This is a genomic window from Calothrix sp. CBUCES-K 9914, from assembly GCF_059640475.1.
On sequence record NZ_JBXXZH010000035.1, the window covers coordinates 1 to 51,355 of the forward strand.

Genomic DNA, 51,355 nt, shown 5'->3' on the forward strand with positions numbered 1-51,355 from the left:
ATGCCATTCATTTTGGCATGGTATGTTCCCATTGAATCACTATTCCCATATGCTCTTATTCCCCTGTTCCCCTATTCCCATAATTCGATATAATGTGCTGTATACATTTGTGGCTACCAGATTGCTTACAATCATGGGAAAAATACTATTTTTTTATTAGTATTTTTCCGAAAATTGTCCAGTTTAAATAAGACTTTATTTGCCATTTGCTGCAATATCTAAAGGTAGGAACAATTGGAGACACCTTTGGAGCCAGAAGAATATTGTCGTAAATGGGTACCGATTTATCAGGATAAAAAGCCTGGGGAACGGGGTTATAGGGCAGCTTGCATTCGCGAGCTTGCCAGAGTATCAGGAGTTAAGGGAACGACTATTGATATCAATTGGGGTTCGGATTTTTCAGAACGCCCAAGTTATCTGCCTAGGATGCTCGCCCTAGCTCACACCATTAACTTGATGAAACAAATCTTTTCTCAAGCCCCAGGTACATTCAGAGATGAAATAATGTTTGAACCCTTGGAACCAAAAGATTTTTGTGCCAAGTGGGTTCCAAGAAAAAGCAACTTTAAGCCAGGAGAATACGGCTATCGCAAAGAGTGCTGCGAGTTTTTGGCTTCCTTGACAGGCTACAACGAAGATACTTGTAGCAATTGGTTATCAACTCCAAGTGATGTACCTAAGTTAGCACGGATGTATTTCCGCTTGCTGGATACTATATGGGAAATTGATAAATTACTTCCTGAAAATGTAAATAATTTTAAAGAGTGAAATAAAGTTAAACTTAAAGGTTTTATTTTAGGTATAATTATTGAAACGGCAAAACCCCCCGTACCAGACTCGCAATCTCTCGGAGGGCTTTGCTCCCCATACCAAGTAAAAGGGATATTTTTCATTATGCACTTGATAACAGAAGACGACAAGGCGCCTCTCTTAAACGTGCCATTAAACTTGGAATATAACTTTGACTACGCGCGATTTAACGAACCCAGCTTACAAAACACAGCAAAAGCGACTCTGGGAAGTTTTTTTGGTTTTGTGCGTCAAAGCTTTGATGGTCTGCTTGGTGTTGGGCAGTCTCTACAAAATTTTTACTTCGATTGTCTCTCCAAATGCCCTGACGGGAAGAAGGTATTTGAAGAATGGCTTAAAAGTAATGATTGGGGTAGCTCCCGCTATTTAGCAACCTCAGCGATGGAAATATGGGGTTGGTTTGAAAAGCTCGCTCCAAAAATACAGCGCCTTGTGCGTCAAAATGTTCAAAAGTGGAGTGTTTCGGCACTTCGCCAATTAACCAAAGTCAGCATCGACTTGATAAAAGAATTAGTACAGACAGGTAAGAAAACAGCACAACAAGTGAAGGAGGGAGGGAGCGAGAGAGAGAGGGAGAAAGGGAGAGTAACAGCTAAACAAGGATTAGAAAATGACAAAAGTCAAATTGATTCCCCACCCTCACTCCCTCACTCCTTCACTCCCTCACTCTCTAGTTCCCCCACTCCCTCACTCTCCCACTCTCCCACTCCTCTTGTTCCTGGAGTAAGAGTAATAGTAACGCGCGATAAAATTTGGGCTGGTCATAGAGGCATTATCATGTCCCAGCAGTCTGATTCATTTTGGGTGTTACTAGATAACACCGTGGCTCAAGGAATGGAGGTCAAAAATTTATTCAAAGAAAACCAATTACAACCAGAAACTAAACAAGTTAATAATTCCAGTACTTCCAAGCAATTGTTCACGCTCGAACAAGTGGAGGAAAAAATAGCTTCCGCTTTAGAACAACGGGATAGAGAAAAAGCTGAAGAAGAACAGGGGCGGTTTATAGAAATTCGGGATGCGGCGCTACAAGCAGCAAAACGCGAGCTTGTCGCAGCCGAACAACATGCTCAAAAATTGGTACAAGCAAAACAAGCATTAATTGAGCAACTCGCGGCTAAAGAAGAGGAACTACAATCAGTCCACGCGCTACAAGTCGAAAACCAAAAATTAGAACAACGAGTCGCAGAGCTAGAAAAAGCATTGGAAGGCGCCAGTGCAAATAACTGGGGTAACACTTTTAACGCCCAAGCAGCCAAAGTTATTAACTCAGACCTAGAAAAAACTATTGCGCCGTTAATGGCACAAGTCGAACGCCTACAAAATGTTGTCGAGTTAAAGGATAAGGAATTAATTCAACTAAGGACAATTAGCGTTAAGCAACAAGAAGAGTTGAAGGCACTACAACAAAACACGGCATCGGCACCTGACTATGAAGAAGTTATCACAACATTTGGAGAAGTAGGGCAAAGTCTAGGCTGGAACGGTTGGGGGCGCCGAGGCTATCGGTCATCCGATGGTACGTTGCACACTGGTATAAATGCACTGACAGCTTTTATCTCAGATTTAATACACTCCGATAACCTGTGTCCCGAAGTCGCATTTTAAATGGGAACCGAAAATTGGTGCCCATTGATAAGGGTATAAGGAGCCACGCGAGCGAGTGGTTTTAAAGCCAGCGTAAGCAACAAGAAGCGCGCTTAGTATCAAAGGTTAGTAAACAAGAAAAGCATGAAAATTAGTGATACATATTAAATGCAAGCTCCAGATAAAGCAGCAGACAAAACAATTAACCTTCCTCGTTGGTTAGCAAAATTTATCTTGTCTCAAGTACAAGGGCAACCAAACAACCAGCGGATATTTTTGGCACTTCTTCAACCGATGGCGCCATCTGAGTGGTGTTTAATATGGATTCCCATAATTCATCCAGGTGTCGAACTCCCTTACCAAGGAGAACGGAGTCCTCACGGTTACATGAAAGCATGTACTACAACTTTATCAACTTTAACAGGGTACAACGAGAGAACTATCGAAGGATGGTTTTACGGTAAGCCATACCATTATTCGGTAGGAATTTTACTGCGATGCTTTGATTTAATATTTAAATTGCAACAATTTTTGAAATAACTCGTAAAGAAGTAAGCATTACCATAATTCTGTCTTCTTAGCTATCAGACAGTACAGGTGCCCTTTTTCGTCAGCATCCTTGACTTCCAAATGCTGCTAGACTTGCATTTATATTGTACTAGTATACAATGACATAAATTTTGACTCTTCTATTGGCGCCTTGCTATTATTCCAAGTGGCAACCACACAATAATTTTTACCATTTCTCTCAAAACTTTAAAAGTCGGAGACTAAGTGATGTGGGAGAACTGTTACCCACACTTACAAAGTTGGCAGCCTTTCATTATTACAAAAATTGAAGGTTCGGGAGCAAGGCTTGATTACTATGCTAATCCTGTACCTTTAGTGGAATTATCGCTTGTTGAATAAGTTATATTGAGCTTCTTGCTTTTTGGTAATGCTCTCATGGTGGCGCCTCTTGGAAAAAACCGATACAGTTGAGAGTAAAAAAATATCTGCTGTACAAACCTTAATTAGTGCTGACAGTGTAGCTCTAACTAGTGTTTATGTGCTTAACCAGGCACTATCCTACAATCAACTGTCGTTAGACATTGTTGGGCACAAGCCCGAAAAAGCACAAGCATATACTTCTATCAATTAGAATAATTATCGACTCTGACATCTCTCCAAATATCAGAGACTTGCCATCCTGAGTTGCCGACAGATTGAACTATGGGGTTATCGCGCACTGGAATATAGTTAGATTCTTGATTTTGTATAACTATGGGTTTTTGCTCCAAGCTAACCACTGGAATATCTTTAGCATCGGGTTGAGTATTTTGCTCTTCATCCTCTATTTTCTTGATTTTAAGGAGAAGTTGTTGTTCTGATTTTTTGATTAGTGTCATATGCTGGTTTGGAACTAAAAATCTGATTTAACTTGTATATCTATGAAAAGACAGACTTTTCATTATACCTTCTACTATTCAAATCAAGGCGCCCTTAATTATTTTTTGCTGTTTAGATACAAATGTTTATATTTTGGTACATACGGTATAGTTCTGGAGTACCAATAACTATAGATTTGGATGTGGGAGTTTGATTTTTGGGTTGATAATGCATCACGTTAGCCAGATTTTCCGCTTCATTGCTTATTTTTCGGACACCGTGACCGTAGTGAAAACTACAACCTACCTCCCACCATCCTCACGTTCCCTTGAACAGTTGATTAAGAAAAAGAATACAAAAACCAGATTTTGTTCATGTAGTGTGTCATACTACAAATAGGTGTAATACTCTTGTCCCTTGCGCTGTGCGAATCTTTAGGTTTTGTTTCTTATTGATAAATGTGACTCTAACTGCTATGAAAATTCATGATTTTGCGAGACAAGGAAATATTATAGGTATCAAAGAACAATTAGCTTGTGGAACGAAGATCGATTGTCTTGATAAATCGTTACAAACCCCATTAATGTGTGCCGTGAGTAGCACTTTTGCCAGTTTGGAAATGGTGCAATTTTTGGTGGAGTCTGGCGCCAATGTTAATGCGGTTGGAGGCGAGTGTAATTTTACAGTACTGAGTTTAGCCGTACAATCGGGGAGTATTGATAAAATTCAATATCTCCTAGATGCAGGCGCCGACATTCATTATCAAAGACCTGATGGTTATGATGTACTAATCGATGCGATGTACGGTCGAGATATTCAAGCGTGCAAAAACTTAGCTTCGGTTGTCAATCTGTTAATTAGTAGAGGGGCAAGTGTTAGAGGTATAAGTAAATATGGCGAATCAGCACTCAAAGCTGCTGCTTATGAAGGAAGATTTGATGTTGTTGAATTGTTATTAACCGCAGGCGCCGACCGCGAACAATTGGGATGGACAGAACTAATGTACGCGGTTGCTTTTGGGAGCGTCGAAGAAACAAAGAAATTAATTGATGCAGGCGCCGATTTACAGGCGTGGGATTCTTGTAATAGAACACCTTGGCTTTTAAGTCTTCAAGTAGGTGACATCGAAAAAGCAAAATTGCTTTTACCATCAAAAATAGACCGAAGCAAATGTGAAACATATGAAGAGCCTGCATTGATGTATGCCATCAAAAATAATAATGTAGAATTGCTAAAATGGTTAATTGAGCTCCAGTTTGATGTCGAAGCTACCGATTATTTAGGCTCAACACCTTTAATAGTTGCAGCATTCATGGGTGCTACTGATTGTGTCAAAGTACTGTTAGAAGCTGGCGCCTCCGCATCCAGGTGTGATAATTATGATAGAACAGCTATCCAGAGCGCTAGTAATTTGGAAATAATCAAAATGCTTGTTGATGCAGGCGAAGATTTAAGCAATATTAATGATGAAATGCTACAGATATTACTAGGATTCAGCAATAGTGAGGATATATCAAATATTTCAAATGCACAATATTTAAAGGGAAAGTATCGGAAATTTGGAAAAACCAATCCAGAAGTAATGAAAGTTGATTTTTGGGAAGCAATGGTTAGAAGTGGCGTTTCAGCTTGGACTGCGAGAGATACCTTTAATAATACGGATAATACTGAAGCTGTATGGTGCTTTCAAAGGTTTGGCAGGACAATTACCCAGTTACCAGATGGAAGAATTATCCAAATAGGAGGGGAACACGAAGATTTTTACGACCCAGATTTTTGCATATATAACGACATAGTAGTACATCAAGGTGATGGTACATTTACTATTTTAGGCTATCCCAAGGACATTTTTCCTCCTACTGACTTTCATTCTGCAACCCTAGTTGGAAAATACATTTATATAATTGGTTGCGCGGGCTATTCGGATGAGATAATTTATGCGGAAACACCTGTTTATCGTCTGGATTGCCATACATTTAAAATACAAAAGATTGAAACCACTGGAGAGAAACCCGGATGGATTAGTCGGCATAAAGCTTTTTATCAAGAACCATCTCAGATATATATTACTGGTGGCAAGGTCTCTAGTAAATTTGGAGATACAACAGACTATGTAGACAATAAATATGACTATATTCTCGATTTAAACAATATGGATTGGCGCCGAATTATTAAGTAACATTATTTATGTATAAACCTAGGTTAACGAATGGACGAAGCAGAATTTACAAGCAGCCTATTTAAGGGACTTGGGCGCCCGCACTGTTACTATCAGCGACACAAAGATTTTCCCTATCGTGACGCACTTCTGAATGCATGTTTATATGACCCTGTTTATGACCACCAAGCGGAAGGCGCGCGCACGAACTATTACTGGGAACTTCTAAATATCACTGCTTGTAACACTGATATTCGTCAACACATTCTAGAAGCTTTGAGAAATCCAGTTGAGGAAATGGATATTGAGCAACTTTTTGGCTTTGCTCTTAACTATGCTTGTTCTGGGGATACCGTTGCGAGGCAGTTAATGTATTCTAAGTGTGCCGAATACGCTTATGCGGGTGATACGTTAGGCGCCAAACAGCTTGTTGAGCTTGATAACATTGATGCTTTTCTATTTATAGCAGAGCATCGGGGAAGGACAAATGAAGCACACCCAGATTTTTGGGATAACGATTTTCTCCTCAAACAAATCGAGAAGCACTTGAGTGCAGAAAAAATTCAAGAGCAATTAAAGAAGGCACAACAAACTAATGCTTTTATCGCGCGCTATTTTACTTTAGTCTCATCTCAAGAAACTGTACGTACTCTTAGACCTTCTTTAAGCCAACAACCTTACGAAGAGATTAAGCGTATAATTTTGGAGAGTCAACGAAGAATAGCACCTTCTGTGTTCTATCGTTGGGGAAAACTTGCATCTGATGATGACATTTATCAGGCAGCACAGGATTTATTGACCCTGACCGACCCAAAAGTAATTCCTTTATATTTAGGAATGTTTTGTAAGCGAGTATTTCCACTTGGTTTGTCACCTTTATTACCACTCTTTTGGTCTAATCACGAACGTGTCACCTGTTATGCTATTAGAGCAATAGCAATGTTTCACGATTCAAAAGTCCGCGCGCTTGCGCTACAATTGATTGCTGCCAAACATCACACGAGTGATGCAATAAAGCTATTTATCCATAACTTTCAAGTTGGTGACGAACTTTTCTTAGCGGGGATTTTTGAACAAAGTATTGATGATGACGATTTACATTCTTTGATTTGTAGTTTAATTGATGTTTTTGAACAAAATCTAACACAATCATCTCAAAATTTACTCGTAACATTATATGAGCAAAGTCCATGCTCTATATGTCGTCAGCACATCGTTGACTGTTTGATAAAACTTGCAACCTTGCCAGACTGGATGATTAATGAGTGCCAGTACGATGCAAATGAGAATATTCGGCAAGATGTCCATCAATATTGTGAAGCAAAATAATCTTAGTTTTAAACTAGCTCCTAACTTTCACATCCCAAAATTCTATATATAGCAAGGGTTTCAAATAAATGTGCTAGTTTTATATTTTACTTGAGCCTTGTGGTGCCAATCGGAGGCTTATATTTTGCACCATTCGCAAGAAGCCGGTTTCTGATAATTAATGGGTATGGTTAAAAACCAGGATTATAGCTTGAAAGGCGCCAACCAAAATGTGCGCCATTGGCGCACATTAATAGCACCAATAATGGATTGCTTGGAAACTATAAGCAAAATTTATATAATTGAATCTTAGTGGTTTTTAATTATAAGTATTTCTTATATTATTTCTCAATTTTGAGTTTTTGGTAGCTCTTACAGTTCAGTCGAGAGCGAGTGTATGAATTATAATTGGGGAGCGGTGACACCAAAATCAAATTTATTTTGTTTTTTGTCATCTAAAAATAAATTTAATTCTTTGACACTTGTAGTTCTCGCATTTTTGGCTAAAATTAATTCAATTGCTTCTTTCATTTTTGTAATTTGATATTTAGCCCTCCCATCACTTCTACTACTTCTTTCATATATGTCATTTTTTGGAGATTCAAATACAATTTTACGATATCTGACATACTTTTCAAGCATTATATCCAATAGCGTTTGACCATCTTTAGTCATCGTATTAACATCTGCACCATGTTCGAGTAATAATTTTATGATGTCAGCAGAAAACTGGTCACGATTAAAAGCTGTTATTATTGGTGTATTGCCAGAAGAATCTTTTGCATTAACATTGGCACCACTTTTTATCAAAAGCTTTACAATATTTTCATTATCCTCTTGGATAGCCAAGTGCAGTGGCGTTCTAGTTTCTCGCTCAGTACTTGTTAGATTAACATCGGCACATTTATCAATCAATGTTTTTATAATTTCTTCTCGATGATACTCTTGATTTATAATAGCCGCCATTAATGCTGTAGTTCCATTATTGTCAAGTGCATTCACATTTGCTCCATGTTTTATTATCATATTTAATACTTCTTTAAGATTATTATTGTTCTCTCCATTTCTATACCTGTTTCTATATTCATTTCGATTCATTAAATTTACAAGTAAAGAATCGCTTCTTGCTCCATCAATTTTGTTGTTAGGATTCGCACCATTATCTAGTAAAAACTTGACTAATTCCATTGTCTGAGAAGATTGTAATTTATATAAAATTAAATTACCAGATTCAGGAATATTAAAATTAGCTCCGCGTTTTAAAAGAAATTTCGCATCTTCATTGTCGGCACAAAATATTAATGGAACAGTATCTGACTTCTGACGGTCGCGACTGGAATGGTTATAATTAGGAACTAGTAACGCCTTAATTCTAGCATTGGGATTAAGACCTTGTTGTACGTATTGCCTCAATTTGTCTGAGCTATCGCATGTATCGCTAGGCGCCATCTGAGACATATTTGCTATATTTCCTGTGTTGGTAACAGGCAAATTTTCTTTGTTGGACATCTTGGACATCAATAAAGATGAAACACTACCAACGACTAGTGTAATGGAAGTTAATATTATGGCTGGTAAAAATTTAGTTTTTTTATTCAGCAATTTTTGTGGATTCGAGAGCGCATCTAACGCTTCGCGCGCAGAAGAAAAGCGAACGCTTGGATCGGGCGCCAACATTTTCTCCAACCAATCGGCAAAAATATTGGAAATTTGAACTTCCGAGCGAAAGTCAATACTCAAACCCTTAGCTGGTAACTCCGTAGGAGAACGACGGGTTAATAAAAATAATAATGTAGCAGCTAAACCGTATAAATCGCTCGCAGGTGAGACAGTTCCGCGAAATTGTTCCGGTGCAATGTAACCAAAAGTCCCAACAACTGTACTACCATGCGCCACTGTTGTGTAATAGGTATCTCGTACCGCACCAAAATCCACTAAATACACCAAACCGTTATCGTCACGAATAATATTATTGGGTTTGATATCGCGGTGAATCACCCAAGGCTCTAGCTCATGCAAATAAATCAAAATTTCTAATATTTGTTCAGCAACATCTTTAACTGCCGCTTCTTTTGGGCGCCATCCCGATTCTATCCAAGTAGCAAGGGATTTACCTTTGGCCAATTCCTGAACAATACAGAATTGGCGGTCGTTTTCTGTATCAATACAAAACGAATCGTAATAACGGGGAATTCCCTGGTGTTGCAGTTTTGCGAGTACTTTTGCCTCTCGCTCAAACAACTCCAGTACTTTCCAATCACTCATTTTCTTGAACGATAAAACCTTGAGAGCAAAACAGTTACCTGGCTGTTCTGCATCTTCGACTGCGAAGGTTACTCCACTTCTTCCCTCACCCAAAACATCAATTACCCGGTAACGTATTCCCTCTGGAGCGGTAATGATATCTCCCTGCTGGTATGGTAAATCTTTCATGCAACTCACTAATAATTAAAAAACATTACTTTTATATTAAATTTGTATGAAAACTAAATTATTTTATGACTGTAAATAATTTGTATGTTTTTAGGTAATTTTTGATAAATACGCGATAAGCAAAAAGTTAAGTTATCTTAAAATCATTTCCTATGTTGTGGGTTGTGGCAGAGAATATCTCAGTAAAAATGAAATTATGTTGGTGAAATTACGGTGTTTAAATAAATCAGCTTTACACAATTGAAACAATTCGTTTCGGTGCTGCTCCCCCCGCGTCACGGGTGTACGGACTTACGTAAGTACCACAAGTATTCGATGATGCTGGCTTTGTAATAAATTAGCCAAGAACTTCAGTGCATAAGCATTGCAAATGCATTTTGGAAGCTGTTTTTTACAAGTCAAGATTTATCTACTTTTATTGATGTAGTTTTGGGTGATAACTATGATGATTACAGTTCTCCAGTTATGGGAAATGACTTTGTATCTGGCTACTGGAATAGTAAATTTTATTTAGTCTCTATGTGATAAGCTTTTCTATTGTCAAGTTTTAACAATTTGACACAACTCACGCTGCCTTTGGTTTCGCGTACCTTCAATTAACGGTTTAACAAGGCTCAGAAAAACATGTTGGGCAGTATTGTTCCCGAACGGCAAGTTTTGCCGTTCGGTCGAGTAGTAAAGCCAAGTAGTTCATAAATATTAAGCAAGTATATTAAATTATCTTAACTTATGTTCTTGAAGGCGCCGCACTACTGACACTTTTTAAGAACAGTAGGTTTGCGTGAAATCTCTTTTACGATATAGATTTAGAAAAAGATGATATGGAATCGGACATATAATAAATACTCAGGCGGCACAAAAGTGAAAGCAATGATTTTCGACATAGACGGCACGCTTCTGCAGTCCGATGCAAATGACGACGCGATATACTTGGCATCAGTCCGCGATATACTTGGCGATGTCAGCTTGCGTCCGTCCTGGGGGATGTATACACAATTCACGGCAGCCGGCATCTTGGCCGAGATTCTGAATGACAACGCTATAGAAGCAACATCAGAGAGAGTGAGCGCGGTTCGAGATCGCTTTGTTGAAAGTGTCCGTCGTTATGTCTCTGAACACGGCCCGTTCGTAGAGATACCGGGCGCTCTTGATTTTGTGCAGAGTCTTCACAATTCGACCATGCATCGAATTGCCTACGCAACAGGCGGTTGGCGCGGATCGGCACTACTAAAACTGTCGCTCTCAGGCTTTCCTGTGACGGGCATCCCACTGGCCACCTGCGATGACCATTTCCAGAGGAAGGAAATAATGCTCCGCGCGCTCCGGCAACTGAATGGCGTCTTTGAAACCGTTACATACTATGGGGACGGACACTGGGATGCCGTCGCTGCCAAAGCGCTTGGGTGGCAGTTTGTTCCCGTTGGTACAAAGCTCAATGGGTTAACTAGGTATGAACCGAGTCTAGCCTAACATATCGGTCAACCGCACTCGCTACGTTATGCCAGAGCAAGCGCACGTCCATTCATGGTGACAACCATAGACTGTTTGTAATGGCTGAAACTATTACCTAGCAACCGTTTAAGAGTGACAACCAAAAAGATCATAATCTGGAAACTAATATAAATTTATTAAATTTTGGGATGGGTCAGAATTCGCTCAAGTTTTTCTGACTCTAACGAGGGTACTAACTGGCGCCACTGGGAATTAGAACAGAATTCAATCAACTTCTAGTTGCTGAAACCGTTGTAAAGCAGTCTACATAAAAATTACACGGTAATTAATAAAACTAATTCCTAAAAGAGCAAAAACCTTCTAATTAGAAGGTAGAAATTTTTAACACTAGTTCTTGCGTTCTAAATTAACGTTTTATCAACGTTTGGAGAAATATTTCCGGAACTAGATTCTCCCCGAACGGCAACAGTTGCCGTTCGGAGGAGGAGTCATTTATTTGTACTACTTTTTGCTCATCTTTTCAAAGGCACCCAAATTCCCCCATATAATTTGGGAGATTATAGGTGGTTGTGTCCAAAATCTATTTGAATAGTCTCTTTATTATTAGTGCTGGACACCAGAGATATGGGCAGTAGGCAGTGGGCAATCGGCAGTCGGTGAATCTTTTAAGAATGAATATATTGCTAATTAAGCTGGCGTACCCATTTCAACTGCCTCGGACGAAGGAGCGTAACGTTTTTTCCAAGTGGCGAAAATTTCATCACGCCCATCTTCTGGCTTAATAAATTGATAAACTCTTTCCCTATGACCCCTACTCCCAAATCGCCCAACATAGGATAATCCTAACCCCAACTTACTCAATATTTTTTGAACAATTGTGATGGCGCCCAATCTGTTAGAAATGGAAACCCCCAAATAGTTCCTGATAATATACCGATGCTGAACAGCCAGAGCTTTAAACTGCTGCAATTGTGGGTCAGAAGCACGAAACCTGACCCCTGGAGTCAAAAAATAATTAATTTTGAGATTTTCCAACAACAAAACTACAGGTAGTAACTGCCCTCGATTGAAATCCGGCTTCCAGACTGCATTTTCACCCGCTTCTATTTGTGCCTTAGCTGTCGTTACATCACGTTCAACAAGCTGCTCTCGTCCCAAGGTCAAAAAGTAATGGAGGCGCAGTTGGGGATACCAGCCATCCGAATCTTTCCATACTAAAGAAGCTGTTACATCAACCCCATAGCGTTCTTTCAATATCGCTTTGCGTTCTTCTTGACGTTCGCTACTAGTCTTCGCGCGCTTGTCTTGTAGTTTCTTCAACTCACCATCAGAAATATCTTTTGCTGTTTCAACCGCGCGGCATTCAGATTCATGTAACTCCAAAGAAGCTGCTTTAACGGATGCGAATACTTGTTCACTCTCTTCTTCTTCAACATCTTCCGCATCAATAATTGTGTAACCATCTTCTACCAAACCCTGAAGCACTGATTCTCGATAACACCGCATTTGAGCGTTGATGACACAAGCGCGCTTACCCCAAGTTTGTAAAGATTCGGGTTGAAAATTCTCATTGATGCAAGTGTAATCAGCGTTATCAGCTTCGGACAATAATGCAATATTTGCTCTTGTCGCTGCATGTTGACTTGCTAAAAGTACACCCAATGACGCGGCGCCGTTTCCTACAAATCCCATGCCACTATTCCTTACCCAGATGTGACGGTCAACAGTCTCTCTCAATCTTGCTAACATTTGCCGCGCGGAGTTAGCAGACTGAACTCCTTGGAATACTCCCCATACAGCATTGAAATGACCCTGAATATCGATAGACACGCCAGTTTCCAAACTGGGTGAAGCAATAACTAAATCGTATTCCCGCAGAATCGAGTTGAGATGAGCAATACAACCATAAGCAGGATGCTCTGGATCTGCAACCGACTCACTATCAATTCTTAAAATCCTCAACTGTGGGAATTTACGGCGAAATCTTTGCTCTAATGCCTGAGTTCCCCATTTCGATTTAGCTTTCTGGGCAGAGCAACACAGTAAATGATGTCCCCCCTTGGAAATTGCCTTATCAAGTGCTGCAACTAAATTTTTCGGATTAGTACCGTCGTAGCTGTAACAATTTCCTGCTAAAGGTCTATAATTATTAAGAATTACAAATGGTTTAACTTTTATCTCTCCTGCTAGGGATAGCACGTAGTCAGCATCACAATCGGATACATCAGCGCTTGCTAAATAAATCTTTCCTAGAGGACTGCTTAAAACATTTTGAATTAGCAACTTCAGGTTTTTAAGTATAGAAACACGATGCTTTGCGACTTCTGTTGAAGAATTAAGAAGATGCCAGAATACTTGGTCACATTCGTCAATAATAACGGTGTCGTTATACCAATCACTGGGATTAAACCTGGCTTGGCTTTGGTGGTGGAGAGAATCGATACATACACCATATCCGAGTAAATCCCCCGTACCCGAAGAACGTACTTCAGTTACATAATTGACTCCAAAACGCTTGCATAATGCCTCTCCTAACTGAATGCGATGAGTAATAATTAACACTCGACGATTTTGTTCATGAGCTTTTGCAACTTCATCGGTTAGCCATTCAGTTTTACCCGTTCCTTTGGCGGATTTAAGAATAATAAGCTTTTCCTCGCCTGGAGTTGATATTTTTCCGAGAAATTTCTGGTCAAGCGTGATTGCGGGTTGGTAAGTCAATATAGTAAAAAGTTTGACTGTCCACATCTCTAAAGATTCGGCTTTGTTATAAAGTGCTTCAAATGCATCCTCTCCCTTCTCAAAAGTAGGCGCCTGCTCCGGGAAACCCTCCTCATGCGCGGCTGTCTCATTTTGAGCAGAAATAAAATCGTCAACTCCTTTCTGTGGTCCAGGTAAATCGATTACCTTAACGCAGCAGTTTAAGAGTGAAAGTAGTTTCCCTGTCTGGTTGATAGCTGCCCTCACGTTTTTTACTGTTTCTGGCTTAGTATCTCGGTCAAAACAAATGGTAATAACTCTATCAGGACTAGCAAAATGCTTTAAATCTGGTATGAGGTAGGGTTTACCAATGATATTGCCCTCTTTATCTTTGGGAGTGCGATAGCCACCATTTACTCCAGGTATTGCAATTGCAGCATAACCAGCGGTCAACAAGCAACCAGCTTTTTTAGCCCCTTCAACAATTACTATCGGCACGTTACGGCGCCAAACCCAGTACCAAAATCCATGCTCCTGTTGCAAATCATCTTCTGTAATGGGGATACCACAACGCTCTGAAACTTTCTCCCAAACCCTTTTTGGAACTTGCAGAAAAAATGAGCGCGTTGCTTCTTTGGGTGGATGCTCGTATTTTATAAATTTATGAATTTTTTCATAATCGCGTCTGGGTTTATCTGGCTTGAAGCATCCCCACATCATTGGAGCATATTCATTCAAGGGGTCAATTCCATTACACCACCAACCCCCATATTCAATGTGGCGATATTTCTTTAAATCCCCATCTCGTAGGCGCCCATCATTACGACGTGAGATACTGGAGCTATAAAGTAAATATTCGTAGGGTGTTGTTCCTTCTAGAGAAATAACGTTAAGGGCAATAATTTCTTTATCAACTGAGCTATTGAGCCATTCTTGAAAATGTTGGAATTGAAAATCAGTTGCGTCGATATTAACTGCATTCATAGGAAACTCCAATTTTTTAACTATTTGTTGTGAGTTAAAGCTAGAAGTCAGGGAAAGTAAAAGTATTTGAACCAAACTCTGCGGGGTGAGTTTTGTATAATCGGATATTGCAGTGCTTCAGTATTGAGGCGAAGGCTAAAGCATTTAATCTGAAAACAAGTGTTTTAAACTTATACACGAGTTTTATTTGTCGTCAGTACAATCTTACTCAACTAGTTCTAAGTGTCGATGTGTCAGCCTCCGCATAACAATAGAGCGGCTTTCAAGAAAAAGATGCCGCCAAAGGAAAGATATTTATACCGATTTAATTAACTAGATATAATATAGGCATTGCATAGACCAGTCAATACAATGCCTAAAAATGTATATACGCGACAATTAAGCAAAATCCCCCGACTCATCATCAGGGGATTTTGAATTAACTTTTAAAGATTTACGAACGCGATCCCGCCATTGCCTGAGAAACAGAAGTTCGCTTCTCAGGCTGCTAATTCCCCCAAGACTTGCTCCACCTTTACTAATCTTTTCTCTAATTCCTCAATTTTTTGAGATTCGTTTTTGTGAGGGGTGGCTAAATACTGTTTCATGTACTCAATCAATAATTCTGTAGCAGAGGTATTATGTTCCTTCGCTTTCCTGATGAAAGCTTCCTTTAGCTCCTCATCAATTCGGATGTTTAATTGACCCATAGCATTTCCCATAGTTAATCTGTCTATACATAGACTAGCTTTGTTTTCCCGTCTATGCAATGCCTATACTTACTTACGGCATATATTTAGGGCTTTTGACTAACCTTGTATATGCAAAACATAAAATTGCATTGACAGATTGACTAGTCAACGTATATGCTAAATATATACAAATACTCATGTGGTCGCTTCAAGCCTGGTAAGCAATAGCGACCACATGAGCAACCTTTTTACAGGGAATAGTATTATGCCTTATACCGCCTATACACAGCAAGTACCTAACCGCAATATATGTGATGTAGAGCGTGCTTCATATTTGGATGCGGCACCCCTAAATAATATTAAGGCAGTTGAGATATCGTTTGACAAGCACGAAATATATGTTGGTGAAAAGCTAATAGCCAAAATTATTTACGATAGTGATGATTTTGCTACCCAGTGCTGGCTAGTCATTATAAATGATGTAGAAATCCACAGGTCTAATACTTGGGCTAAGTGTTACAACTACATTACATGGCACTACAAGCAAGAAACCTTGCCTATGCAACAGCAAGAAGTAGAAATAGGCGCCCATAAAAGTGCGCGCGTCAAAATACCTGTATTTATTTTTGATTCTCAAAAACGAGAGTTACTGAATTTCAATTATTGTTTGCGAACGAGAATATTAGGAAAAGACCATCGAATTTATTATCGCTTTAGTACAATCAATAGTACTAAAGATAGCAGGCGCCACAGATTCAAGTTTAAATATCGCGTAAATAAACTCAACTGCCGTAACGATGCTGCTATCACTACAGACAATAAAGGAGGAATTGAAATGGTTGCAGAAATTAAATTAGGGCTTTGTAATCCACCAGAGCCAATTTATTTGTACGTAAAAAATGGAGAACTCAGTGGTGAGTCTTACCTTTGGTATAACTACGATATTAACAACGAGAAAACGATTCCGGTACAGCAAAGAGCTTTGAGCGGGTATTTACAAAATCTGCGATTAACGAGTAAAGAGTTCAAAGGCAAGGACAATATGAAGCTTGATATCGTTGTCGCAGCGGATGAACTATACGTCGTTAGAACCGGGATAGAAACAAATTTTGCAAAAACATTTCTTTTAGCAGTATCGCAAGTGCAAGATTTTTCTAGACCTCTGATTTTAGCTGCAACCCCAGGTGAGGAAAATGTGGTTTTCTGTCGGCTTTATGATGCTGCGACTAAAACCAGGATTCGGTGTGAGTGGAACAAAGATGCTGATTGGGCTGGAATCATAAGCTATATTCAATCAAAATTAGTTGGTTCATCAGTAGAGGTTCCATTACCACAACAGGAGCAAGCACAAACACGTAAAGCTGTAGTTCCTCTGTCACCTGAACTAAATCAAGATTTGAGGGTTAAGCAAATTCGTACTTTACTAAACTACCCAGTAAAGAGCGTAATCGAATGGCTGGGATTTCAGGAAGTAGAGCGCCCAAGCGAACTAGAAGATAGCCAAGTTGACGAATTGGTAAAAAGCATGTGTTTATCTTGGGCACAAGATAAATTCGAGCATCCGAGCCATGTGGTTAGTTCATACCACGAACATGTAGTTGAAGCTGTTGCTTCGGGAATTCCCGAAGTTACAGCGATACAAGCTTGGATGCAGAATGTTCAACAGTCTCAACAGAAACTATTGAACTAAAATCTGCTAATCGTTTCATTAACCGGGAAGTTTTATTGGATATTCAAAAACTTCCCTTCTTAAATCCATAGTACAAAACAATTACTAATGATGAAATGGAAACGGATAAACAATCACAACAAGCTACAAAAATTCCGCGTTGGCTAGCAAAGTTTATATTAATATCAACGCAGGATAACCCTAAGAGTAAAAAAATATTTTTTGAACTTTTGAAACCAATGACCCCATCCGAGTGGTGCAGATTATGGATACCTGTAATTTTTCCAGATGTGGAACTTCCAACTCCTGGGCAACGCAACCCGATTGGATATATGAAAGCTTGTAATGCGACTCTCACGTTGTTAACTGGCTATAACCAAAGAACTATCGAAGGTTGGTTTTACGGAAAACCATATCATTATTCAGTCGGAATCTTATTACGCTGTTTTCATTTAATTTTCAAATTGCAGCAATGTTTGAACAAATAAATACACACACTCTACTCTCTATGAATGCGAAGTATCGTCTTATTTTTGATATTTTAATTGTTCTTCACGTTTTAATTCTTTCATCGTTTTGATAAAATCTTCCTTTCCTTCCCAGCCTCTCTCAAACAAATCTTTCAATTTTTGTTTTCTTTCTTCTTCACTCAGTGCGTTAAATGGATGAATTTCAATCATGATTTCCGTACCATCCGGAATATCAATGTCTTGGAAAATTTCAATGTGATGACCACGCTTAATACCTTTAATTTTCATTGCTAACTTTCTCCTGTACATTTTATGTAATTGTATTAAAGCATACTATTGTCTTTTACCTTAAATAAAGGTGACAATTTTTAAATGCTCGTTGTGCTTGTTTATGTAGTATAGCAAATGAAGTTGATTTATCTGCCGTTCCCTAACTATATGATATGAGGAATAAATAATTAAGCTAAACTTGCTTCAACTGTAAAGAGCCAACCACACAGCTAAAACAAACACTATATAAATATTGATGACTGACCTTTCTTTGTAATACGGCAACTTAATCCAATTCATTTACACAAAACGCACGCCAGGTAAGACTAATTCGTGCTTTAGCACTCTTTTGTTTATTTATAGCGTGTACCCATTCATTCTGAACCGAGTTGTCCATATATAACAGTGAACCTGGCTCAAGCAGAAAATTGTGCCGTATATTTTTATTTTTCTGATTGCGAAAAGTTATTTTACGGGGGTTGCCAAGTGATACAATTGCCACGCCAGTTCCTGCTTGCAAGGCGCTTGTATCATCAGAATGAAAACCCATCTTATTATCACCAGTTTCGTAATAATTCAGTAAGCAATTGTTGAACTTGATCCCAAGTTGACTTAAAAGTTTGTTCTGGATGGGCACAAGATGTGGATGCATCGGCGCCATCTTATAACTCATTTGTAAATAATTGTACGGGACACCAAACGATGCTGTTTTACGCGCTTTCATGCTGTCATCCCATTTAACCGTTGACAACAATGTTTGAAAAATTACCCATTGTCTATCTAAGAATTTTTCAATAATCAGAAGGTTTGGTGTTTCAATGTCAGCCATTTTTGTGGATTAATTAGCTCTGGGTATGGAGTATTTTACATTTGTAAGCCCAAGAAAACAAGCGCTTACAATTAAGTATAGCTCAAAAAGTGTGCAATTTATTATACTCAATATTGCTAATTTCAGCAAAGCGCCGAGAGTAGTGATTCTTCAAGATTATGACAAGTCATTATTGTTTTAATTAGCACATATTAAATGTCCGCAATTGTTAAAAATAATTTAATTTTTCTATCAATATGTACTTTAATTTTTGAGATTAATTTCCGAAATTTTACGCAAATGAAGGTAACACAAAAGTAAAAGAGTGTTAAATAAAAAGTAATGCTATGCAACTGAAAATTGAGCATAATCCAAACTGGAATTTAGTTCAACTTCAAGTTGAGTTTGACTGTCATTTAAATTGGCTCCATGAAATATGTACAACGACTTTACTCCCAAACTACATTAGCCAAAGAATCAGGTGTTTGCGTGACAACCATCAAAAACTGGTGTGAGTTCGCTGACATCAAATTACCAAAACGCGGAGGTTTATTTAGCTGCCTAGATTTAGAATTATTAGCTTGCTTTTACGTCGCTAATCGGTTTTTAAGAGTCGCACAAGTCGATTACCAACAAGAAGTCGTCAGCAGAGGAGGAATAAAATTATACGTCCGCGAAATCCGACGTACTGACTTGTATACATTTGTGACTGAGTTTTTAACTCCAGAGGAACAAGATAACTTTTTCGTGAAAATATTGGTTGATAAATTGAAGGAGGAACAAGCAAATGAATCTGTCAGCAGCAGTACAGCAGCTTGAAATACCAGTATCCGATTTGAAAGCTATTTGCCAAGCTTTAGATATCCCAATTACCGATAACTCAATTAGCGATGACAGTTTCCAGAAAGTTCAGGCTTTCGTTACTGCTTGCAAGGAGCGCGCGTGTTCATTTTCTGAAGGTATTCAAGAATTGCTGCGTCTCAAAAACGAAGCGCAAGCACAACAACAAACAATGGGCGCCAGATTTAATTTGGATGAGTTCTTCAAGCAGCGCATTGGTATTGACCCACAGGTAGTAAAACCTGGTAGCTACCACTATGACTTGTACCAACTATTGCTCAAATCTCATTCAATATCTCAAGTTGGCTACACGCTATTTAGAGAAGCGTTCCTGCGTCAAACCCAGGATTTAATTTTAAACGGTGTAGAAGAATCAGAAATTACACATAACCAAACAGTTAATGGTTTCGGCGCCGCATTTGAGAGTATCGAAAATCAGTTCGAGCAAAATTTTTTAGGAACGTCGGTAAATTGGGGGGAGGAAGAACACCCAGTGTTAGTAGCGGCACAACAAACATCGCTTCCAGGCGCCAAGAAAACGACTACATCAACATCCCCTGCGTCGAAGAAATAGTTGAAGCGGCGCCAGCTTTGGCAGCAGAAACATTACAAGTGATGGTGCCTGCGATAAATCAAGTGCTACTTGGTGACCGCCAAACGATTACAAACTATATGACAGAAGGAGGAATGGTTGCTACTGCTGTCGCGATTACCACTACCACCACTATCGCCACTATTGCCCTTGCTGTTAGCTCTCCCCCAAAACCAGTATTTTTAAAGATTATAGGCACTTTCATTACTGGGACTATTTTAGGAGTAGCGTTAGCGGCATTAGTTCTTCGCCATTACAGAAAGCAAATCTTAAATAACAAGGTGTAGGAGGTTTGTCTTCTTAGTTAATTAACGGTTTAACCAAAATGCAGTTTACTGACTCGCCATCCAATTACCAAAATCATGAATATAGCTCCCACGATTTTGATGATAATTGGTTTCCAGACCCGCGCGGAAAATTTCAACAAAACCAGGCGCCCTCGCAGGGGTTTATCAATATTATTAAATCAGGAAGTTTAGATTCTTTACTAACCAATCCTTGGCTCGTATCAATTTTCATCGCGACGATAATTTCAATATTGATTGCTTCGATTGCGGCAATTATGCACGGCAAACGTTCACAAGAACTGACACCTGAACAAGAGACACAGCAAGCACTGCTACAAAAATCTGAAAATTTGCAGGCAAGCGATACTAATTTTCGGGAGTATCTAACGCGCAATGATTATAGTTCTGGGATGGTAAGCAACCCTGGTTTACTACAAGCAGCAATTCTAGAAGCTTCCGCACGCTACCGTAACCGAATTGTTACCAGTCAAAATAATCCTCAAAACCAAGCATATAACCAACATGAGGAGGTAATTAATTATGGCTCGGAAATTGAAGCACTCAAACGTATCAACCTCGGAGCATCTGGTAAAGAAGCAGAATTACGATATATTGACCCAAGTACTGATTCATGGGTAACAATTCCTCTCGACTCTGCCGAATTAACAGCCAGTGGTTTAGTCAAACTAAACATTATTTCCAGCAGTCGAAGGGAGACAACACAACGCTTTGACTTGATTACAATTGCCCAAAATACGCGCAAAGCTCTATCTGACATCAAAAATACAAGAGTCGAAGCATTAAAAGTTAAAGGATTGGCGCCTGTTGCCGAGCAATTAGAAAAGACCGATTGGTTTGGAAATACAATCAATCCACAAGCAGCAGAAATATCTGATTATCTGCAATATAAACCGGAGCCAAAACCGAAAGGGCGTAAATCACAACTGTTAGACCAACCTCCAAAACCAACCAAGGAGGAACTAAATGAGTAAGTTATTTTTTGTTCCCATACCTTTACTGATAGGTGGCTGGATGTTCACAAGTAGCTTTACGACAAGCGCCATAACACAACCAGCAACTCCATACTCTACGCAAAAGCAGTTGATTGAAGTAGAGATGCCAGAACCAGTAAAGTCGTTTTTAAGAATTGGTGGCGCCCTTTTGGCAGTCGTAGGACCATCGAGTTTGGTTTTTTGGGAATTAGCAAGTAGAAAACGGCGCCAGTATGCCAAGCCTCAACTTATGTTAAAAGCGAGTCAAAACGTTTCACCTCAACAGTCTCAACCGGATTTGTTTGAGGTAAACAATACGCAACCACAAGTAAAAAGTGTTGCCAGAAATACTAAGAGCGAAAGCAGCCAAATTGATACAACCCACCAACAGCCAAGTAATTCTCAAGTTTCTAAGCCAACTCCAAATTTTTATCAAACAGGCGCCTATGAATCTATTTTTTCAGGAAATAAAGTTGATGCAGTTCGTCAACTGTCGCCCACCAATGAAGATAAATATGAAGACGTAAAATCCCTAGTTTACGAAAACACAGTGGGTATCGTTGGTAAGGAGAAAGGGAGTGGAAAAACATCCAAACTTGGTTATCTAATTGCCGAACATGTTAAGTTAGGTCATTTGGTATGGATGGTTAACCCCTTCGCCAAGGGTCAGCACTGGAAGGGGATTAAAGTTTTTGGACGTGGTTATAACTTTGTTGAAGCTACAAACGCTATCCGTGAGTTTACCCGCATTGCTTTTTTTAGAATTGCCGAGGCTGGCGATGAAACAAAGGAATACGAGCCGTTTGAAGATATTCACATTCATCTATCGCTAGATGAAATGTCTAATTATTCGAGCGAAGTGGATAATATCGATGCTACCGTCATGCCTAAATTCTGGGAAGCAGTGGTTCAATTTGTTCGGCAGTCCAATATGTCAGTATCCTTTGCTAGCCACGGTGATACTCAAGCAATGTTAGGTGGCGCCAAAGCTCTGGCTGGTAAATCAGAAACGATAAAAGATGCAATTGTCTGGTTATACGCCCAAGCGGTAACGGATAGAAACGTTGAGGGAAACAAGCGATGTGCAGGTTGGGCATATTTGATTCGTCCAGATGGGGGAGAACGTCAAAAACTACGAATTGATATTCCCCATTGGATGCAAGGACCACCTGTCACTCGTATTGATGGAAAAGACAGATATAACTACGTTCAACTCGTTCAAAAATACTGTCCTCAATTTCTTTACCTTCCAACGAATGTTCAACAACCTGTAGAAGACAATTCCCAAACCCCTGTTGATACAGAACAGTTTCGCCAAAAACTTATTGAGCAGGAAGACATTTGGGGACTTGATGGAGAAATTAACTAGTGTCATTTAAGGAATATGTATGGTTAGAAAACAACTAAGAGGCGCCAGCTTACCACAGTTACATTCAAACGATTATTTAAGTACTGATGTTATGGACGCAAATTACGAAGAAGACAACGATGATTACACTAATCGTCACAACAGGTCATCAAACTGGCATGGACGCGCGTACCGTGCTGGACGCTATGCAAGAGGCGCCTACGATTGGGGACAAAATTATAGTCGTGGTATTACACCAGCAATGGAAAACGGCGCCAGTGCAGCTATCGGTACTTTGGGTACTGTTGCTAGTCACACCAACCCGTTCAAACCGTGGAGGTCGTTTGCTTTCTGGTCGATGGGCATCGGTACTTTAATTGTGGGTGGATGGGTTGCTCAATTCTTTTTGGGTGGACTGATTGCAACTCGTAATCCAAGACAACTTCCACAAAATGCTCCCACGGCAGTTAGATTTGGTCATGGTGTTGTTAATGCTGGTAAACCTGTTGCAACAGGAGTATGGAATGGATTTGGTACTGTTGCAACGGGAGCGGGTGACAGTTTAGATAAAGCAGTGCGGTTAAATTCAGGCGCCTCAGATGATTGGCAACAACCAAGAGTAACTATACAACAACCGCAACAACCCACAACTACTTTACCCTTAACTAATTGGACAGGCACCAGCGGTTATCAATCAGTAGGAAACAAGTAAAATGTTTCCCTTTAATAGAGGAGTCGGGAATAGGGAGAGAGGGGAAATATTCCAACAACTCTCTCATTTCTCTTGGATAAAGATTTCTTCGTCGAGCTTATTGATTACAGGCGCTGTATTTGTTGTGTTTGTTTTAGATATGGCTAGTTCCGGCTATGGTTCGTTTGCTCTAATTCCAAACTGGCGCCTGAATATTGCAGCACTAACAACTGATGTACGCTCCGACTTGGAAAATTTGATGCGTTCAAAATCATTCATACACAGTACGCACAAACAACCAATAGAAAATCATAGTCTCGCTAAAGATTGCCAAACTTTGCTAGACGCTTACAAAAAGGGGCATAAATGCCAATTCGAGCCACTGACCTACTCAGATACCTCCCTCCAGAAGTCCAATATCACGAAATCAAAGCAGTAGAAGAAGCACTTCGCCAAAATGTTATTGCCCAAGCAAGAGGACGTGTTTGCTGTTTTGGATTGTCCTTAATTATGGCAATTGTCATTGTGCATCCTGGTGTTAATGCGTGGGTTGAAGGCAAACTTCAGTTAAATCGCATCATTAATATCGGTTCTACAACTTCCACACAAATTAAAGAAGCAGACAAAATCGCTGCTGCGCTTGTAGATTATGCGCACGCTCATAATTGGGAAGTGAGAACTGGCGCCCGTCGTTATAACGTTTTTTACGTTCAAGGAATGTTTCCCAATGGTGTTAGTAACGATAACGCTCCCAATCAATTTAATGACAGCCGTTTTTTAGTTGAAGTCAATCCGACTCCACGTTTGATTGGTGCCTGGGATGCTTCTGTTGAACCGGGAAATCATTACACCAAGCAACCAATGAATGCGTCGGGTGCGGCACATATACAAGTACCAGGGCAGTATAAAGCATGGCGTATTGGTATGCATAAAAACCGAGAACTTGCTTTAGTACAAGTGGTTCCTGTTGATATATGGCGCGATAAAAATCGTAACGGCAAGGTTGACAAAGATGATGTAAAAGAGAGCGCGTTAATTGGCGCCAATCAACATAGCGCACATGACCAACAGTTAGTTGATGATGCAAGTGCAGGTTGTCCGGTAGGGCGTACATCTAAAGGGCATCAGGAATTTATGAGATTTTTACAACAAGACGCTGATTATTCTCTGAACAAAAATTTTATCTTTTCTACGGGCTTTATTACTGCCAAGGATTTGAGGTTCTAATTATGTCGAGAAATAGAGTATTAAACAATCAAGATTCTGAGATAGTTTCTGAAGCTTTAACAGGGATTTTATCTGTTTTGAAGCAACTTTATGCCGCTGCATATACGTTCTCAGAACATAGCGATTTTTTGGATGAGGCGTTGCAAGACACAGAGCAATTGTTATTACAGTTTCCAGTTGGCTTAGAAGGACAATTTATTGCAAATGGAGTTGATTTTAGTACTGCCATTAGATTAATAGCCGCGTTGGATAGATTTGATGTAACCGAAGGCGTAGAAATACTGAAGTCAATTCGCGACCCTAGGAATTGTGGAATTGCTCAAAGAATTTTTAGTCGGATGGCACAATCAAGAGGTTTGTAAATGAAAGTAAAAAAATACCTTTCTCCAAGCGATTATTATTTGTACATGAAGTCTGATGCTTGGAGAAATAAGCACTATTTTTGGTTAAAGCAATGTAATTATCGATGCTCAATGTTTCCTTGGGTCAGAATTGGAAAATATGCATCTAAAAAGTACGGAAAGTATAGTATACACCATACGGGTGTTGGTTATCGTCACTTGGGACATGAAGAGTTGTGGACAGATGTACTTCCGCTATGCCCACTTGCTCACTGGTTAATTCATGGTGGGCATATGAAAGCTAAAGCTCCCTGGAAACCGAATATTTTTCAACAAACATTGCATTTTTGGTGTAGCTTACCACTGCTATTAAAACAGTTAGTTTTCCTAGTTGCTGGATTATTAATTGCATCTTTTTTTTCTTGGTGGATGGGTTTTGTTTTAGGTATTTTTCTTTTAGTGTTGCTATTTAGCTAACTTTCATGAATTTACAAAAGCTAGGGCGTAAGTGGGATTTCCTCAACGCCCTATTATTAGTTGGTATCGTCATCTTTGTATTTAGTAAGCCTGCAATAAAAATTGGCGATGATGGTTTAGAAAGTCTGAGTGAAGTCAATACATCTTATTCAGGTAAGCTAAATACTTTATTTGCCAATAATTCTTCAGTAGGAGTATTAGCCTTGTGCGCTGCGGAAGGTAACTGTACCATTGAAGGCAACAAAACTTCTTTATACTACGGGCATGTTGACCCTGGCAACAGAGTTAATAACAGAGGCTGGTGTAGTGACCAAGGTAGAGGAGGAGCTAATTTGCAAAATGCGGATGCTGGCTGTTTAAGAAGAACTCAAAGTCGTATTTCTGTATTAGTTCGTAAAATGCAAGCTGCTGGGTTAAATCCAGAAGAAAATATAGAAGTGTTTTTAAATTCGATTGACCAATGGAATCAAGCATCTCCTCGTGTTAGTAATACATTTGCAGAGCGTTACGCAGATGCTATCAAACAAGGATTGAAGGGTAAAGAGGCTATCTTGTGGGCAAGAGTTGAAGCTTTTCGTAAGAACAATGGAGAGTTGGAGGCTGGTAATTACCGAGTCGGCTTGTTCTCGATTTGCGCTAATCCAAAGAATACGTATTATACTACTCGGTTGCAGCAGTACCCTATGTGGTCAGAACGTTGGCGTTGGAATTGCATTGCTTTGGATCAACGGCGCCGTTTGGAAGCTATCAATCAAGTTTTAGTTAGAAATGCAAATAGTTTTGCTCCAACTAACCATAAATAGTAGCAAAGGCTCTTAGCCTCGAAACATGAAACTCAACTTCTTTATAATAATTGAGTTTTTTGAGGTGCATAAATTGGTTAAAAGTTTGTTGGATATAAACGGTGCCGTACCTCAACTTATAGAATCAGCGAAACATTTCACGCTTTATAATACTTACTGCTAAATCCTACCGACAGTGGGGCGCCTTCATACTGGCAAGAGACACCAATCTTTAACTTCCTCTTATGGTCATAGTATGTGTGAAAGTGCGTCTGTTTACGAACTAATTCTAATTCGGATGGATTAATACTAAGTACTCCTAAGATTGCCTCGGAATCGAACGGGCGGTCTAGACTCCAAGGAGCAGTTTTCTTTAATTCAATATCCACATAGTTAATAAAGTTTCCTTCTGCTTCTAAAAGCATATGGGCTTGTTCAGAATCAATGATAATGTTATTAGCTTCATTTGGTTCTCCACTGACGGATTTTGCAGCATCAGCTATTAACATCCCAATATATTGAAAAGGACGGTGGAAGGGTGTACTCAGTACATCTAGACCTAAATCAAGAGCTTTGTCTATGGCGCTTGCGAGGGTTAATGTCCCAAGATAATCACCATTTTGAGGTTCTTCAGATGCATGTGAATTAACTATTGATACTAATTTGGTGGGCAAGGTATTTATATCTCGCTTAAAACTATCGTGTATAGAAATAGGGATTGAGATAGTTTTTTGGTCTTGCCATTTTTTATTAAGCGAACCAAGAAAATTCTGCGGAAAAGACCAGTAAAAAATACTATTTCTGCGGTCAACAATAATTAAAAATGTTGGATTTGGTTGAAGTAACCAATAATTAAGGGTTGTTACTGCAATAGGAACTGAAATTAAATCACCTTTTACCTTAGCTTCTTCTTTTCCCTTACATTGAACATTAAACAACTTTCCAGTTGGATATTTCCCTTGCATAATTTCACAGATGAAGTCAACGCCCAGGTCTCTATCTTGAGGAACAGGTATAACATTGCAAAATTCAGTCAAAACTGAACTGAGGAGGTCGGCAGCATTGGCGCCAATCATCTGCGAATTAGTACGTTTAGGTAACTTTGTCATTATTAAGTCCTGATATTAACCTCAAAAACTCGTTTTACGGCACGTCGAATACATTCTTCAACTTCCCTTCAGCTTTTCTCCAGGCGTAAGCGATTGGCATTGCTCGTACAATCAAGCTTTTTTGTGCTTAATTAGCTTTTCCCTTAACTATCTCTTACTTGATAATCATGTATTAAATTTTACCATGTAGTCTCTGAATAAAATCTACTTAAAAACTAAATTTAATGATTCTAGAAAAAGTTAATAGTCTCCACCGCGTGGAAAGAAACGGCGCCGCTGTAAATTCATTATTCATGCAAGGTGGCTTTTCAAGGACATGTAGTTAAAGTCGATGGACATTGGTCAGACGGTGCCAACCAACCTCTCAATTTACCATACTCAGCAAATATCCATTTACCATTACCACCTAAAAGTTTGACTTCAGTACTTTCAGGAACCTTACCAACCTTACGACTTTTTGTATTTGGCTCTTTGTAAAGATATACTCCTGTACCATAACCACGGGTAGTAGTTCCTAACAAAGGTGCGTGTACCCAACCTCGACCTTGAAAAGGTACTCCTTCTGGTTGAGTGCTTTCGGCTCTACTTATCTGTACCCACTCACCTTGGCAAGCAATAATATCTACATTCACAACCAATGCAGTAGTAGGAAGCTTTCCTATTATTGAGGAGTTCGGCGCCTTTCTAACATTTAAGCCGTTAGGGTCTTTATCAATAACATAGGCACCAAATTGACAAAGCACTGATTTGCTAGAATTAACTTGACTTAGCATTAACTTAGCATTGGCAAGTTTTTGAGCATTCACAGGCGCCAGGTAGTTTAAATTTACCCCAGTAGTCGCAAATGTAAAGGCGATGCCAAAATAGAGAACTATTCTACGTAACTCCATAATATGAAATAAATTTTGTGTAAAGTCCATTACACTTAGTGTTCCCTGTTTTAAGCACGAAAATTATGAATATTTTCAAAACGACCCTTACAGGTGCCAATACGATAAAAATTAGTTTATGACAGCCGTGTGTGGGCAGGCGCCATTTTTCATAGAATATTTACATGCGTTACTGGCTAATTACATGTATTTTAAGTACTCTAGTACTTAAAACACGGGGTTCAAAGCATATTCTGATAATTTTACCTTCGGGTGTCATCCAAGTGCGCTTACGCCAAATTACGTGTTATCACTTTGAAACAGTCTTCTCTATATATCCAAGTTAGCCATTACGTTTTAAATTGTTAAGGCTAATATAAATACTTTATAAACTTTCAGTAATTACTCTACTTATAATTATTCAGTTAATACTTATTTTTTCAAGCTAATCGTCAGAACTTTTGCTGATGACTTTTTGCTTTATATCTAGTTAGCATATAGCAAATTGTATGTTACTTGCTATGTCATGTAGTAGGTTGGAGGTTGAATGATTATCAAAAAAACATCAGTAGCTAATCAGCCAGAACTTGGTAAGCTAATTCGTGAACTGAGGTTAAAAACAGGATTAACTCAAGAACAATTTGCTGCTTTTTTAGGCGTTACTTTTTCTACAATCAATCGTTGGGAAAATGGGCGTTCTAAACCATCCCCGTTAGGGATGGAAAAAATTGAAGAAATGCTTAAACAAATTAATGATGCTAAAAACTAATTGCTAGGTAGGTATACAAAATAGATGTTTTAACACTGGATGCATACCAGTTTTTATTCTTATTGTAGAGTAATAAATTTGGGGAAGTTTTTATTTGTTGAAACATTTATCTTATCACATACTCTCTGCATAGTAGATAAAATATAAAACATCGTTTTCAGTTTTTATCTAAGTCAACCGTTTAAAGATTATAGATTTTCTTCAAATCAACTATATTCGATTTTCGTAAATAAATATTTCAGCACAATATTTAACAAAACATTTATCTGGAGGTCTACTATGTCTAATACAAATGCTGAATTAGAATTAATGGGAAAAGGGTTGACAATGTTACAGACTGTACTATTAAATTTTGTTAATAGTAAAATCACAAAACAATACGGTGATGAGTGGCTTAACAATAATAGTAATGTAAGAAATATTCTCAGACGCAGTAATCCAAATCAGACAGAATACAGCCTTGATGACTTAGATATTAGCTTACTACTTAATATTATTGATAACAATAATATCTGGGAGGATGTCTTTAATCAAACTCTTGTTAATACTACAATATTGACAAATATACACCAAAGCCAACTAGTAAGCTTCAGAAATATTAGAAATCGTTATGCACATCCGTGTGTTGCTAACATTTTCTCATTAGACGAAGTTGAAGAAACTTTATTCAAGATGCAAAATATTGTTGAAGTTATATCGCCTGATGATGTGGATAGCTTTAGAAATTTGAGGCAAGGCGTATCTTATTTACGTAATGAAACAGGCTCTAGTAAAGTTGGTATTGATATACCAAATAATAACAAAACTTCAGAGGCGCCCCACTCAGGCGATGAAACAGGCTCTAGTGAAGTTGATAATAATACAGCAAATATTAATAAAAATCCAGAGGCGCCCCACCTAGACGATGAAACAAATTTGGTTCAACCTTCTATAAAAATTAATAATCTAAACCCAGATATTGAGAGTGATCAGAAACCTCAAGAATTAAATCCTGATACAAATGATAATACACGAACTAAGAAAATATACCCAGTTAATTCAATCGCTAAATTATCGCTGACGATAATAGCTATGTTTGTCCTTGGGGTAGTAGTAGCAATTAAGTCTTTCCAGTCTTTCTCAGTAAACAATGCTTCAATATCTACCACTATTAATAGTACAGAAAAAATTACCAAGTATCGCTTGCAAGCTAATTCTTTGAAGATAGGCATACTAGGAAATTCAAAAAACTACAATGAGCTAGAATCGCACCTGCGCTCTCAATTTGGAAATAATATACAGATAACAATTGATGGAGACAATTCCATTTCTTATACGGAAGCAAGAAATCGTATCATCCGCAAGGAGTGGGATATTGCTTTTACTCTCTCCCCCATGCTGTCTGTGGCAGCTAAAGATAATGGCTATACTTATGCTGCTCAAATGTTCCCAGGTAATCCTCCTTATTACCAGGCAGCACTGTTTGTCAAATCTAATAGCTCTATTAAATCCCTTAATGATTTAAAGCCATCGCATACTATAGCTCTTGGAGACTTTAATTCAGCGTCTAGTTTCTATATGCCTGCTTATGACTTGTTTGGTAAAACTCTACGAGTAGATGAAGGTAACAGCAGTCAAAACATTGTGAAAATGGTAGAAACTGGTAAAGCTGATGTGGGTGCCGCTGCTTTAAGTCGGATTGAAAATACAAATGGCTTAAGAATTATTCACTTGAGTCGAAAAATTCCAGGGTCTGGTGTTTACCTATCCCCTAATATTTCTGAGCCGGATCGACAAGTTATTAAAAAAGCTCTCCTAGATGCTCCTAGCAATATCCAAAAGCAAGCTAATTACGGTGCTGGCGAAGAACCTGACTACTCTACCTTTGTAAAACTTTCTCAAAAATCTGAAGAAGTTTTAAAGTGTGCGGACTTTCAGAGTAATCCTGTTAATTTTTACTGCACTACCTCTGCTTCAAAACAAAATGCCTCTGGTTTAAATACTGATTCAACTATAGTGGGTAAAATTAATGGATGGAGCAAGCAAGATAGCGAGACTGAAAAGTTTAGATTGTCCGCAGGCAATAAAATATATCTTTTGCTTATCAGCAGGCAGATCCTTAGCCAAATTCCCGGTGCTTCTAACCCTATTGCTTTGCAAAAAAAAGATGTGAGAGTTTCTGGTGTAGTACCTAAACAATTAGACAGTAATACTTTTGAAGTAAGAATTACTCAACCAGAACAATTAATTATTGATTAGTAACATAACTACATTTGTTGCTATTGCTTTAAAGATAAACAGTTCTAAATGTGGGAGAAGCTGCAAATCAAAATTTTGCAAGAGTTGATGTGCGAGCATTAATTACAAGCATCAAGAATATTGAAATTTTAAAACTATACGTTACGTATTTAGTGTCAATATAGGGGCAAGGGCTGGTAAAACTTAATACAAGTTCAAATTACACTCAATAGGCGGTTAAAGTTGTCAACATCTATACTGTATGTAGTAAAATTTCACGGTTGTGTAATAAGCGAGAACTACGAATCATGCCCAATGTTCTACCCCTTGCTCCGGGAATGCGGGTTTTATGCCGTGATGCTGAGTGGTTGGTGCAGCGTGTTGAAGCATCGAATGATGCAGGTACTCAACACGCGGTGCATGTTATTGGGGTAGATGATTTAGTTCGGGGACACCAAGCTATTTTTCTAACGCAGTTAGATGAAGTTGAGCCTGTTGACCCGCGTCAAACGAAGCTCATTCCAGATACTTCTAATGGTTTTTGCCGTTCTAAGTTGTTTCTTGAAGCCCAGTTGCGACAAATGCCTTTTTCGGGTGAGGAAGCGGATTTAGAAAATTTAGGCGCCTATGATTTGATGCAGTTTCAAGTAACGGCAGTAAATCGCGCGCTGCAACAGTTGCGACCAAGATTATTACTTGCGGATGCTGTTGGTTTGGGGAAAACTATCCAAATTGGCATGATTTTGACTGAGTTGATGCGTCGTGGACGTGCCGACCGAATTTTAGTATTGACCAAAAAATCTATGCTGACACAGTTTCAAGCAGAACTGTGGAACCGTTTTGCAATTCCTTTAGTGCGTTTAGATTCTCAGGGAATTGCCAAACTGAGACTAAAAATTCCCACTAATAAAAATCCCTTTGAAGTTTATCACCGAGTTGTTATTAGTATTGATACCCTTAAAGATGTTGGTCGTTACGGTCATTTTTTAGAAGAAGCGCGCTGGGATGTGGTGGTAATTGATGAAGCTCATAATGTCGCAGGCGCCAGTGTACCAGAAAAGCACTTAGCAAATCGATTAGCGCGGTTACTGTCACGACGTACAGATAGTATGTTGCTAACAACTGCAACACCTCATAACGGAAAGCGAGAAACTTTTGGACGGTTAATTTCTTTGCTTGACCCTTCCGCAATTCCCGACCCTCGTTACCGCGAGTATGATGCTGAGGATATTCGAGGTTTTTATTTGATGCGGTTTAAAGAAGATGTGCGTGGTCAAATTGGGCAGCAACTTACTGATAGAATTGTTGTACCGATACAAGAAACTAAAGTAGCCGCAACTAAAGTAGAGGAAGCTTGTTATAGTATTTTAGGAGAACTACGGCAAACGGCTCAAGCAGCTATCGAATCGGAGCAGCGCACGGATTGGAAAAATCAACGTTTAATTCAGTACGGCTTGTATAAACAGTTTCTTTCTAGCCCAGAATCTTGTGCAAATACAGTTTCTAAACGGGTGAAGAAGTTACAAACAGAAGACCCTAAAAGTCCAGAAATATCCTATTTAATTAGGTTAGAACAAAACCTTAAAACAATTACAATTACAGAATCATCTAGGTTTCAATTATTACTTAAACAGTTAGATAAAATTGGTTGGACTGGAGAAAATAATAGCCCGCGCATACTAGTATTTACCGAATATGTAGAAACACAAAAAGCACTGGCAACAGCAATAGCAAAGGTATTTAATCTTAAACATAGCGAGAAATTTGAAGACCAATCGAAACAAGCAATTGCTTCCATCAGCGGCGCCTGTCCGGATGTACATTTAATGTCAGCAGTAGAAGCATTCAGTACAAAATCTTCGCCTGTACGGATGATGATTGCTACAGATGTTGCTTCTGAAGGGATTAATTTACATCACCAATGTCATCATGTTATTCATTATGACTTGCCTTGGTCAATTATTACCTTAATTCAGCGTAACGGGCGAGTTGACCGCATTGGGCAAACTCAAACGCCAATTTTACGGTATTTGATGGTTGAGACGAAAAACGGTTTGCTCGAAGGAGACTCAGCTATTTTTGAACGGTTAATAAATAAAGTCGAGGAAATTAACCGCAGTACCCGTTCTGGAGAAAGTCAACTTCAACTGTATGACCAAGGAAAGGAAGTAGAGTATATTGCCGAACAAGGTTTATTAAAAGGAGACACAGACGTTTTAGAAAACCGCGCGCGTCAAAATACAGTAATATCAGCAGAAGCAAACGAGTTAGAATCAATTATCTCAGCAGCCAACCTTAAAGATGATAATGATTTACTCGCATTTTTGCTAGGTGAAGAAGAAATGCCCTCACTCCCAACTCCTAACTCCTCACTCCTCACTCCTAACTCTTCCTCCCGCATTCGGTTTTATAAAGATTTTGATTTTTTGCAAGAAGCATATCGTTTATTAAAGGAATCACATCAGGACTATCCGCCTTTGCGTGTTGAAGATAGAATGATTACTTTAGAGGCGCCTCTTGATTTGAAACGTCGTTTAGGTGCTACCTTGTCAAATAATGATATTATCTTTGGCGCCACTGCAATTCCTCAAGAAGCTTGGCAAGAAAATGGCGAATTTCGACTAACTGATGATGTTGAACGGGTTAAATTAGCTATTACTGCTGCACGTAATACCTCCGGTTATTGGTCTAAAGAACTATTGTGCAGCGAAACCCATCCAATTATGCAATGGTTGGTAGAACGATTATTAATGCAGTACGCACGAGGTGAGGCGCCAATTATTACTTCTAAGGAATTAGAACCTAAAGAATTAGCATTTTGTTTTATTGGACAAGTTCCATCAAAAGCAGGAACACCATTAGTTGTAGATGCTCATGCGGTTCGCTTTTTCCCAAAAGGTCGTGGTAACAGAATAGCATCACTGCGCGAAACACTCTCTGATGCAGGGTTTGAAAAGTTAGCAAATACTACAACTCCCGCAAAAGTTACAGCAGCTAATATGTTAATTTCTGCTGCCGTTCAAGCTAGTTTAGAACATTTACAATCTCTAGAGAAACAACGTCAAGAAAAAGTGGCGCCTTTATTGCAACTTGAAGAGCAAAGACTGCAACAATGGAGTCAGAAACGCCTTGACATTATTAACAAACAATTAGCTGAAATTGACCCTTCGAGTCCCACTTTCAAACGTTTACAAAAAGAACGCTCAGAAATGTACAGATATCTTAAAGACCGTCAACAACATTGGCGTGATATACATTTACTACCAGGAGAGGCGCCTATTACTCGGCTCGTTTTGGTAATTGAAGGTGTTACCTAAAATGTTGATTACCATAACGTAGAGACCAAGCATGTACGGTCTCAAGGTAAAATCGGGCAAATGTGATTTCCTGCGACCATGCCCGACTCTATTCGACAAGAAGCCCGCCAAATCCTCGATACTCTTGCTTTCACTCCTTTCGAGCAATGTCATCCTCTCAGTCGCGAGTTTTTAGATATCCCCACCACAGCTGGCTTATATGCATTTCGACATTCGTCCGAAGGGTTACTATACATCGGCAAAGCTAAAAACTTACGAGACAGACTACGTGGGGGACATAAAGCCTTTCTCTGAGGTTGGCTTGACCGCTACGACCCTTTATATGTGAGGATTACCTTCGCCACTCTCAACCAGTGGCAAAAACCAGGGTTATTATATGAATTAGAAACCCTTATCCTCCAAGCTAGCAATCCCCCTTACAACGTTAAAATCCCCAGAGAAATATGACTCAAACCATCACCACCCAACACCTTTCTCCAGAATCAATAAATCAGCTTGTTAACCACTTGCCTGATTATATATAGGACTACTATTTGATTTTTGAACAAATTTAGGTATCGTACTTAAGTACTAAATTCTTGATGATAGTGCATTACTAAGTCGCTTAGGCGCCCTAATTATCTACGTATCCTTTCAAAAATCAAACCGGATTCCTATAAAAACTGCACTCTTAAAAAAATCTGCTGAACTTGAATGTTCACTCGAAGCTACAATCGAAATGGCAATATCTAGCTTTCTAGATGAAGAAGCCTTTAGCTTTGAGGATTGTTTACTTGCTCAACGCCTAAAAGAACAGGATAAATAGGGTTAGGGACAAGTTAGAATAATTACCGCTAAATCCACAATAATTACCTATACTAGAGTGGTTATTAGCTTCTCTTTCCACTATGCCTTTAGACCTTGCCATCCATAACGTTGGTGAATACTACTCTTCGCACTACTTGGACACTACTTTTTCTAAAGATGCCCAAAAATTTACCCAACAGTGGAAAGAAGACGGTGCAGCAGCTTCTCCGAGGCAGTTACAAAGGTTGGCACAACGGTATTTTAAGGCAAAAGCTCAAGCTTTGGAGGAATTGGACTGGAAGTTACGGCGCCATGCAGGTGCAGAAATTGAGTCTTGGCATTTGTATTTATTACAGGCACTTGGTTATAGTAATTTGGAAGGTGCTGATGTTCCTGTAGAAGCAGGAGATATTTATGTTCCGACGTTGGGGTTATTAAAACGGTTTGGGCAACCTTGGTTAATTATTTGTGAGAGTATATTTTGTATTCCTGATGGTAGTTTACCTGATGGTGTGGCGACTGAAGACCCTTTAGAAGCTCAACCGTTACCTCAACAGTTAGTAGATAATACACATAAATTAGTTCAGGGAGACTGGACTAAAGCTGTGGGAGAGATATTTAAGACAGAGGAACCTCCACGCTGGGTGATGTTATTGGCAGGAAGTCACGTTTTGTTATTTGACCGTAAAGCATATACGAACGGTCGTTGGTTAGCTTTTGATTTGGATGAAGCGTTTGGTCGTAATGAAAAAGCAACGTTTGAACAAATTGCAACATTTATATCGTGCGAAACACTGGCGCCTGATGGCGAATCAACTGAGGTGTTACATGATACGTTAGAGGAACAAAGTCATAAATTAGCGCATGGTGTAACAGAAAATTTACAAGTTGCTGTGCGCGAAGCTATTGAGTTATTGGCGAATGAATGGGTTAATGATAGGCGCCGTCGTAATATGGCAATGACGATGTTGGATGAGTTTACCTCTGTTACTGCGGAACAGTTGCGTCATGAAGCATTAACTTTTGTGTATCGGTTGATATTTTGCTTTTACGCAGAAGCACATGGAACAGAATTAGGTATTTTACCAATAAATGATAATGCTTATCGTTTGGGATATAGTATAGAATCTTTACGAGATTTGGAATTAGTTCCTTTATCTGAACAGTCAGTTGAGGGATTTTACTTCCATGAACATATTAGTCGAATATTTGGTTTAATAAATGCAGGGTTTAACTCGTTACCAGAAGAAACTAGTCATAATCAACTAGATTTAAAGTTTGTTCAAAATACCCGAGCTTTTGAACTACCACCATTAACAGCAACATTATTTGACCCGAAAGCAACTCCATTATTGAGTAAAGCGCGTCTTTCTAACCGTTGTTTACAGCAAGTTATACGTAAACTATCTTTAAGTTACGACGAAAGAACCAAAACCACAGGAAGAGTAAACTATGCAGACTTAGGAATTAACCAATTAGGCGCCGTTTATGAAGGTTTGCTTTCGTACAAAGGCATGTTTGCAACTGAGGACTTAATACAAGTTAAACGCGCACAGGATGAATTTGGCAAGTCGAAAACTCAAACTTGGTTTGTATACAAAGACAGGTTAGAGGAGTTTAAAAAAGAAGAAGTTGAAAGAGTAGAAGGTAAACCGCGTATTTATCCCAAAGGTTCGTTTATTTTACACTTGTCAGGACTGGATAGAGAACAAAGTGCTTCTTATTACACCCCAGAAGTTTTAACAAAATGTTTAGTAGAAGAAACATTACGACCGTTATTAAAAGATTATACACCAGAAGATGCCGATAAAATACTTCAATTAACCGTCTGTGAACCAGCTATGGGAAGCGGTGCATTCTTAAATGAAGCTGCAAATCAACTTGCACAGAAGTATTTGGAACTCAAAGAAAAGCAACTTGGAGATTCGATAAACCCTGTTGATTTCCCTTATGAGTTACGTCGTGTTAAACACTATATAACTACTCGTAATTTATATGGAGTAGATTTAAACCTAACAGCAGTAGAACTCGGCGCCTTATCATTGTGGCTAAACTCGATGCATAAGGCAAAGTTAGTCCATGATGATTTTACAGAAACATGGGTACGCGGCGCCACACCTTGGTTTGGATTACGATTGCGTGCAGGTAATAGCTTGATAGGTGCGCGTCGAGCAGTATGGAGTAAAGCGCAACTATTAGCAGGAGTGCATTTAAAAAATGGAGATGAAGCAGTAGAACCACGTCAACTCAAACCAGGAGAACAACGGGGTAAAAACGAAGTATATCATTATTTAGTGTTTGACCCAGATATGGCGCCGACATCTGGGGATGCATTAGTAAAACAATTTCAACCAGAAGGAGTCAAAGTAGCAAAAGAATGGTTAAAAAAAGAAGTTAAGCGCAAATGGACAGAAGCAGAAGTAAATTTAGCGCTATCTATCAGTGAATTAATAGACCAACACGAACAAAAGTATGCAGAACAAAGAAAAGCAGCATTAGAAAAAACAGCATGTCCAGCAAGCGTATATCCCTATCCCCCTACAACTAAACCGGGACCAAGTTTAGCATTGCAAGAAGAAGTAAAAGCAAACTTAGAGTCAACATCAGGAAGTTTCCAACGGTTAAAGTTAGTAATGGACTCATGGTGTGCATTATTTTTCTGGTCAATGGATGAAACAGAAGCATTACCCAAACGTGACGACTATTTAGAAGCAGCACATATATTACTTTCCCAAGAAGTAGATTTAGGTATCAAAGCATATCGATTAAACTTTGACAGTGCAGGTTTATTAAAAGCAAGTGCAAAAAATGACTTAAACACCGACTTGTTATGTGCAGCAGTATCATGGTATCGTGTTAGTAGAGAAATTGCCGAGGAACAGAAATTTCAACATTGGGAACTTGCTTTTCCTGAGATATTAGGAAGTGATGCTAGTCAAGCGCGCGGGTTTGACTTAATATTAGGAAACCCACCTTGGATTAAAGTATCTTGGACTGATGCAGCATTGTTAAGTGATTTTGATGCGATGTTAGGAGTTAAAGAAGTAAGAAGTGCAGATTTTAATAAGAAACGTCTGCCAATGCTACAGGAAGAGTGGCAACGTATAATTTATCTAAACGCTCAACGTTCAAGTTTAGGTGTAGTAGCTTTTCTTAATAGTCACCGACTTTATAAAGCACTGCGTGGGAGCCAGACGAACTTGTATAAAAATTTTATTGTTAAAAGTTGGAGTTTGTTAGGTAAACAAGGTTGTGGAGGACTTTTGCATCCTCAAGGTACTTATGATGACCCAAACGGAGGACTGTTACGAGCTAAATATTACTCAAGATTAATAGCACATTATCAATTTGAAAATGAGCTTAACCTTTTTAAAGGTACTAATGACCACGGTAGGATGAGATTTGGTTTGAATATTTATACTAGTCAACCTCAAAAGCAAATTTGTTTCGACGTTATTAGTAATTTATTTCATCCCGCTACTATTAAAACTTCTCGTGCTGTGAGTAAGGATGAAAGACCTGTTCCTGGAATCAAAACAAATTCTGGTAACTGGAATATTTCTGGACACCCTGATAGGATAGTAAGAATTACTAATCGAGAACTATGTATTTTCGCTAGCTCAGAATATGAAAAAGATTATTTACAAACTCCATTAGTTAATTTACATGCTTACCAACTCGTTACTGTATTTGATAAAATTAACAAAGCAGCAAAATTTCTTGCGGAGCTTAAAGGAAAGTACTTTGCGACAGAATTGTTTCATGAATCAAACAGTCAACGTGATGGAATTTTAACCCGACATGATAATCCAACTTTTCAACCCAATAATACAAATGAGTGGGTAATTAGTGGTCCTCATTTTTATGTCGGGACACCCTTCAATAAAACACCAAGAACTCGTTGTCAGCATAACAATGGTTATGATGATGTTGACTGGACGACATTATCTGAAGAATATCTCCCGCGCGCAGTTTATTCCCCTGGAAACAAAAACGGAGATTTAACAATTTTTAACACCGCTATTCCAGAGTTCAATGATAATAAACTTTTAACTGAATATTACCGATATGTAAATCGACGTTTAGCTAGTACAAGTACAGAGCGGACGTTAATCAGTGCAATTATGCCTCCTGGTATAGTACATATTCATCCAGTCTTATCATTAACGTTTGCATCAAACTTAGATTTACTCGGTTTCACTAGTTGCACAGCATCAATTATTTTTGATTTTTTGATGCGTGTTACTGGTCGCTCAGATATTTATGACTCTAATTTACAAACACTACCCAAAATATCGAATCCCTATATTAAACCAATTATGCACCGAGGTTTACGCCTGAATGCACTCACGGGCGCATATGCAGACCTTTGGACATCTGTTGCTCTCACACAAATGCCACAAGATAGTTGGGCAGTAGAAAATCCTATGTTAGACTCATTCGAGATCCGTTGGCATATGCTCGACCCGCGTGAGTGGGCATGGCATTCCCCACTTCGCAGTGACTTTTCCCGGCGCCAAGCACTTTTAGAAATAGATGTACTAGTTGCGTTAGGACTTGGTTTAACTCTTGATGAACTTACAACTATTTACCGTGTGCAGTTTCCTGTAATGCGACAATATGAACTAGCAGACGAATACGATGCAAAAGGACAACGCTTACCCAGTACCGATAGAAAAGCTGCTGGAGGTAAGGAAGTTCGAGAAGCACGAAAAAATTGGGATGGTACTTCTCCTTTAACTGTAAGTTGGCAAATTAATGATGGGTTGGATACTGTTACGAAAACCTTTTACCCTCCGTTTGTTAAAGTTGATAGGGAAGCTGAGTATGAACAAGCTTATGAAGTGTTTCAAAATAAATATAAAGGCTAGTAGGCAACGGATACAACGGATGTAACGGATTATCGATTAGATTATGTAGCACTTGAAATTGGGGGCAAGGAAGCTGAAACTGTTTCCTGGTAATGCTTTAACCCTGTCCCCACCGAGTCTCTCCATCTGATACTTAGCTTTAATACCACAAAAATTCCAAAATTTAGGATAGTAACTCTGAATGAGGCGCCTGCCCATGAAAGCGCACGAAGTGTTTTTTAAACTTTGGACAAAAAAGCTCTTTCTGAAGAGACAAAAAGAGCCGAGTATAATTAAATTTTGAGAAATTTATTTACCTGGCAGCAGAAGTCTCTCATTCTTCTGTGGCTTTAATGGTTTTAGCATTTTGTTTTGAGCCGAAAATAGTGTTCTTCAGCGCGTTTTGCACAGCGTTTAATCACGGCTTCTTGGCTTTCGGCGCCCCAAGAGCAATCATTAAGAACGTATTCGATAGTAACTTCACCTAAAATCACTGCACGCCGATACTTGAAGTAAGAGAGTCCTGTTAAGTCTACCGCGTATAAAACTAGCGATGCGACTGGAAATACAGGTAGTAGAGAAGCTGTGATGATGTCAGCAAGCACCGAAGCTGCGAAGATAACACCAAGTGTTTGAGCGCAAGCTTGGAGTAGGTTAGATGTAACCTCTCCAGTGATACCCTTATCTTGCTTTTTGCCCATGATGAGGAAGATACTGTAAACCATACTTGCAAGAATCCCAGGAATTGCAATCAAACTGTCAAAGGGGATAAATCCAGAAGCAGTACAAGCGATAGCAAACCAGTTAATTACTTGACGAGCTACTTTTTTTCGAGCTTCTATGATGGAATTACGGATGCTGTCTAGGGCAAGTCCGGCTTTTTGAGCGGGGTCGAGAATGTTTATAACATCCCCGAAAGTACCAGCGCTGTTGTATAAAGCTTCGAGAAGTTGAGGAATATTCTGCCGCACCATCAAATCACTTTCTTGGTCATAGGAAGCAGCACTCCCGAAAACAATATATTGAGGAGAAGTAACAAATCGACTCATTTTCTCAATAATGCGTCTAGAAAGAATCTTTTTATCTTTCTCTGGCATCGCCATTCTATCCCATTTGTTGACAAAGACAACTCTTGGATAACTTGGGGTTGCCTTACACACTACATTGAACAAATCTAGTTCTGGTTGAGTTGGTTCCCCATCAATTACAAAAACATGCCCGTGAGCTTTTTTTGCTTCTTCAATAGCGATGTCCTCTAGTATCTTGCCATCGAGGATACCAGGAACATCAACTAACTGCCAGGGAGAGCGTGTAAAGTACCCAGGTTCAGTTGTCGTTCCCATTTCTACACCTGTAAGTGCTTGGTCTGATTCTAAAAGCGAATTTAGAACAGAAGACTTACCAACTGCTGCTTTCCCGAAAAATGCGACCCATACTAAGCCATTTTCCAATCGTTCGAGAAGCTCATCTATCTGGTTAAATTCGCGCTTAAACTCTTCTATTTGCTCAGGTTTAAGTTTTTTAGGGAGTTCTTGCAGAATTTCTTGAAAAGCTGATTTTAACTCAGTTCTAATTTGCCTTATTTCTTCCTTAGCCATTTGCTCGTTACTGTATATATAGGGTACTTTTTCTCCTTTCGCAGAAAGAATTTGCAGGATTTTAGCTTTGTCCTCTGATGATAGGTTAGAGTTTGACAATATTATTTGGATTTGTTCGATTTCTTCCTTATTCATTAATACCCTTCAAGATTAGTTTCACACCAGTTAAATTCCTATTCATCCCTCAGATGCCGAATTTTACAGAAATGGGGAAAAGTCAATTTAACCAATTTCAATAACTTAAAATGTAATTACTTTGTTGTATATAGCTTTTTGTAGTTATTTTTGTATAATTTTGTATTTTGAGTGTAAAAAATACAAAACCCTACACAAAAAACTACAAATTACTATAGACGCATGAATTGTACTTTGATAGGCTGGTAGCAACAAACGTAAAAGGCTAAGTGAAGCTACTACTATAAAAGAGACAATTTCTTATGTTTCAAGACTTTGAATTTAAGAATGGTGTTTTTTCTGCTACAGTTCCTACTCATGAATTAGATAAAATACTGTGTACTCAGCAGTTACTTAACGAAAGTCAAGGGCGCCAGCACGATACGCAGTACAATGAAATAGACATCACTAACTTGAGAGGTTCTTATACTCACGGTGGGTATAGAATTGATGGGGATTGGAAACTTCAACATAGGGAGCTACTTCTAAATAACCCTATCCTTGATAGAAAACACTATACTCCTTGGTCAGTAGATGCCGGGACTTTCTATCAAAAAATTCTAATTACAATTAGTAATGGGATAACTAGTATTCAAAAGAGTGAGATTGAAGTAAAACGTCAGAAGCAAGGATTGATGAGAGACCTTCTTAGTGATTATTTTATATATGGAGCAGGTAATTTCCGAGACAAATTTGTACAAAAGCTCAAAAATAAAGTTCAGCACTTTGACGGACAAAAAATTGCAGATAAATTAATTGAAAATGGCGTGCATAAATTGGTTGTAAGTAAAATTCCGTTCATCAGTGAATCAAAAACTATTGAATTAATCAAGATTGCTTCTAAAAATATTAGTGTAGAGTTTAATTCTACAGGTTTAAGAATTTATTCTCCCCTAAAGTAAGCTCAAGTCTAACACTACACTTTCCTATGTTTTTTCCTACATTTTTTATTGCAAAAAAAGATAATATTTTGCTAAATTGGTTTCAATAACAACACAATCAATTTGAATAAATTGCCATGACAATTCAACAAAAATGGGCTGATTTTAAGGGTGGTAGCGCCAGCTACATCAATGGGCTACTATCAAAAGAAAATGAATCCGTAGATAAGCTATTAGGAATTCACCCTCCTACGCTGGATAAATACACATATGAATCTGTTATAAAGCATATTACCGAAATTCGTTTTAAAGATGAAGAGGTAAAACAAGCTGCTGTTTTACGTCAGCCGTACCCACTTGATTCACAATTAACACATTTAGTTATCATGTGTTTGGATAAAAACAGCAAACCATTTCCTTACTCTAAAGGAATGTCTTATACGGTAGAGTTTCTAATTCAATCTGTAGACGAAGAGTTAACTGAAGCTCTTGATGAATCAAACAACATACTGTATTTTCATCTCAACTAAATAAAGAAAAAAACGCCTTTTTTCTTTACCTCATATCTTGCGCTTACCCTGCCTATTAGAAATGAGTAAAGAAAGGTGCCTACGTCAAAAATTAAATTTAAACCAAGGAGACTTCTATGGCATACAATTTGACACTTCTATCTACTAGCCAGTATTTAGCTGTTTTTGACCCTATCAGTTGGTTGGTTGCTCATTGGGGTGTAAGTACTGCAACTGCTATTTTGATTGCTGCTGGTGGAGTTGTAATTATAGTCTTCCTTACGTTAGCAATAGTAATAGGGTGGATTAAACAAATTCGTCTCGAACATCGTCAGACTAAGTATACAAAGATACTACATGATAACCAAATTCAAAACAACATTAACATAATTACTGTTGTTTGTATGGATAGCAATGGAAAAGTGACAGATGGAAGAATTTTTAAAGCCGAGAACATTGATGATGATTTAAAGAAAATACTAACTAATAACACTGTTATTAAACATAGCTAATTTCGATTACGTCGGTGTAAGGATTACTTCTTAACCCTTACACCAATTTTCCTATCAGCTTTTGTACCTCGCAAAAAAACATCTTTTCTAAGTTAAATATGGATAATAACCCCAGTATAATCTATAAAGGTCTTCCTGAAGCAGAGCCACAACAAAATGCTATCTTAACTGCTAGAGTGTCAACTGCTTTGAATAGTTTCATTAATAAAACTGGAATTAAAAATTTCAACATTAGTATTAGCATCAGTACTCCACCTCGGTCGTCTACTTACATTGAATCCTCTTATCCAAAATTAACAGACAAAACAAATACCCCATTAAATGAAGAGTTTTCTATTGAAGAGCGCGCTTCTAAATACAAGACCTCAGAAGCAAAACACTTTTTTGACCAGTTAGTTGTCCCCGAACAAGTAAGGGAAAATATCTTGTTAGCTGTAAATTTTACAAAGGTAAAATCTAAAGTCTTCGATGAATGGGGACTGAAGCATATTGAGCCTCATCCTCGCAAGGCACTCAATCTTTATGGTGCGCCAGGGACAGGAAAAACACTAGCTGCACATGCTATTGCAAACAAAATTGGGTGCCCAATTTTGAGTGCTAGTTATGCTCAAATTGAGAGCATGTATCATGGCGAAGCTGCTAAAAATCTTGAGGCATTATTTCTAGCAGCACAGATACAAAATGCTTTATTGTTCATAGATGAAGCAGATTCATTGCTTTCCAAGCGACACACAAATGTAACTCAAGGTTCAGAGCAAGCCACTAACTCAATGCGTAGTCAGTTACTGATGTGCTTAGATAAGTTTAGTGGAGTTGTAATTTTTTCTACCAATCTTGTAGAAAATTACGATAAGGCATTTGAGACAAGGGTACACCACATAAACTTCCCCATGCCAGACTTAGCTTGTCGTCGAGAAATTTGGAAAAGACACCTTCTCCCTCAAATGCCTCTAGCGACAGACGTATCTCCCGAAGAACTTGCCCAAGTGGATGATGTTTGCGGACGGGATATCCAAAAGGCCGTCATTGATGCAGCTATAAGAGTTGCCATGAAAGGCAAGGAGTTGATTGTACTTAAAGACTTACTTGACGAGATTAACCGTATTAAAGCTTCACGAATTAACAACCCTCAGTAAATGGAAGTTTGAGTGTATGTGGGTTCATCTGCGAATCCATATACATTTTTTAATTTCATACCTCAATGAACGCAACCCCAAGTTTTTTGCAATCACCGGACACAAATTGATAAGTATTACTTATGTACGGTCTGCTTTAGATAATCATTAGCCTTACAAATACTCATGGTAGATTATGCTTTATAAATATACAGCTAATTATTACTGTTCACCTTTGAACAAACTTTTTAGTTTGTAAATGTTAGTTTACTCGATGTCTTGGGAAATATATATATAACGCAAGTAAGGGGCATCATATTACTAAGGCTGCATGTAAAGATAAGTTGTACAAATTTGATTTGAATTTGAATAGCTTGCTATATCATGCTTTCGCATGAAATCTATCATCCAATTTTTAGGTAAATTATAATAGTATAATTATGCTTTGGCTTATCAGTACTATTAGTAATCTGATGACTAACTTTTGCTAGAAACATACTTAACATCTAGAAATTTTAATTATGCAACAACTACATTCTTCAGAAACTTCAGAAACTTCAAAAACTTCAGAAACGATAGATAAAATTACAAAAGCAGTATTTGATCTGATTAGTGATACTATTCAAAACTCAGAGTTAAATAAAGATGAATTAAAAACAATAAAACCACTTAATACTGAACAAACTTTCATATTACAAAAAGTTCTTTGTATACCAGGTGCTAATTACAGTGATGAGAAAGTAAAAGATTATTTCAAACAATATAGTGTGCCAGAGGACAAAGCTCGCCAAGTCGGCACACAAATATATAATGTTGTAAAAAACTGCCTAGAAGCTACAACAGGCATAACGCTAACAATTGAAAAGGGAAATTTTGTAGTAGAGATTGAAAAATATATTGACTGGAAAAAATTACAAAATGCTTATGACTTAATTGCAGATATTCGTAATAAATTTCTACCGATATTAAGGAATAGATGTAGTAGGATAAATATACTTGGTACATCTATTAATACAAGGAAAAGTCATAAAATTGGTGATTTTTTTGTAAACTTATCACTGAAATATAATGATGATGTAATCAAATTTAGTAAATTGGAAGATGAAATAAAAGAAACTCTAGAAGTTTCATCAGGTTTTCATAAAATACTTATACAAGGTAAGCAAGGTTCTGGTAAAACTACTTTACTTAAACATATCGCTATAAAGTTTGCTGAAGATAAATTGGAGCATACATGTGTTCCTATTTTTATTTCACTGAAACGGTTTAGTGAATCAAAAGATTTTCCTGATTTATTTGAGTTTTTAGCGAGAATTTTTAGTAATGAGAATGTATCTCTTGAACAATTAAGAGAGATATTAGTGAAAGGGAAAGCATTACTCTTACTTGATGGGTTAGATTCTAATCCCGGCATTCATACAGCAGTTAGCGAATTTATTGAAAAATATAGTTCCAATACATTTGTGATTACTTGTAACAAAGAAGAATCTCATCTAAGTGATTTCAAAACTTATAAATTACAAGGATTTAATCAAGGTGACATTGGAAAATTTGTTAAACATTGGTTTAGTCAAAAGAACAAAACTCCGTCTCAAGAATTTCAGAATTTAATTAAAGATATTGATAAAAGTGAGAATAACTCAATTAAAGACTTTGCAAGTAGTCCATTACTTTTACAATTTCTATGCTTAATTTATCTAAACGAAGATAAAATAATTGAGAATTTAGGTCGCATGTGTCTTTATCAAAAAGCAATGTTTGCCTTGGTTAATGATTTGGATGAAGAAAGTGGTTTTGATCCACAAGATGAGATATACAGAAATATTTCATCGCTAGAAAAAGTGAATTTGATATCTTATTTAGCAATTAAAACTCTAGAAACAGGTAAAGATTATATACCTGTTGGTAAATTAAGTGAACATGCAGCAGAATTTATTAGTAAACTTCCTGGTGCAAAAACTAATTGGGATACTTTGCTAGAAGAAGGTAAAGCAGTAATCCAATCTATAGAAATTCAGGATGGTTTATTAGTACAAAAGCTTTGGGGTGACTATACTTTCGCTCATACAACTATTCAAGACTTTTTTGTTAGTTCGCATATTAGTTCTAATTTGAATCAATGGGAAACTTGGTTATCCCGTAAAGATAATCCACGTTGGCAAAACATTTTTAAACAAGCAAAACAACTGTTAGAGTGTAATAAAAATCCTCTTGACCATTTAATCTGTGACTCTAATCATAAGGACGGCGCCACCTAGTACCGCTTGGCGCAAGTAAGCATACTATTGTAATCAACGAAAATGCAGCGGCTTATAACCCTTGAAAAAGGTCTATACATTTACGCCGAGCGGTACTAGGCTGTTGCCTCTGTACCTTTTTTGGGATTTGGTTCATGCAAAAAACGTAGATAGTCATGATGGCTGAAACCTTGTTTTTAGTAGGGTTTTAACGAGAAATTAAACACCGCGAACAAAAGTCCCATAAATTGCCCAATTTTCAACAAAGTCAACAGCCTAGGTGCCACCCACATTCTACAGAGTGCAAATAAAGGTAAATATTCTTTTTTTGCGTTCTTTGCGTGCTTTGCGGTTTATTACCAGGGCGAACGCATCTTAATTTCAAGCTGGGTGTGGCTTTGCCACACCCGCGCCTTAAAACGCAAGTATTTCAACGACTTAGATATTATTCTATAAGGTTATGATTTAGTTTATAAAAACACGCAAGTATGAAAACCATGTTGATAAATAGAAGATGGATTAAAAATGCCAAAGAAAGTATAAATAAATACTGTTTTCCAAGAAAGTAGACATAAAATACTGCGATTTCAAGACAATCAAGAAATCTAAACTATTTATCATCAAGAATATTGCTAAAACAATAAACTTAAAATTTGGGTAAGATAGTTATTATCCATAGCAGCCAAGAATTGTTTATTTTTAATTCCTAACTTTTTACTCTTATCTTGAGCTAATAAATTAACTGCGATCTGGCGGAGAATAGCAAAATTTTGTGGAGCATTATCCTTTCTAATTTTACAATCATCTTCTTTCATTGCAACGTCTAGTATCCAATGTAAAGAATTTTCGATACCCCAATGGCTGCGGACAGATTCTCCTAATCTTTTTGCATTTAAATCCAATACCCGTGAATGAAATTCTCAAGCAGCCTCTGGAATGAGTATTTCTAAATCTTTCTCCAAGTCTCTAGTTTCAGACTTATGGGTTGAGTTTTTGCGCTTAAACTTAGACATCTTGATTTTGACAACACGCGGATTAACACGATTTCTTCGGGGTCGGTCAATTTCAGATTCGGAGATTAATAACAATAAATAATTGCTTTGGATTTCTCTAAGTTTCACAGAAGCATAGATGACAAATCGTATAGCATCTATAACCAACTGTAAAGATTCAAGAAAGCTTAAAAGCAAAGGGTCTTTATCAAATTTATCAGCAGCTTGATACATTAAATCTCTAAGTAAATTATATGCTATTAACATTCCATAAAGCTCTTGCTCAACTAACTCTGCTTTTTTACTACGGAAAATTGTTGGCATTTGTCCTTTGAGTGTTGCACATTGATGTGTTTTGATTTCATCAAAACTAATTTCTATATCCCATCTTTTATGATAATGAGTAACTAATTCCTTCGCAGAAATTTTTTGGTCAAGGATATTAGTAATTAATCGGCAGGGTCGAAACCCAGGAATTTGGTACTCAATTACTCTTACAATTATACTTTCTTGATTCCATTTATTCTGCTTTGATGTAGAATTTTGAATATCTAGAATTTTTCCATTAATTTGTGCTAAATAGCTTCCGTCTGGTAAACGTTTGCCAGATATAGCAGAAAGTTTAAGATTTTGGCTTACTTTAATCAAAAAGGCACATTCTTTTGATTGAATAGTCAAAATTGTGAAAAAAGAATACAATCCCGCATCAAGTAAAAATAATAGGTTTTTTCTATTTATTGTTGCTAATATTTTTAGCATTAAACTTCTTTCCCCAGTACCTTTACCTTGGCTTCTACCATATGATACATCTAGAATTAGACGTGCCGATGCCGCAAGCAAAGTTAGTATTCTTACTCTCGGAAAAGCGCTTTCACCTCGACCAGATTTTGATTTCCCAAATTGTTCACAGTTACTTTTAGTATCAGGCATTGTACCTGTAGTTCCATCAAATATTACTGTAATCCATTCATTAAAATCTGGCTTTAACGTTTTAAAACTATCTGTAATTGTTTTAAAAATCACTTGAAAAACTGTTAATCCTATACGTACTCTAGCATGAGTTATTGCACCCTCCGCAACAAGTTTTTTAGGGAGAAAACATGACAACCACCTAATGCCTGACAACATCCAATCCATCACTGATAGATAGCTTAAATCACGACGAATAGTTGAGAGTATTACAAACCAAATTACAAATGTTGGCGCCAAAACTGTTCCTTGACGATATTTACTTTGCTCCATTTTTATCAAAGACTCTTTAATTACGCTTGATAAATGTGAAGCAAATGACTCAAGATTATACTCCTGGGTAAGTTGAGCGAGATTTTGATGATGCTTTTTTTGGATTCCCATAAACACTCTTTTGCCCATAGATGACCTTTTTCTACACTCAGATATAATTGAGCTTTTGTCAATATTTCTTTTCATGACTATTTATTAAACCTATCTTAAAGATGGTTTTGCTAAACCTGACTCTTTGTAAAAGTTATCGTGATTAAAAAACTCTAAATATCATATATTGTTAACATTAACTTAAAGGTTTAATGTATTCGTAATAGTTAACTAATAAAAATCAGTCAAAATAAATTATTTATTCTCTATGTTTTCAGTATTTATAATAGAAAATATTGAATTACAGTGCTATTGATTTTTGTAAAATTATTATTGTTTATTAATTTCATTCACGGGTATTGAGCTTAAAATTAAGATGCGTTCGCCCTGGGTTTATTACTCTTAGCTCTCAATGCGATGATATTTGTTGGGTTCCGCAAAGCCTCCACCCGACCTACAGTTCTTAACCATTTATATTCTTACTCCATATCGATATATAGTTATTTAAAATAAACCATCCGTTACATCCGTTTATCATCCGTTGCCAATAGGCACCATTACACACCTCAAATATAAGATTGGCAGGCAAGGATGCCTGCTCCACAAGAAATGGATTATACTTAGATAAACTTACTGTTTTTATATAAATCTATAGTATCTATAATTACACCCAATGCTGCCAGCGCATCTTGCTGAAAATATCCGCCGTCAGGTACTTTATTACTTACAGTCCACCTTTGATTTTCGAGATAAGGGTGTAAATGTTGCCTTTGAAAAGTTTCTCGAAGACTCTGAGCGCGGTATATTTAAAGGTGCGTGGGTACAGTTACGGCGCCCTTTTCGTCCAGCAGCAGATGGTTATAAACCCCCTTTTGATTGTACTGTTCCTTTTCACCCTTTTGTTCATCAAAGTCGAGCTTGGCGCCGTCTTTATAGTAAAAACCACAAGCCTGAACCTACTTTAGTTACAACTGGCACTGGTTCAGGAAAAACTGAATGTTTTTTATATCCTGTGCTTGACCATTGTTTACGGGCAAAAGCCAGCGGACAAAAAGGTATAAAAGCAGTTATTTTGTATCCAATGAATGCGCTTGCGTCTGACCAAGAACGACGTTTTGCTAAGGCTATTTGGAATGACCCTATACTAAAAAATGCTGGTATTCGTGTTGGTACTTATACAGGACGTAATGACTCTGGAAACCCCGCTTCTAATAACAATGGTGATGTTAAAATGGGGGAAGACCACGGTATTACGAATCATGAAGTTCAATTAGATAATCCACCGGATATTTTACTCACTAACTATAAAATGTTGGATTTCTTGCTGTTACGACCGCAAGATGCACGACTTTGGCGGTTTAATGATTCTGATACGCTGCAATATCTCATTTTAGATGAGTTACATACTTATGATGGCGCCCAAGGTGCTGATGTTGCTTGTTTAATTCGACGATTAAAGGAAAGACTTGATATTCCAAAGGGTAAGTTGTGTGTTGTGGGAACGAGTGCAACTATGGATGAACGTGACCGCAGTGACCGCGCGGGTTTTATATCTATGGATGCTACAGAAACTGGAGGCGACCGTTTGGCACGTTTTGCCAGTACAATCTTTGAAGAGGATATTCCCACAGAAGCGGTGATTGTTGAAGACCGTTTGACTGTAGAAGAAATTGTTAAGCCTGATGAATGTTTAATTTCTCTTGATTTACCTAGTCCTGATGACTGTGAACCTTCTTCAGAAGAAGATGCTACTACTTATGCTATTCGTCAAGCTAAACTTTGGGGTAGTCCAGTATTTTCTAACACAACACACAAAGATTATA

General features: G+C 38.1%; 40 protein-coding genes and 1 pseudogene. 30 read left to right on the forward strand and 11 right to left on the reverse strand.

The genetic code is table 11. The features are described from left to right. Positions 1 to 246: 246 nt before the first annotated feature. The 4 genes from AC2JBO_RS10620 (at position 247) to AC2JBO_RS10635 (ending at position 3,538) form a co-directional block, all read left to right on the forward strand. Positions 247 to 768, forward strand: a complete 522-nt coding sequence (locus tag AC2JBO_RS10620; protein WP_496953617.1) for a hypothetical protein — start codon at positions 247 to 249, stop codon at positions 766 to 768. 126 nt (positions 769 to 894) lie between these two features. Further along, entirely contained in the window at positions 895 to 2,418 is a 1,524-nt protein-coding gene (locus tag AC2JBO_RS10625; protein WP_496953618.1) for an AAA family ATPase, read from the forward strand. A gap of 147 nt (positions 2,419 to 2,565) precedes the next feature. Further along, positions 2,566 to 2,937, forward strand: coding sequence for a hypothetical protein (locus AC2JBO_RS10630; RefSeq protein WP_496953619.1), 372 nt, complete (start codon positions 2,566 to 2,568; stop codon positions 2,935 to 2,937). A 391-nt stretch (positions 2,938 to 3,328) separates the two neighbouring features. Beyond that, positions 3,329 to 3,538 carry a hypothetical protein gene (locus AC2JBO_RS10635; RefSeq protein WP_496953620.1) on the forward strand — a complete coding sequence of 70 codons (210 nt, stop codon included), beginning with the start codon at positions 3,329 to 3,331 and terminating at the stop codon, positions 3,536 to 3,538. Here the strand turns inward: AC2JBO_RS10635 and AC2JBO_RS10640 are convergent. Further along, positions 3,531 to 3,785 carry a hypothetical protein gene (locus AC2JBO_RS10640; RefSeq protein WP_496953621.1) on the reverse strand — a complete coding sequence of 85 codons (255 nt, stop codon included), beginning with the start codon at positions 3,783 to 3,785 and terminating at the stop codon, positions 3,531 to 3,533. The genes AC2JBO_RS10635 and AC2JBO_RS10640 overlap by 8 nt on opposite strands. A gap of 455 nt (positions 3,786 to 4,240) precedes the next feature. On the opposite strand from AC2JBO_RS10640, the gene AC2JBO_RS10645 reads away from it, so the two are divergent. Together AC2JBO_RS10645 and AC2JBO_RS10650 are read left to right on the forward strand one after the other, a co-directional pair. Next, on the forward strand, positions 4,241 to 5,944 hold the full coding sequence (locus tag AC2JBO_RS10645; protein ID WP_496953622.1) for an ankyrin repeat domain-containing protein: 1,704 nt from the start codon (positions 4,241 to 4,243) through the stop codon (positions 5,942 to 5,944). 30 nt (positions 5,945 to 5,974) lie between these two features. Then, positions 5,975 to 7,252, forward strand: coding sequence for a hypothetical protein (locus tag AC2JBO_RS10650; RefSeq protein WP_496953623.1), 1,278 nt, complete (start codon positions 5,975 to 5,977; stop codon positions 7,250 to 7,252). Between the two features lie 381 nt (positions 7,253 to 7,633). Here the strand turns inward: AC2JBO_RS10650 and AC2JBO_RS10655 are convergent, their stop codons facing one another. Then, positions 7,634 to 9,664, reverse strand: a complete 2,031-nt coding sequence (locus AC2JBO_RS10655) for a protein kinase domain-containing protein (protein ID WP_496953624.1) — start codon at positions 9,662 to 9,664, stop codon at positions 7,634 to 7,636. Positions 9,665 to 10,534: 870 nt separating this feature from the next. Between AC2JBO_RS10655 and AC2JBO_RS10660 the strand changes: the two genes are divergently transcribed. Beyond that, positions 10,535 to 11,134, forward strand: a complete 600-nt coding sequence (locus tag AC2JBO_RS10660) for an HAD family hydrolase (protein WP_496953656.1) — start codon at positions 10,535 to 10,537, stop codon at positions 11,132 to 11,134. A gap of 669 nt (positions 11,135 to 11,803) precedes the next feature. Here the strand turns inward: AC2JBO_RS10660 and AC2JBO_RS10665 are convergent. Further along, positions 11,804 to 14,800 (reverse strand): plasmid replication protein, CyRepA1 family, encoded by a 2,997-nt coding sequence (locus AC2JBO_RS10665; protein ID WP_496953625.1) that lies wholly within the window; start codon positions 14,798 to 14,800, stop codon positions 11,804 to 11,806. Between the two features lie 479 nt (positions 14,801 to 15,279). Further along, a complete protein-coding gene (locus AC2JBO_RS10670) occupies positions 15,280 to 15,489 on the reverse strand; it encodes a hypothetical protein (protein WP_496953626.1) in 210 nt (69 codons plus the stop codon). A 247-nt stretch (positions 15,490 to 15,736) separates the two neighbouring features. Here AC2JBO_RS10670 and AC2JBO_RS10675 point away from each other — a divergent pair, with 247 nt between their 5' ends. Next, positions 15,737 to 17,161, forward strand: a complete 1,425-nt coding sequence (locus tag AC2JBO_RS10675) for a hypothetical protein (RefSeq protein WP_496953627.1) — start codon at positions 15,737 to 15,739, stop codon at positions 17,159 to 17,161. A 95-nt stretch (positions 17,162 to 17,256) separates the two neighbouring features. Next, the gene (locus AC2JBO_RS10680) at positions 17,257 to 17,628 is read left to right on the forward strand and encodes a hypothetical protein (RefSeq protein WP_496953628.1); all 372 of its coding nucleotides are present in this window, start codon (positions 17,257 to 17,259) and stop codon (positions 17,626 to 17,628) included. A gap of 39 nt (positions 17,629 to 17,667) precedes the next feature. Here AC2JBO_RS10680 and AC2JBO_RS10685 read toward each other — a convergent pair whose 3' ends face one another. Both AC2JBO_RS10685 and AC2JBO_RS10690 read right to left on the reverse strand, forming a co-directional pair. Further along, on the reverse strand, positions 17,668 to 17,898 hold the full coding sequence (locus AC2JBO_RS10685) for a hypothetical protein (RefSeq protein ID WP_496953629.1): 231 nt from the start codon (positions 17,896 to 17,898) through the stop codon (positions 17,668 to 17,670). 268 nt (positions 17,899 to 18,166) lie between these two features. Beyond that, positions 18,167 to 18,709, reverse strand: a complete 543-nt coding sequence (locus AC2JBO_RS10690; protein ID WP_496953630.1) for an alpha-ketoglutarate-dependent dioxygenase AlkB — start codon at positions 18,707 to 18,709, stop codon at positions 18,167 to 18,169. A 408-nt stretch (positions 18,710 to 19,117) separates the two neighbouring features. Between AC2JBO_RS10690 and AC2JBO_RS10695 the strand changes: the two genes are divergently transcribed. From AC2JBO_RS10695 to AC2JBO_RS10740, 10 genes are all read left to right on the forward strand, one after another. After that, positions 19,118 to 19,507, forward strand: a complete 390-nt coding sequence (locus AC2JBO_RS10695; protein WP_496953631.1) for a hypothetical protein — start codon at positions 19,118 to 19,120, stop codon at positions 19,505 to 19,507. After that, the gene (locus tag AC2JBO_RS10700; protein ID WP_496953632.1) at positions 19,476 to 20,102 is read left to right on the forward strand and encodes a hypothetical protein; all 627 of its coding nucleotides are present in this window, start codon (positions 19,476 to 19,478) and stop codon (positions 20,100 to 20,102) included. The genes AC2JBO_RS10695 and AC2JBO_RS10700 overlap by 32 nt, the downstream gene beginning before the upstream one ends. A 17-nt stretch (positions 20,103 to 20,119) precedes the next feature. Further along, positions 20,120 to 20,407 carry a hypothetical protein gene (locus AC2JBO_RS10705; RefSeq protein WP_496953633.1) on the forward strand — a complete coding sequence of 96 codons (288 nt, stop codon included), beginning with the start codon at positions 20,120 to 20,122 and terminating at the stop codon, positions 20,405 to 20,407. Between the two features lie 38 nt (positions 20,408 to 20,445). Continuing rightward, positions 20,446 to 21,399 carry a hypothetical protein gene (locus AC2JBO_RS10710; protein ID WP_496953634.1) on the forward strand — a complete coding sequence of 318 codons (954 nt, stop codon included), beginning with the start codon at positions 20,446 to 20,448 and terminating at the stop codon, positions 21,397 to 21,399. After that, positions 21,392 to 22,768: a hypothetical protein gene (locus AC2JBO_RS10715; protein ID WP_496953635.1), complete on the forward strand. Its 1,377-nt coding sequence runs from the start codon at positions 21,392 to 21,394 to the stop codon at positions 22,766 to 22,768. Before AC2JBO_RS10710 ends, AC2JBO_RS10715 begins: the two co-directional genes overlap by 8 nt. Before the next feature lie 19 nt (positions 22,769 to 22,787). Beyond that, positions 22,788 to 23,459 (forward strand): protease-associated domain-containing protein, encoded by a 672-nt coding sequence (locus AC2JBO_RS10720; protein ID WP_496953636.1) that lies wholly within the window; start codon positions 22,788 to 22,790, stop codon positions 23,457 to 23,459. Positions 23,460 to 23,804: 345 nt separating this feature from the next. Then, entirely contained in the window at positions 23,805 to 24,665 is an 861-nt protein-coding gene (locus tag AC2JBO_RS10725; RefSeq protein ID WP_496953637.1) for a hypothetical protein, read from the forward strand. A gap of 2 nt (positions 24,666 to 24,667) precedes the next feature. Next, on the forward strand, positions 24,668 to 25,027 hold the full coding sequence (locus AC2JBO_RS10730; RefSeq protein WP_496953638.1) for a hypothetical protein: 360 nt from the start codon (positions 24,668 to 24,670) through the stop codon (positions 25,025 to 25,027). Beyond that, positions 25,028 to 25,483, forward strand: a complete 456-nt coding sequence (locus tag AC2JBO_RS10735; protein WP_496953639.1) for a hypothetical protein — start codon at positions 25,028 to 25,030, stop codon at positions 25,481 to 25,483. A gap of 5 nt (positions 25,484 to 25,488) precedes the next feature. Beyond that, on the forward strand, positions 25,489 to 26,286 hold the full coding sequence (locus AC2JBO_RS10740) for a hypothetical protein (protein ID WP_496953640.1): 798 nt from the start codon (positions 25,489 to 25,491) through the stop codon (positions 26,284 to 26,286). A 137-nt stretch (positions 26,287 to 26,423) separates the two neighbouring features. Here the strand turns inward: AC2JBO_RS10740 and AC2JBO_RS10745 are convergent, their stop codons facing one another. Continuing rightward, the gene (locus AC2JBO_RS10745; protein ID WP_496953641.1) at positions 26,424 to 27,374 is read right to left on the reverse strand and encodes a DUF4365 domain-containing protein; all 951 of its coding nucleotides are present in this window, start codon (positions 27,372 to 27,374) and stop codon (positions 26,424 to 26,426) included. A 308-nt stretch (positions 27,375 to 27,682) separates the two neighbouring features. Further along, the gene (locus AC2JBO_RS10750; RefSeq protein ID WP_496953642.1) at positions 27,683 to 28,294 is read right to left on the reverse strand and encodes an SH3 domain-containing protein; all 612 of its coding nucleotides are present in this window, start codon (positions 28,292 to 28,294) and stop codon (positions 27,683 to 27,685) included. Between the two features lie 496 nt (positions 28,295 to 28,790). Here AC2JBO_RS10750 and AC2JBO_RS10755 point away from each other — a divergent pair, with 496 nt between their 5' ends. The 5 genes from AC2JBO_RS10755 to AC2JBO_RS10775 all read left to right on the forward strand — a co-directional run bounded on the left by AC2JBO_RS10755 (position 28,791) and on the right by AC2JBO_RS10775 (position 40,203). Beyond that, positions 28,791 to 29,012, forward strand: coding sequence for a helix-turn-helix domain-containing protein (locus AC2JBO_RS10755; RefSeq protein ID WP_496953643.1), 222 nt, complete (start codon positions 28,791 to 28,793; stop codon positions 29,010 to 29,012). A 279-nt stretch (positions 29,013 to 29,291) separates the two neighbouring features. Then, on the forward strand, positions 29,292 to 31,250 hold the full coding sequence (locus AC2JBO_RS10760; RefSeq protein WP_496953644.1) for a PhnD/SsuA/transferrin family substrate-binding protein: 1,959 nt from the start codon (positions 29,292 to 29,294) through the stop codon (positions 31,248 to 31,250). A gap of 287 nt (positions 31,251 to 31,537) precedes the next feature. Continuing rightward, entirely contained in the window at positions 31,538 to 34,546 is a 3,009-nt protein-coding gene (locus AC2JBO_RS10765) for a DEAD/DEAH box helicase (protein WP_496953645.1), read from the forward strand. A gap of 78 nt (positions 34,547 to 34,624) precedes the next feature. Further along, on the forward strand, positions 34,625 to 34,840 hold the full coding sequence (locus AC2JBO_RS10770; protein ID WP_496953646.1) for a GIY-YIG nuclease family protein: 216 nt from the start codon (positions 34,625 to 34,627) through the stop codon (positions 34,838 to 34,840). 593 nt (positions 34,841 to 35,433) lie between these two features. Further along, a complete protein-coding gene (locus tag AC2JBO_RS10775; protein WP_496953647.1) occupies positions 35,434 to 40,203 on the forward strand; it encodes a DNA methyltransferase family protein in 4,770 nt (1,589 codons plus the stop codon). Between the two features lie 338 nt (positions 40,204 to 40,541). Here the strand turns inward: AC2JBO_RS10775 and AC2JBO_RS10780 are convergent, their stop codons facing one another. Then, a complete protein-coding gene (locus AC2JBO_RS10780; protein ID WP_496953648.1) occupies positions 40,542 to 41,915 on the reverse strand; it encodes a GTPase in 1,374 nt (457 codons plus the stop codon). Between the two features lie 302 nt (positions 41,916 to 42,217). Here AC2JBO_RS10780 and AC2JBO_RS10785 point away from each other — a divergent pair, with 302 nt between their 5' ends. The 5 genes from AC2JBO_RS10785 (at position 42,218) to AC2JBO_RS10805 (ending at position 47,229) form a co-directional block, all read left to right on the forward strand. After that, positions 42,218 to 42,856 carry a hypothetical protein gene (locus tag AC2JBO_RS10785; RefSeq protein ID WP_496953649.1) on the forward strand — a complete coding sequence of 213 codons (639 nt, stop codon included), beginning with the start codon at positions 42,218 to 42,220 and terminating at the stop codon, positions 42,854 to 42,856. Positions 42,857 to 42,972: 116 nt separating this feature from the next. After that, the gene (locus AC2JBO_RS10790) at positions 42,973 to 43,365 is read left to right on the forward strand and encodes a hypothetical protein (protein WP_496953650.1); all 393 of its coding nucleotides are present in this window, start codon (positions 42,973 to 42,975) and stop codon (positions 43,363 to 43,365) included. Between the two features lie 116 nt (positions 43,366 to 43,481). Further along, the gene (locus AC2JBO_RS10795) at positions 43,482 to 43,856 is read left to right on the forward strand and encodes a hypothetical protein (RefSeq protein WP_496953651.1); all 375 of its coding nucleotides are present in this window, start codon (positions 43,482 to 43,484) and stop codon (positions 43,854 to 43,856) included. A 98-nt stretch (positions 43,857 to 43,954) separates the two neighbouring features. After that, entirely contained in the window at positions 43,955 to 44,992 is a 1,038-nt protein-coding gene (locus AC2JBO_RS10800) for an ATP-binding protein (RefSeq protein ID WP_496953652.1), read from the forward strand. A 500-nt stretch (positions 44,993 to 45,492) separates the two neighbouring features. Next, a complete protein-coding gene (locus tag AC2JBO_RS10805) occupies positions 45,493 to 47,229 on the forward strand; it encodes an NACHT domain-containing protein (protein ID WP_496953653.1) in 1,737 nt (578 codons plus the stop codon). Positions 47,230 to 47,840: 611 nt separating this feature from the next. Here the strand turns inward: AC2JBO_RS10805 and AC2JBO_RS10810 are convergent. Next, positions 47,841 to 48,101 (reverse strand): annotated as a pseudogene (locus AC2JBO_RS10810) (ISAs1 family transposase); the annotation flags it as partial. A 27-nt stretch (positions 48,102 to 48,128) separates the two neighbouring features. Beyond that, on the reverse strand, positions 48,129 to 49,553 hold the full coding sequence (locus AC2JBO_RS10815) for an IS4 family transposase (RefSeq protein WP_496953654.1): 1,425 nt from the start codon (positions 49,551 to 49,553) through the stop codon (positions 48,129 to 48,131). 652 nt (positions 49,554 to 50,205) lie between these two features. Between AC2JBO_RS10815 and AC2JBO_RS10820 the strand changes: the two genes are divergently transcribed. Beyond that, positions 50,206 to 51,355, forward strand: a 1,150-nt coding sequence (locus AC2JBO_RS10820) for a DEAD/DEAH box helicase (RefSeq protein WP_496953655.1), incomplete at its 3' end; no start/stop codon positions are given.

Bases quoted from the DNA above. Each gene is read 5' to 3' on its own strand.
- AC2JBO_RS10645 (WP_496953622.1), top strand. From the start codon at position 4,241: ATGAAAATTCATGATTTTGCGAGACAAGGAAATATTATAGGTATCAAA.
- AC2JBO_RS10700 (WP_496953632.1), top strand. From the start codon at position 19,476: ATGAATCTGTCAGCAGCAGTACAGCAGCTTGAAATACCAGTATCCGAT.
- AC2JBO_RS10665 (WP_496953625.1), bottom strand. From the start codon at position 14,800: ATGAATGCAGTTAATATCGACGCAACTGATTTTCAATTCCAACATTTT.
- AC2JBO_RS10760 (WP_496953644.1), top strand. From the start codon at position 29,292: ATGTCTAATACAAATGCTGAATTAGAATTAATGGGAAAAGGGTTGACA.
- AC2JBO_RS10670 (WP_496953626.1), bottom strand. From the start codon at position 15,489: ATGGGTCAATTAAACATCCGAATTGATGAGGAGCTAAAGGAAGCTTTC.
- AC2JBO_RS10680 (WP_496953628.1), top strand. From the start codon at position 17,257: ATGGAAACGGATAAACAATCACAACAAGCTACAAAAATTCCGCGTTGG.
- AC2JBO_RS10805 (WP_496953653.1), top strand. From the start codon at position 45,493: ATGCAACAACTACATTCTTCAGAAACTTCAGAAACTTCAAAAACTTCA.
- AC2JBO_RS10765 (WP_496953645.1), top strand. From the start codon at position 31,538: ATGCCCAATGTTCTACCCCTTGCTCCGGGAATGCGGGTTTTATGCCGT.
- AC2JBO_RS10660 (WP_496953656.1), top strand. From the start codon at position 10,535: ATGATTTTCGACATAGACGGCACGCTTCTGCAGTCCGATGCAAATGAC.
- AC2JBO_RS10715 (WP_496953635.1), top strand. From the start codon at position 21,392: ATGAGTAAGTTATTTTTTGTTCCCATACCTTTACTGATAGGTGGCTGG.
- AC2JBO_RS10815 (WP_496953654.1), bottom strand. From the start codon at position 49,553: ATGGGAATCCAAAAAAAGCATCATCAAAATCTCGCTCAACTTACCCAG.
- AC2JBO_RS10790 (WP_496953650.1), top strand. From the start codon at position 42,973: ATGACAATTCAACAAAAATGGGCTGATTTTAAGGGTGGTAGCGCCAGC.
- AC2JBO_RS10780 (WP_496953648.1), bottom strand. From the start codon at position 41,915: ATGAATAAGGAAGAAATCGAACAAATCCAAATAATATTGTCAAACTCT.
- AC2JBO_RS10775 (WP_496953647.1), top strand. From the start codon at position 35,434: ATGCCTTTAGACCTTGCCATCCATAACGTTGGTGAATACTACTCTTCG.
- AC2JBO_RS10675 (WP_496953627.1), top strand. From the start codon at position 15,737: ATGCCTTATACCGCCTATACACAGCAAGTACCTAACCGCAATATATGT.
- AC2JBO_RS10750 (WP_496953642.1), bottom strand. From the start codon at position 28,294: ATGGACTTTACACAAAATTTATTTCATATTATGGAGTTACGTAGAATA.
- AC2JBO_RS10625 (WP_496953618.1), top strand. From the start codon at position 895: ATGCACTTGATAACAGAAGACGACAAGGCGCCTCTCTTAAACGTGCCA.
- AC2JBO_RS10690 (WP_496953630.1), bottom strand. From the start codon at position 18,709: ATGGCTGACATTGAAACACCAAACCTTCTGATTATTGAAAAATTCTTA.
- AC2JBO_RS10685 (WP_496953629.1), bottom strand. From the start codon at position 17,898: ATGAAAATTAAAGGTATTAAGCGTGGTCATCACATTGAAATTTTCCAA.
- AC2JBO_RS10730 (WP_496953638.1), top strand. From the start codon at position 24,668: ATGTCGAGAAATAGAGTATTAAACAATCAAGATTCTGAGATAGTTTCT.
- AC2JBO_RS10800 (WP_496953652.1), top strand. From the start codon at position 43,955: ATGGATAATAACCCCAGTATAATCTATAAAGGTCTTCCTGAAGCAGAG.
- AC2JBO_RS10725 (WP_496953637.1), top strand. From the start codon at position 23,805: ATGCCAATTCGAGCCACTGACCTACTCAGATACCTCCCTCCAGAAGTC.
- AC2JBO_RS10740 (WP_496953640.1), top strand. From the start codon at position 25,489: ATGAATTTACAAAAGCTAGGGCGTAAGTGGGATTTCCTCAACGCCCTA.
- AC2JBO_RS10630 (WP_496953619.1), top strand. From the start codon at position 2,566: ATGCAAGCTCCAGATAAAGCAGCAGACAAAACAATTAACCTTCCTCGT.
- AC2JBO_RS10720 (WP_496953636.1), top strand. From the start codon at position 22,788: ATGGTTAGAAAACAACTAAGAGGCGCCAGCTTACCACAGTTACATTCA.
- AC2JBO_RS10695 (WP_496953631.1), top strand. From the start codon at position 19,118: ATGAAATATGTACAACGACTTTACTCCCAAACTACATTAGCCAAAGAA.
- AC2JBO_RS10745 (WP_496953641.1), bottom strand. From the start codon at position 27,374: ATGACAAAGTTACCTAAACGTACTAATTCGCAGATGATTGGCGCCAAT.
- AC2JBO_RS10655 (WP_496953624.1), bottom strand. From the start codon at position 9,664: ATGAAAGATTTACCATACCAGCAGGGAGATATCATTACCGCTCCAGAG.
- AC2JBO_RS10735 (WP_496953639.1), top strand. From the start codon at position 25,028: ATGAAAGTAAAAAAATACCTTTCTCCAAGCGATTATTATTTGTACATG.
- AC2JBO_RS10770 (WP_496953646.1), top strand. From the start codon at position 34,625: ATGCCCGACTCTATTCGACAAGAAGCCCGCCAAATCCTCGATACTCTT.
- AC2JBO_RS10755 (WP_496953643.1), top strand. From the start codon at position 28,791: ATGATTATCAAAAAAACATCAGTAGCTAATCAGCCAGAACTTGGTAAG.
- AC2JBO_RS10795 (WP_496953651.1), top strand. From the start codon at position 43,482: ATGGCATACAATTTGACACTTCTATCTACTAGCCAGTATTTAGCTGTT.
- AC2JBO_RS10710 (WP_496953634.1), top strand. From the start codon at position 20,446: ATGCAGTTTACTGACTCGCCATCCAATTACCAAAATCATGAATATAGC.
- AC2JBO_RS10640 (WP_496953621.1), bottom strand. From the start codon at position 3,785: ATGACACTAATCAAAAAATCAGAACAACAACTTCTCCTTAAAATCAAG.
- AC2JBO_RS10785 (WP_496953649.1), top strand. From the start codon at position 42,218: ATGTTTCAAGACTTTGAATTTAAGAATGGTGTTTTTTCTGCTACAGTT.
- AC2JBO_RS10650 (WP_496953623.1), top strand. From the start codon at position 5,975: ATGGACGAAGCAGAATTTACAAGCAGCCTATTTAAGGGACTTGGGCGC.